Source organism: Salipaludibacillus neizhouensis (assembly GCF_002886185.1).
Lineage (GTDB): Bacteria > Bacillota > Bacilli > Bacillales > Salisediminibacteriaceae > Salipaludibacillus > Salipaludibacillus neizhouensis.
In genome coordinates, this window is the sequence record NZ_KZ614146.1 from 669,919 (window position 1) to 727,589 (window position 57,671).

Annotated in this window: 62 protein-coding genes and 1 riboswitch (2 of these 63 only partly in view); of the genes, 40 read left to right on the forward strand and 22 right to left on the reverse strand. The window is 36.4% G+C overall.

What is annotated here, in order from left to right; translation table 11 throughout:
* Together CEF18_RS03025 and CEF18_RS03030 are read right to left on the reverse strand one after the other, a co-directional pair.
* On the reverse strand, positions 1 to 617 hold the 5' portion of the coding sequence (locus tag CEF18_RS03025; RefSeq protein WP_110935121.1) for a hypothetical protein. Its footprint begins 58 nt before the window's first position; only the first 617 of its 675 coding nucleotides appear in the window; it begins with the start codon at positions 615 to 617; its stop codon lies beyond the left edge, outside the window.
* Positions 618 to 920: 303 nt separating this feature from the next.
* Entirely contained in the window at positions 921 to 1,568 is a 648-nt protein-coding gene (locus tag CEF18_RS03030) for a BMQ_0737 family morphogenetic spore coat protein (protein WP_110935122.1), read from the reverse strand.
* Positions 1,569 to 1,738: 170 nt separating this feature from the next.
* Between CEF18_RS03030 and CEF18_RS03035 the strand changes: the two genes are divergently transcribed.
* Positions 1,739 to 2,251, forward strand: coding sequence for a hypothetical protein (locus CEF18_RS03035; protein ID WP_110935123.1), 513 nt, complete (start codon positions 1,739 to 1,741; stop codon positions 2,249 to 2,251).
* Positions 2,252 to 2,513: 262 nt separating this feature from the next.
* A complete protein-coding gene (locus CEF18_RS03040; RefSeq protein ID WP_110935124.1) occupies positions 2,514 to 2,762 on the forward strand; it encodes a hypothetical protein in 249 nt (82 codons plus the stop codon).
* A 71-nt stretch (positions 2,763 to 2,833) separates the two neighbouring features.
* On the opposite strand, the gene CEF18_RS03045 is transcribed toward CEF18_RS03040, so the two are convergent.
* Entirely contained in the window at positions 2,834 to 3,556 is a 723-nt protein-coding gene (locus CEF18_RS03045; protein ID WP_110935125.1) for a GntR family transcriptional regulator, read from the reverse strand.
* A 240-nt stretch (positions 3,557 to 3,796) separates the two neighbouring features.
* Between CEF18_RS03045 and CEF18_RS03050 the strand changes: the two genes are divergently transcribed.
* The 8 genes from CEF18_RS03050 (at position 3,797) to aldA (ending at position 11,042) form a co-directional block, all read left to right on the forward strand.
* On the forward strand, positions 3,797 to 4,099 hold the full coding sequence (locus tag CEF18_RS03050; RefSeq protein ID WP_110937567.1) for a hypothetical protein: 303 nt from the start codon (positions 3,797 to 3,799) through the stop codon (positions 4,097 to 4,099).
* 93 nt (positions 4,100 to 4,192) lie between these two features.
* Entirely contained in the window at positions 4,193 to 5,680 is a 1,488-nt protein-coding gene (locus CEF18_RS03055; protein WP_110935126.1) for an HD-GYP domain-containing protein, read from the forward strand.
* Between the two features lie 203 nt (positions 5,681 to 5,883).
* Complete coding sequence (locus CEF18_RS03060) at positions 5,884 to 6,081, forward strand: cold-shock protein (RefSeq protein WP_110935127.1); 198 nt, start codon at positions 5,884 to 5,886, stop codon at positions 6,079 to 6,081.
* A gap of 312 nt (positions 6,082 to 6,393) precedes the next feature.
* A complete protein-coding gene (locus CEF18_RS03065; RefSeq protein WP_110935128.1) occupies positions 6,394 to 6,591 on the forward strand; it encodes a cold-shock protein in 198 nt (65 codons plus the stop codon).
* A gap of 157 nt (positions 6,592 to 6,748) precedes the next feature.
* Entirely contained in the window at positions 6,749 to 7,525 is a 777-nt protein-coding gene (locus CEF18_RS03070) for an alpha/beta hydrolase family protein (protein ID WP_110935129.1), read from the forward strand.
* Between the two features lie 422 nt (positions 7,526 to 7,947).
* A complete protein-coding gene (locus CEF18_RS03075; RefSeq protein WP_110935130.1) occupies positions 7,948 to 8,100 on the forward strand; it encodes a BH0509 family protein in 153 nt (50 codons plus the stop codon).
* 213 nt (positions 8,101 to 8,313) lie between these two features.
* On the forward strand, positions 8,314 to 9,375 hold the full coding sequence (locus CEF18_RS03080; RefSeq protein ID WP_223292217.1) for an acyltransferase family protein: 1,062 nt from the start codon (positions 8,314 to 8,316) through the stop codon (positions 9,373 to 9,375).
* Positions 9,376 to 9,596: 221 nt separating this feature from the next.
* A complete protein-coding gene (aldA, locus tag CEF18_RS03085) occupies positions 9,597 to 11,042 on the forward strand; it encodes an aldehyde dehydrogenase (protein WP_110935131.1) in 1,446 nt (481 codons plus the stop codon).
* A 78-nt stretch (positions 11,043 to 11,120) separates the two neighbouring features.
* On the opposite strand, the gene CEF18_RS03090 is transcribed toward aldA, so the two are convergent.
* Positions 11,121 to 12,080, reverse strand: a complete 960-nt coding sequence (locus tag CEF18_RS03090; RefSeq protein WP_110935132.1) for a D-2-hydroxyacid dehydrogenase — start codon at positions 12,078 to 12,080, stop codon at positions 11,121 to 11,123.
* A gap of 141 nt (positions 12,081 to 12,221) precedes the next feature.
* On the opposite strand from CEF18_RS03090, the gene CEF18_RS03095 reads away from it, so the two are divergent.
* Positions 12,222 to 12,497 (forward strand): autorepressor SdpR family transcription factor, encoded by a 276-nt coding sequence (locus CEF18_RS03095; RefSeq protein WP_110935133.1) that lies wholly within the window; start codon positions 12,222 to 12,224, stop codon positions 12,495 to 12,497.
* Complete coding sequence (locus CEF18_RS03100) at positions 12,494 to 13,099, forward strand: SdpI family protein (RefSeq protein ID WP_110935134.1); 606 nt, start codon at positions 12,494 to 12,496, stop codon at positions 13,097 to 13,099. The genes CEF18_RS03095 and CEF18_RS03100 overlap by 4 nt, the downstream gene beginning before the upstream one ends.
* A 4-nt stretch (positions 13,100 to 13,103) precedes the next feature.
* Here CEF18_RS03100 and CEF18_RS03105 read toward each other — a convergent pair whose 3' ends face one another.
* Positions 13,104 to 13,430 (reverse strand): hypothetical protein, encoded by a 327-nt coding sequence (locus CEF18_RS03105; protein WP_110935135.1) that lies wholly within the window; start codon positions 13,428 to 13,430, stop codon positions 13,104 to 13,106.
* A 248-nt stretch (positions 13,431 to 13,678) separates the two neighbouring features.
* On the opposite strand from CEF18_RS03105, the gene CEF18_RS03110 reads away from it, so the two are divergent.
* Positions 13,679 to 14,683 carry a Gfo/Idh/MocA family protein gene (locus CEF18_RS03110; RefSeq protein WP_110935136.1) on the forward strand — a complete coding sequence of 335 codons (1,005 nt, stop codon included), beginning with the start codon at positions 13,679 to 13,681 and terminating at the stop codon, positions 14,681 to 14,683.
* A gap of 72 nt (positions 14,684 to 14,755) precedes the next feature.
* On the opposite strand, the gene CEF18_RS03115 is transcribed toward CEF18_RS03110, so the two are convergent.
* From CEF18_RS03115 to CEF18_RS03125, 3 genes are all read right to left on the reverse strand, one after another.
* A complete protein-coding gene (locus CEF18_RS03115) occupies positions 14,756 to 15,079 on the reverse strand; it encodes a DUF4870 domain-containing protein (RefSeq protein WP_110935137.1) in 324 nt (107 codons plus the stop codon).
* Between the two features lie 89 nt (positions 15,080 to 15,168).
* On the reverse strand, positions 15,169 to 16,089 hold the full coding sequence (gene rarD, locus CEF18_RS03120; protein ID WP_110935138.1) for an EamA family transporter RarD: 921 nt from the start codon (positions 16,087 to 16,089) through the stop codon (positions 15,169 to 15,171).
* 313 nt (positions 16,090 to 16,402) lie between these two features.
* Entirely contained in the window at positions 16,403 to 18,280 is a 1,878-nt protein-coding gene (locus tag CEF18_RS03125; RefSeq protein ID WP_110935139.1) for an LTA synthase family protein, read from the reverse strand.
* A 457-nt stretch (positions 18,281 to 18,737) separates the two neighbouring features.
* On the opposite strand from CEF18_RS03125, the gene CEF18_RS03130 reads away from it, so the two are divergent.
* Both CEF18_RS03130 and CEF18_RS03135 read left to right on the forward strand, forming a co-directional pair.
* Entirely contained in the window at positions 18,738 to 19,373 is a 636-nt protein-coding gene (locus CEF18_RS03130) for a YitT family protein (RefSeq protein WP_110935140.1), read from the forward strand.
* A gap of 180 nt (positions 19,374 to 19,553) precedes the next feature.
* Positions 19,554 to 19,883, forward strand: a complete 330-nt coding sequence (locus CEF18_RS03135) for a tripartite tricarboxylate transporter substrate-binding protein (RefSeq protein WP_183041042.1) — start codon at positions 19,554 to 19,556, stop codon at positions 19,881 to 19,883.
* Here CEF18_RS03135 and CEF18_RS03140 read toward each other — a convergent pair.
* Genes CEF18_RS03140 through CEF18_RS03150 form a run of 3 tightly spaced genes read right to left on the reverse strand, consistent with a single transcriptional unit; the run spans position 19,861 to position 21,709 of the window.
* Positions 19,861 to 20,166, reverse strand: coding sequence for a tripartite tricarboxylate transporter permease (locus tag CEF18_RS03140; protein ID WP_110935142.1), 306 nt, complete (start codon positions 20,164 to 20,166; stop codon positions 19,861 to 19,863). The two genes, CEF18_RS03135 and CEF18_RS03140, sit on opposite strands and share 23 nt — an antisense overlap.
* A 56-nt stretch (positions 20,167 to 20,222) precedes the next feature.
* Positions 20,223 to 20,501 (reverse strand): hypothetical protein, encoded by a 279-nt coding sequence (locus tag CEF18_RS03145; protein WP_110935143.1) that lies wholly within the window; start codon positions 20,499 to 20,501, stop codon positions 20,223 to 20,225.
* An 11-nt stretch (positions 20,502 to 20,512) separates the two neighbouring features.
* Positions 20,513 to 21,709, reverse strand: coding sequence for an MFS transporter (locus tag CEF18_RS03150; RefSeq protein ID WP_183041051.1), 1,197 nt, complete (start codon positions 21,707 to 21,709; stop codon positions 20,513 to 20,515).
* 281 nt (positions 21,710 to 21,990) lie between these two features.
* On the opposite strand from CEF18_RS03150, the gene CEF18_RS03155 reads away from it, so the two are divergent.
* On the forward strand, positions 21,991 to 23,364 hold the full coding sequence (locus tag CEF18_RS03155) for an amino acid permease (protein ID WP_110935145.1): 1,374 nt from the start codon (positions 21,991 to 21,993) through the stop codon (positions 23,362 to 23,364).
* Here CEF18_RS03155 and CEF18_RS03160 read toward each other — a convergent pair.
* Positions 23,345 to 23,974, reverse strand: a complete 630-nt coding sequence (locus CEF18_RS03160; protein ID WP_110935146.1) for a LysE family transporter — start codon at positions 23,972 to 23,974, stop codon at positions 23,345 to 23,347. The genes CEF18_RS03155 and CEF18_RS03160 overlap by 20 nt on opposite strands.
* Before the next feature lie 290 nt (positions 23,975 to 24,264).
* Here CEF18_RS03160 and CEF18_RS03165 point away from each other — a divergent pair, with 290 nt between their 5' ends.
* The 6 genes from CEF18_RS03165 (at position 24,265) to CEF18_RS03190 (ending at position 29,381) form a co-directional block, all read left to right on the forward strand.
* Positions 24,265 to 24,483, forward strand: coding sequence for a hypothetical protein (locus CEF18_RS03165; RefSeq protein ID WP_110935147.1), 219 nt, complete (start codon positions 24,265 to 24,267; stop codon positions 24,481 to 24,483).
* Between the two features lie 159 nt (positions 24,484 to 24,642).
* Positions 24,643 to 25,665: a GTP 3',8-cyclase MoaA gene (moaA, locus tag CEF18_RS03170; RefSeq protein ID WP_110935148.1), complete on the forward strand. Its 1,023-nt coding sequence runs from the start codon at positions 24,643 to 24,645 to the stop codon at positions 25,663 to 25,665.
* A 385-nt stretch (positions 25,666 to 26,050) separates the two neighbouring features.
* Positions 26,051 to 26,830, forward strand: a complete 780-nt coding sequence (locus CEF18_RS03175) for a TerC family protein (RefSeq protein ID WP_110935149.1) — start codon at positions 26,051 to 26,053, stop codon at positions 26,828 to 26,830.
* Positions 26,831 to 26,971: 141 nt separating this feature from the next.
* Positions 26,972 to 27,469: a L,D-transpeptidase family protein gene (locus CEF18_RS03180; protein ID WP_110935150.1), complete on the forward strand. Its 498-nt coding sequence runs from the start codon at positions 26,972 to 26,974 to the stop codon at positions 27,467 to 27,469.
* A 98-nt stretch (positions 27,470 to 27,567) separates the two neighbouring features.
* The gene (locus CEF18_RS03185; RefSeq protein WP_110935151.1) at positions 27,568 to 28,404 is read left to right on the forward strand and encodes a sulfurtransferase; all 837 of its coding nucleotides are present in this window, start codon (positions 27,568 to 27,570) and stop codon (positions 28,402 to 28,404) included.
* A 110-nt stretch (positions 28,405 to 28,514) separates the two neighbouring features.
* Entirely contained in the window at positions 28,515 to 29,381 is an 867-nt protein-coding gene (locus CEF18_RS03190) for a hypothetical protein (RefSeq protein WP_110935152.1), read from the forward strand.
* Between the two features lie 157 nt (positions 29,382 to 29,538).
* Here the strand turns inward: CEF18_RS03190 and CEF18_RS03195 are convergent, their stop codons facing one another.
* Entirely contained in the window at positions 29,539 to 30,270 is a 732-nt protein-coding gene (locus CEF18_RS03195) for a hypothetical protein (RefSeq protein ID WP_110935153.1), read from the reverse strand.
* A 267-nt stretch (positions 30,271 to 30,537) separates the two neighbouring features.
* Here CEF18_RS03195 and CEF18_RS03200 point away from each other — a divergent pair, with 267 nt between their 5' ends.
* Both CEF18_RS03200 and queC read left to right on the forward strand, forming a co-directional pair.
* On the forward strand, positions 30,538 to 31,728 hold the full coding sequence (locus CEF18_RS03200) for an MFS transporter (RefSeq protein ID WP_110935154.1): 1,191 nt from the start codon (positions 30,538 to 30,540) through the stop codon (positions 31,726 to 31,728).
* Positions 31,718 to 32,371 carry a 7-cyano-7-deazaguanine synthase QueC gene (queC, locus tag CEF18_RS03205; protein ID WP_110935155.1) on the forward strand — a complete coding sequence of 218 codons (654 nt, stop codon included), beginning with the start codon at positions 31,718 to 31,720 and terminating at the stop codon, positions 32,369 to 32,371. Before CEF18_RS03200 ends, queC begins: the two co-directional genes overlap by 11 nt.
* A 91-nt stretch (positions 32,372 to 32,462) precedes the next feature.
* On the opposite strand, the gene uvsE is transcribed toward queC, so the two are convergent.
* On the reverse strand, positions 32,463 to 33,347 hold the full coding sequence (gene uvsE / locus CEF18_RS03210; protein ID WP_110935156.1) for a UV DNA damage repair endonuclease UvsE: 885 nt from the start codon (positions 33,345 to 33,347) through the stop codon (positions 32,463 to 32,465).
* A gap of 304 nt (positions 33,348 to 33,651) precedes the next feature.
* Between uvsE and trhO the strand changes: the two genes are divergently transcribed.
* The 6 genes from trhO (at position 33,652) to CEF18_RS03240 (ending at position 41,360) form a co-directional block, all read left to right on the forward strand.
* Positions 33,652 to 34,623 carry an oxygen-dependent tRNA uridine(34) hydroxylase TrhO gene (trhO, locus tag CEF18_RS03215; RefSeq protein WP_110935157.1) on the forward strand — a complete coding sequence of 324 codons (972 nt, stop codon included), beginning with the start codon at positions 33,652 to 33,654 and terminating at the stop codon, positions 34,621 to 34,623.
* 282 nt (positions 34,624 to 34,905) lie between these two features.
* Positions 34,906 to 35,382 carry a low molecular weight protein-tyrosine-phosphatase gene (locus CEF18_RS03220; protein ID WP_110935158.1) on the forward strand — a complete coding sequence of 159 codons (477 nt, stop codon included), beginning with the start codon at positions 34,906 to 34,908 and terminating at the stop codon, positions 35,380 to 35,382.
* A 133-nt stretch (positions 35,383 to 35,515) separates the two neighbouring features.
* Complete coding sequence (locus CEF18_RS03225) at positions 35,516 to 36,505, forward strand: class I SAM-dependent methyltransferase (protein WP_110935159.1); 990 nt, start codon at positions 35,516 to 35,518, stop codon at positions 36,503 to 36,505.
* A gap of 95 nt (positions 36,506 to 36,600) precedes the next feature.
* Entirely contained in the window at positions 36,601 to 38,448 is a 1,848-nt protein-coding gene (asnB, locus tag CEF18_RS03230) for an asparagine synthase (glutamine-hydrolyzing) (protein ID WP_110937569.1), read from the forward strand.
* Between the two features lie 324 nt (positions 38,449 to 38,772).
* Positions 38,773 to 40,272, forward strand: coding sequence for a phytoene desaturase family protein (locus tag CEF18_RS03235; RefSeq protein ID WP_110935160.1), 1,500 nt, complete (start codon positions 38,773 to 38,775; stop codon positions 40,270 to 40,272).
* Positions 40,269 to 41,360, forward strand: coding sequence for a phytoene desaturase family protein (locus CEF18_RS03240; RefSeq protein WP_110935161.1), 1,092 nt, complete (start codon positions 40,269 to 40,271; stop codon positions 41,358 to 41,360). The genes CEF18_RS03235 and CEF18_RS03240 overlap by 4 nt, the downstream gene beginning before the upstream one ends.
* Here CEF18_RS03240 and CEF18_RS26750 read toward each other — a convergent pair.
* Both CEF18_RS26750 and CEF18_RS26755 read right to left on the reverse strand, forming a co-directional pair.
* Positions 41,271 to 41,573 (reverse strand): carotenoid biosynthesis protein, encoded by a 303-nt coding sequence (locus CEF18_RS26750; RefSeq protein WP_259457910.1) that lies wholly within the window; start codon positions 41,571 to 41,573, stop codon positions 41,271 to 41,273. The genes CEF18_RS03240 and CEF18_RS26750 overlap by 90 nt on opposite strands.
* Positions 41,533 to 41,925, reverse strand: coding sequence for a carotenoid biosynthesis protein (locus CEF18_RS26755; RefSeq protein WP_259457909.1), 393 nt, complete (start codon positions 41,923 to 41,925; stop codon positions 41,533 to 41,535). The genes CEF18_RS26750 and CEF18_RS26755 overlap by 41 nt, the downstream gene beginning before the upstream one ends.
* Before the next feature lie 422 nt (positions 41,926 to 42,347).
* Here CEF18_RS26755 and CEF18_RS03250 point away from each other — a divergent pair, with 422 nt between their 5' ends.
* On the forward strand, positions 42,348 to 43,091 hold the full coding sequence (locus CEF18_RS03250) for an SDR family NAD(P)-dependent oxidoreductase (RefSeq protein ID WP_110935162.1): 744 nt from the start codon (positions 42,348 to 42,350) through the stop codon (positions 43,089 to 43,091).
* 58 nt (positions 43,092 to 43,149) lie between these two features.
* Positions 43,150 to 44,025: a Cof-type HAD-IIB family hydrolase gene (locus CEF18_RS03255; protein ID WP_110935163.1), complete on the forward strand. Its 876-nt coding sequence runs from the start codon at positions 43,150 to 43,152 to the stop codon at positions 44,023 to 44,025.
* A gap of 104 nt (positions 44,026 to 44,129) precedes the next feature.
* On the opposite strand, the gene CEF18_RS03260 is transcribed toward CEF18_RS03255, so the two are convergent.
* The 5 genes from CEF18_RS03260 to uppP all read right to left on the reverse strand — a co-directional run bounded on the left by CEF18_RS03260 (position 44,130) and on the right by uppP (position 50,303).
* Positions 44,130 to 45,641, reverse strand: a complete 1,512-nt coding sequence (locus tag CEF18_RS03260; RefSeq protein WP_110935164.1) for a uracil permease — start codon at positions 45,639 to 45,641, stop codon at positions 44,130 to 44,132.
* 12 nt (positions 45,642 to 45,653) lie between these two features.
* Positions 45,654 to 46,241, reverse strand: a complete 588-nt coding sequence (locus CEF18_RS03265) for a xanthine phosphoribosyltransferase (protein ID WP_110935165.1) — start codon at positions 46,239 to 46,241, stop codon at positions 45,654 to 45,656.
* A gap of 160 nt (positions 46,242 to 46,401) precedes the next feature.
* Positions 46,402 to 46,503, reverse strand: a riboswitch (purine riboswitch).
* Between the two features lie 304 nt (positions 46,504 to 46,807).
* Positions 46,808 to 47,776, reverse strand: a complete 969-nt coding sequence (locus CEF18_RS03270; RefSeq protein ID WP_110935166.1) for a TIGR03943 family putative permease subunit — start codon at positions 47,774 to 47,776, stop codon at positions 46,808 to 46,810.
* A gap of 468 nt (positions 47,777 to 48,244) precedes the next feature.
* Entirely contained in the window at positions 48,245 to 49,306 is a 1,062-nt protein-coding gene (locus tag CEF18_RS03275) for a permease (protein WP_110935167.1), read from the reverse strand.
* Positions 49,307 to 49,472: 166 nt separating this feature from the next.
* A complete protein-coding gene (gene uppP / locus CEF18_RS03280) occupies positions 49,473 to 50,303 on the reverse strand; it encodes an undecaprenyl-diphosphatase UppP (protein WP_110935168.1) in 831 nt (276 codons plus the stop codon).
* A 218-nt stretch (positions 50,304 to 50,521) separates the two neighbouring features.
* Here uppP and CEF18_RS03285 point away from each other — a divergent pair, with 218 nt between their 5' ends.
* Complete coding sequence (locus CEF18_RS03285) at positions 50,522 to 51,178, forward strand: TlpA family protein disulfide reductase (protein WP_110935169.1); 657 nt, start codon at positions 50,522 to 50,524, stop codon at positions 51,176 to 51,178.
* A gap of 145 nt (positions 51,179 to 51,323) precedes the next feature.
* Here CEF18_RS03285 and CEF18_RS03290 read toward each other — a convergent pair whose 3' ends face one another.
* Positions 51,324 to 52,238, reverse strand: a complete 915-nt coding sequence (locus CEF18_RS03290) for an aldo/keto reductase (RefSeq protein WP_110935170.1) — start codon at positions 52,236 to 52,238, stop codon at positions 51,324 to 51,326.
* Positions 52,239 to 52,382: 144 nt separating this feature from the next.
* On the opposite strand from CEF18_RS03290, the gene CEF18_RS03295 reads away from it, so the two are divergent.
* The 7 genes from CEF18_RS03295 to CEF18_RS03325 form a co-directional block, all read left to right on the forward strand.
* Positions 52,383 to 52,919: an NUDIX hydrolase gene (locus CEF18_RS03295; protein ID WP_110935171.1), complete on the forward strand. Its 537-nt coding sequence runs from the start codon at positions 52,383 to 52,385 to the stop codon at positions 52,917 to 52,919.
* Between the two features lie 155 nt (positions 52,920 to 53,074).
* The gene (gene spoIIM / locus CEF18_RS03300; RefSeq protein WP_223292218.1) at positions 53,075 to 53,716 is read left to right on the forward strand and encodes a stage II sporulation protein M; all 642 of its coding nucleotides are present in this window, start codon (positions 53,075 to 53,077) and stop codon (positions 53,714 to 53,716) included.
* Between the two features lie 180 nt (positions 53,717 to 53,896).
* On the forward strand, positions 53,897 to 54,331 hold the full coding sequence (gene fur / locus CEF18_RS03305) for a ferric iron uptake transcriptional regulator (RefSeq protein WP_110935172.1): 435 nt from the start codon (positions 53,897 to 53,899) through the stop codon (positions 54,329 to 54,331).
* Positions 54,332 to 54,725: 394 nt separating this feature from the next.
* Positions 54,726 to 54,959, forward strand: coding sequence for a YqzK family protein (locus CEF18_RS03310; protein WP_110935173.1), 234 nt, complete (start codon positions 54,726 to 54,728; stop codon positions 54,957 to 54,959).
* 29 nt (positions 54,960 to 54,988) lie between these two features.
* On the forward strand, positions 54,989 to 55,879 hold the full coding sequence (xerD, locus tag CEF18_RS03315) for a site-specific tyrosine recombinase XerD (RefSeq protein WP_110935174.1): 891 nt from the start codon (positions 54,989 to 54,991) through the stop codon (positions 55,877 to 55,879).
* A 115-nt stretch (positions 55,880 to 55,994) separates the two neighbouring features.
* Entirely contained in the window at positions 55,995 to 57,176 is a 1,182-nt protein-coding gene (gene deoB / locus CEF18_RS03320; protein ID WP_110935175.1) for a phosphopentomutase, read from the forward strand.
* Positions 57,177 to 57,188: 12 nt separating this feature from the next.
* Positions 57,189 to 57,671, forward strand: partial view of a purine-nucleoside phosphorylase gene (locus tag CEF18_RS03325; RefSeq protein ID WP_110935176.1) — the 5' portion only. 351 nt of this gene lie beyond the right edge of the window; the window shows 483 of its 834 coding nt (coding positions 1-483); its start codon is at positions 57,189 to 57,191; the stop codon falls past the right edge of the window.

Consider the following 57,671-nt stretch of genomic DNA (forward strand, 5'->3'; position numbering starts at 1 on the left):
GCATAGAAAAATGCGTCAACGACGTAACGGGAATGATCTTCTTGTGGAGAGAAAGTAAAGTCAAATTGTTGAAAGCTTGCAGTCTCCCCAGGTTCAATTTCCTTTACGTGCATCGGTTTGAGCCAATGTTCGCCTTTATCTGCTACAACATCCTTCCAATTTTCTTGAATATACTGCCACTTCTCAAGAGGAGCAAGCATATTTGAAAAACTAGTATCATCTTTTTTATAATCTATTTTCCCTCCTAATTGTACGTTAGTGGAGGGAGAGACCTTAAAACAAATAAATGGATCTACTAGAGTCACCGTACCAGTGTTTTTAAAGTGATAATGCCCAATGGCGTGAATAGTAGGATCGCTTTCTTTTGCGTCCTTGGGAAGAAAAAGCGTATAGGATAAAAAGGCATGTGCACTTATCTCAGATCCTTGTGGTTTCTTGGCCTGTTCCTCTTCTATTTTTAAATCTTCTTCTAACTTTTCTTTGTCCAGACGCCGTTCTAGCTTTTTTATATGACTTTTATACTTTTGCATTTCAGAACGGTAATAGAGAAGATGCTGTTTTAACTGAATGGATGTAAACCTAGTATTACTTCTAGTGAAAAGTGGATCTTCTTCCATGATATAGACTTCCCTCCTAGTTTTAATAATTATTGATACGTATGCAACTAGATTGGAAAGAAGAAGTAAAAAAGAGGATGTTTCATAAGGTTATGGAAGACCTTATGAAACATCCTTGGGTAAAGGCTTACTAGTATGGTTTTTAGACGATAAGTATTTATAAAATTGGCAGCTACCTTCACACCGCAAGTATCAAGGGAAACCCACCCCCTTTCGAGTAGCACCTACACGTACTACGTAGGTGCTACTCGGGGCGGTGGAAGCTGACGCTGTATTTAATAAAAGACGCCTATGCCGTTTTTCTTATTTAGACTCTGCTGGGAATATTTGAGGACATTGCTTTGGAAATGGAATTTCATCACATACGTGATCAACCGGTAAAACAATATCATTTCTAGGTCGGCATATTTTTCCTTCAACTTCCATGATGACATCTGCTGATACTTGAACGGATTGACAAATCAAAAGAGAGAGAGATAATTCAAAGTCACCATTATCATTATCTACACATAGTAATGCGCCGCTTCCTCCGGCATCATATACTTCACAAGAGATTTCCGTCGATTCAGGAGCGCATAAAATAAAGCGTTCGAAGAAGCAGACGTTCACAGGACTAGAAGTAAGAGTTCGTTCTTTCCCTTTGTGTTCTCCTGCAAGGACTACTTGAAATGATCCTTGCTTCTTAATGCGTACTTCTTGAAGTTCCAATTCTAATTCGGGAAGATATACATCTTGTCTAGAACCTACTTGATCACACTCAATATCAACATTCTTAATATCTACCTCCACATCATCGGGATCATCAAAGAATTCGCACGGATTAATTTCTGATTTTCTGCCATCGAAAAAGTTAATATCATCTTGATCAAAGTCAAAAGTCTTTTCGATTCTACGCGTAACCCAGTCAAACAATTTATCTGCTCTAATACATAGAGGCGCAAATTTTTCCATATGGAGAAACATCCTTTCTTTCTTAGTATTTATTCAAGTGACTACTTCAGTTTATGAATTAGGCGTAAATTTGTGCAGGAATAGGGCGCAATCTTCTTATAGGAAAGTTATGAGACAAATGAACATATACATATGAACGAGAATAGGATCAATACCTAGGAGGGATTTATATGGATAAAAGTAATGTCGGTCAATCAGATAAAGTTCAACTGCAGCAACAAATAATATATTTCAAGTCGGAGCTAGTAAAGTATATGAAGAAAGTCGAGAAACTCGAAAACAATTACCAAGTGAATATGATGAAAGCGTTAGAGGAGAAATACGATAATGCCCTGGCAAAGAATGAGACGTTAGAAAAAAGCAATCGTGCTTTGTTTCAAGAGAAGCAAACGTGCAGAAAACAATTAACTGAAAAAGATAAACTTTTAGAAAAAATGAAAGAACACCTGCATAGCACTCAATCGGAATTAAATCGATTGAAAGAAGAAATGAATAGCTCGGAGAAAAGGGATCCTGAAGGTGACGAAGAAGAAAATCAAGTTGCAAAAACAGAAATAGCTACAGAAGATAACGAAGAATCTGAGGTCGTTCCTTTGGCAAAAAAGTACGATCAATTTTTTCAATCCTATCAAGCATCTTTTCGAGAAGAAGAAAGCAAAAATTCAGCAAAGAAGAAGAACTAAAACCGAGTACTTCACTCATTATCTCGTTCCATCATAACTTAGAGATAAAGGAGTGAGTGAAGGAAATGGTTAGAACAATAATTAGCAGAACGAAAACAACATCAAGTAAGAAGAAAGATAACGGGAAGCTTAGAACACGGCCTTTAAAGGTAAAGAAAAAAAAACCATCTTGTGGCTGTGGAAAGAAATTAAAAAAAGATAAATAAATAGGATTATAAATAAGGATGAGGGGTATAGGTTAATACAGAAAGAGGTGATCTCAATGGGTTATATTCCTCCATTAAGAGATGAACAGACCATGATTTACGGCAGTCGGCAGTCTTACCCCTCACCTTTAATAAAGGGACCAGACCCTGCGGAGCGGGTGGAATTTTTTGAAGCCCTGAAGCAACACTCGAAGCAAGGGAAATATTTTGAACGAAATGAATCTAAAGAGAGATTACTTATGATTGCCAAACAGCACGAAAATAAGTTTGTTGGTAAAGGTGAAAAGTTTGATCAGTCGATATAACTAAAGACTATTTTTAGCAAGGGCATGGAAAAAGTTGAGTTTCACTTTTTCCATGCCCTTTTGACATCAAGCTATCGTTTCATATCAATCATAAAGCGGTAACGATCAGCTCGATAGACGGATTTAACAAATTCTAGTGGTGTGCCGTCATCTAAATAAGTTGTTCGTTGAATGAGGAGAACGGGATCTCCGGTTTTCATATGCAATAACTTTTTTTCCTCGGAGTTTATAATGGAAGACTCAATTAATTGTGTTGCATGATCAATGTTTAGATTCAGCGTTGATTCAAAGTATTCATACAGTGATGTGTGTGCGATCTCTTCAGTTATTCCTTCAATTCTGTGTTTCGAGACAAATGTTGTTTCAAGTGCCATTGGGAAGTTATCCGCTAATCGAATGCGCTCAATTTTATACACAGATTCACTGTTTTTAATATCTAAAGCATGTGCGACCTCTTCTGGTGCAGGAAGTATAGAGAATTCGACGAGCTCATTACTTGGTACCATTCCTCTTCGTTTCATATCTTCTGTAAAACTCGTTAAACCAGGAAGAATCTGTTCGAATTTTTTCTGGGATACGAATGTTCCGGTACCTTTTTTACGATATACATATCCATTGCTAACCAGGTTTGAAATAGCCTGTCGGACCGTCATTCTGCTTATTTTAAAAGTTTCTGCATATTCACGTTCTGATGGAAGGAGATCACCTGATTTAAGGGATCCTTCCTCTATTTCTGTTTTTATTCTTTCTTCCAGTTGATGATAAATTGGTATGGGGGAGCTTTTATTTATCATGGTAAACACTCCTGACATGTATTGTAATATAGACCACTATTCCAGCATGAGTGTATCATAAATTGCTTTTGAAAAACTAGATAACGCCTTTATATAGATGATTACTGGTGCTGGTTACCTCCATGTTTATTTAAAATTACTATCGAAATAAACAGCAAATGATTGTAGGATTTTAGGAAGACGTTATAATAGGTAGTAATGACAATAAAAAATATGGAGGATATGAAACCAATGGATAAAATGGATAAAAAGGAAATAGAAGACCAAATTATACAAAACTATCGGAAAGAAGAACAAATGATGATACTTGTGTTTGCTCAGTGGTGCGTAAACCATGATCTGGAGCCGATGGATTTATATACAAAAGCTTATCCTGAACAAGTAAACAATCCGTCTCTTCAGCAAGGTATTGATTTAACTGTCTCGAAGGAGGAGGCTGGGGAAATTCACGACGATACGTTATTAGGAGTTCTTGAAATGTTTGGTAATGACGATTTAGCATTTGTGGTTACCGAAGAGATTGAAAAAAGAAAGAAAATATAAGGTAGGAAAAAAATATCAGTTTTAAAACCGGTACTTATTTGTTCATTCTCGCATTCATAAAATTTTAGGTCGTTTAACGTTGGAGGATATCCGTTGAGAGAATTCCAGAATTTCCAGAAAAAATTGTTTTTTAATTATATAATTGGATCTATCATAGCAGTGTTCGGTGTAGGAAGTGTTTTTATATTCCATACCTTGGATTTATCATCTCTCGAGATTAGATATTTACTTTTTATAATGGCAGTTTCGGGAATTATTATGATTGTTGGGGAGTTTGCCCTTTATCGAAAGCATATTAAGCCATTAAGGGAATTTTTCAAATTAGAAAACCCTCAAAAGAAAGATTTTGATCATGCATACGTTACGACACATCGGTTTCCAATGCTAACTGTGAAAAGAATTTTAGGGCCGCATTTGTTAGGTCTATCCATTCCGGCTTCAGTGATGACCTATTTATTCATATATACTGATCTGATTAATTTAGATTATTATTATATAGGTTTAGCTTGGGCTGGAGCTATTCTTATTGCAGTTATGCACGCTCTCATTGAGTTTTTCCTTACATATAATATGTGTCAGAAGATGGCTCAAAAGATTGAAGGTTTGGCAAGACGTACAATTGGAGAATCGCTGACAATTGAAGGGAAGTACTTCTTAAGTATTCGCAGAAAACTTTTGGTTAGTACGTTATTTACAGCAACTTTTCCTGTTTCTTTATTTATTTTAGCTTCACAAATCAGAGCAGTAGAAAATTATTCCGCACAAAGCGAAAATTATTGGAGTTGGGCGTCTTTAATCGTAGTCATCATTTTGGGGGTGTCTATATGTGGGGCTGTCTTACTTTATTCAAGCATCCAAGAGCCAATTCAGTCACTGCGAAGTAGTTTTGATTTAGCAAGAGATGGACATTTCGAGGAAATGACGAACTCATACTCCGATGAATTCGCCAGTCTTATTACAGGATATAATCATATGATTCGAGGTATACAGGAAAGAGATGATCGAAATGATCAGTTATTATCGAGTTTCTTTTCAGTGATAGCGGCTACTCTGGATGCCAGGGATCCTTATACTGCAGGTCACTCTACGAGGGTAGCTGACTATGCTGTTAAAATTGCTGAAAAGGCAGGATTCACTTCTAAGCAAACAGACTTATTAAAAAAATCAGCTTTACTTCATGACATTGGAAAAATCGGAATTCGTGACAAAATATTGTTAAAAGAAAGTAGATTGACAGATGCGGAGTTTACCGTGATTAAACAGCATCCTATCATAGGAGCTAATATACTGGAGCAAGTTTTGCTTCCGGAAGAATTAAAACCGATATTACCAGGCGTGAAATATCATCATGAAAGGATGGATGGACTTGGTTATCCGGAAGGTCTTACGGGAGATGAAATACCTCTGTTTGGACGCGTGCTTGCAGTAGCGGATGCCTTTGATGCTATGACATCAGACCGTCCTTATGTGAAAGGAATGCCTTTCTCAAAAGCGCTGGATATCATTGAGTCTGGAAAAGGAACACAATGGGATCCTTATTTTGCTAGTTTATTTCTAGAGATAATGGGGAAAGATAACTAAGAGCCTTAAAATACACCGTTTAAAACAATATGTATTAAAAGGTTTCTTTTTCTTGGTAGCTATGCTACACTAAGATTAACTTATTGACGTTCGGATATGACTGAAAGAGAAAAGCTTTAAAAAGTGATTTTCCTCTGGAACGAATAAATGAAGAGCTCAAATAGTAATAAAACGTGGGCAACACCCACACAGGAGGAATTTCCATGACAGAAGGAACAGTAAAATGGTTTAACGCAGAAAAAGGTTTCGGTTTTATCGAAGTTGAAGGACAAGACGACGTATTTGTTCACTTTTCCGCTATTCAAGGTGAAGGTTTCAAATCACTTGAAGAAGGTCAAGCAGTAACTTTCGATATCGAAGAAGGACAACGTGGCCCACAAGCTGCTAACGTTCAGAAGTAATAAACTTAATAGATCCCTTTAGGGGTCTATTAAATTCAAAATATAGCACAGTGTTCAAAGAAAATTTCTTACAGAAATCTTTCTTTGAGTAAATGATTACTACGGAAATCATTAATAATTCACTCCAATATATGGAGATTTATATTTGATTTCTTATAACATTATGCTATACTATAATTAGCTAGTTATTGTTCGGTAGTATGACTGTAAGAAGAAATGGCTTTTTATAAAGTGATTTTTCTCTTGAGTGTATATGAGGAACAAAAATAGTAATACAAATTGTGGGAAAACCCCACGCAGGAGGATTTATTCATGGCACAAGGAACAGTTAAATGGTTTAATGCAGAAAAAGGTTTTGGTTTTATCGAAGTTGAAGGACAAGACGACGTTTTTGTTCACTTCTCCGCTATTCAAGGTGAAGGTTTCAAATCACTTGAAGAAGGACAAGCAGTAACTTTCGATATCGAAGAAGGACAACGTGGCCCACAAGCTGCTAACGTTCAAAAGTAATAGCAATGAAAAAACTCCACAAATGTGGAGTTTTTTTTATATTATTTTATCTAGATGAAATTACATATTAAACAGCAATGAATATTTGTTATTTATTTTTGCATGATTAAAGGAGTTATAACAGGGAAACAAATTAAATGATTACGGGGTGGCCTAATTGATCATAGTAGAAAAAAGAAAGTTTGCAAATATTTCCTCATTACATATAGTGAAACAGAAAAATATCGATGTGCAGCAACCTTTACTTATTTTTTGGCATGGTTTTACAAGTATGAAAGAAGATAATTTACAATATGCTTATTTATTAGCCGAAGAAGGATTCCGAGTAATTCTGCCTGATGCAGTTCATCATGGTGAAAGACAAAATGGATTATCCAATAATCAAAGAGAGTTATCTTTTTGGGAGATTGTAATTCAGAGCATTTATGAGTCCGAAAAAATTAAAGTAGATCTTAATAACTACTTTCCATTTAAGAAAAACGATATTTCAATGGCTGGCATATCGATGGGAGCAATTATAACTCTAGGTGCCCTGACTCAATACGACTGGATTAAGAGAGCGGGTTCATTGATGGGAACCCCGGCATATACTGATTTTGCATTAATGCAAATACAGCATATAAAACAGGCCTCTATGTCTTTACCTATTTCTGAAGAGGAGTTGACAGGAAGGGTAAAACAGTTAAAAGACTTTGACTTATCACTGAAACCTGATCTTATAAAAGATAAGGAACTATTTTTCTGGCATGGTGAAAAGGATAGTGTAGTTCCAATACAAGGAGTTAAATTATTTTTAGAAGAATTTAGTGACTTAAGTCATATTCACGTTGAAATTGATGCTGATGCCGGTCATAACGTATCTAGAGAAGGAATTTCATCCTTCATTACCTGGATGAAAGGGCAAAAAGCACCAGTAAATGAAATGAGTTCATAATTAGCATAGTGGATATAAAAAAGAGTGAAGCCATTTAAAAAATGGCTTCGCTCTTTTTGTTTCGATTCTAAAGAAACAGTTTGAAAAAATCGAAGAAACGAATGCAGTGCCCCCCCAACACGGGAAAAGCTGCTCAAGCGCTCGTATGTACGAGTTTTACTTAACGAGTCAGGCGCTCTCGGTTGTCGCTTAAGAGGAAGAGATTCAGTTATTTCGTGTGGAGACTGAATCATTGCTCGCGGCAAGCTTGCGCCAAGATCGAATTCGATATCCAGTAAAACAAAAATCCAGTGGTAGTATATCTCTTTAAAAACAACGTTTAACAAAATTTATAAAAAAACTGTTGACGTTAATTCTTTACCTGTTATATAATACAATTAATTAATAAATAACTGTATTAAAACAGAGACGGAGATGATGATATGCAAAGGCAAGAACGAGAAAACATGATAAAATTTCTTTCAAGTGTAAGGGTTATTTCCATGGAAAAGCTAATGGTTTTGACGGATGAGGATGTAGAGCATCTATATACTAGGGCCTATAGCACTCACGAAGCATATGAAGAAATTATTTAGTTTACGATCAAAAAAATGCCCACTTAGGGTGTTTTTTTGTTTTAACAGTAAAAAACACAAATAACAGCTTTGTTATGAACTCTGTATAAAAAGACATAAAAAAGATAAAAATATTAGAAGGGCAAGGAATTTCTCAGTTTGTATCATAGTTTGGATAGTAAATCTTTGTTTATGTAAGGTGTTATCTTAAGGTAGCTTTGCATGTTGTAGGAGTTGTTTGATATAACCACACCACGAATTATCTATGAAGCGTATTGGTTACGTACATTTGCATGTACCGCAGTGGTTTTAACACATACAGTTAATGCTACTTTGGATCATTACAGTGCATCAATTCTGCAATGGGAAGAGTATGCTCTGATTTTTATTAGGTTTGTCATGTTTTTCGGAACACCTACCTTTGTTTTTCTATCTGAGTTGTTGTTGGCGCACGCCTATCCAAATGGAGTTCCAAAAGGTTTTTTTATGAAAAGAATTAACTTTTTACTTTTACCGTTTACGTTTATGGCATTTGTATATGCAGTGATCATTGGTGATACAGTTCTAGAGTCATTACTATTATTTTCAAAAAATTTAGCAGGCGGTTATACAGGGTATTTTGTATTAGTGATCCTACAATTTTATGTCTTACATGTCTTGTTACATCGTTTTTTAAGTCGCTGGTCTCCTAAAATCATTCTTCCAGTTGCCTTAATCATAAGCATGATATATTTAGCATTCTTTAATTTCTCTGATGCACCTTCTACTTCATTAGGAGAATATTTTTGGCTAAGAGGATATTGGCTTCCTTTTGTTGGATGGTTATTTTATTTTGCTTTAGGATATTATTGTGGTAAAAATTTCAACGAAGTGAAAAATAAGATACAACAATACCGATTATTAGTTCTCTCGTTTACATTTATTATGCTAGTCATCATAATGGTATCAGTCAGGATGGATTTTTTGGATGTTGTGTCTTCTAAAAGAGTAGATTATCTCTTGTTTACAACCGGTGTTATCTTTACGATAATTATGTTTACCTCTAAAATAAAAAAAACACCCAGAATTATTCTTTTCATTAGCAAGTACTCTTTTACAATTTACTTAACTCATAAAGTTTACTTGATTTATTTGCCTAAAATCCCAAATTTACATCCATTTTTGTATTTTATATTTTCAACCGTGGCTGCTTTTGTAGTTTCTATCATGGTGGCAAGTATTTTATATAAATATAAGTATTCGAAGTATTTAATAGGAAAACCGTTGCCTGTTCCTGAAAAAAGTAATTACACATGAAAGGTTGTGTCGGAAGGTCTGTAGAGGCTTCAGACAGAGCCTTTTAAGTAGTTGTTTGAACAAAATCAGAGAAAGAAAGCGGTAATTCTTACAAACAAGTTTTCATAATAATAAGGCAACAAAATATAAAATAATCCTCCTTTGAATTGCTTATTAGTTTAGGCATTCAAAATAAGTGGAAGAAGAAAACTAATATCATCACAATTATTAGGAGGTATACGATGAATGTTCATCCACTCTATATAAATGGAGAATATACGAAATCATCAACAAATGATGTCATTGACATAATAAATCCATCGACGGAGGAAGTAATCTCTCGCATTTATGATGGAACGGTAGAAGACGTAGACCAGGCGGTTATGGCTGCTGATCGAGCTCAAAAAAGCTGGGGATTAACCCCGTCCATTGAAAGAGGAAAAATTGTTAGGCTATTAGGAGAGAAATTAGCCCCCAAAAAAGATTTGTTTGTCAATTTATTAATCGAAGAGCAAGGGAAAAGCTTTGAAGATGCAAACGGAGAATTAGATTTAGCAATAGATTATTTTCAATATATGTCCGAATGGGCTCGACGGATTGAAGGCGAGATCTTACCAAGTGACAGGAGCAATGAGAACCTGTTTATTTTCAAGAAACCGATAGGAGTAGTAGGGGGAATTATTCCTTGGAACTTCCCGGTCTTTATACTAGCTAGAAAAGTAGCTACTGCACTTATTGCTGGCTGTACGATTGTCATTAAATCTAGTCAGCAAACGCCAAATACGGCTGCGGAATTCACTAAACTTATTGATGAAACGGAACTGCCAAAAGGTGTTTACAACTTTATTACCGGGAAAGGATCGACACTTGGGAATGCATTGGCGTCTCATAAGAAGGTAAGTATGATCACAATGACTGGAAGTGTCCCAGCTGGTGTTAAGGTAATGGAGGCAGCGGCTCAGAATATTACAAAAGTTAATTTAGAATTAGGTGGTAAGGCTCCAGCGATCGTTTCGAAATATGCAAACCTGGATGTGGCTGTTGAAAGTATAAAACAATCAAGACTAACGAATTCTGGCCAGGCTTGTACAAATGCGGAACGAGTTTATGTTCATGAGGATGTCGCAGAGGAATTTACTAAAAAAATGGTATCAGCTTTGAAAAAGGCAACCTATGGTAATCCTCAGGAAAATAAGAAAGCAGATATAGGACCGCTCATTAGCAAAGAACACATGGAATCGGTTTATCAGATGGTTCTTCGCGCAAAAGAAGATGGGGCTAATATCGAAGTTGGAGGTAAGCCTGCGAATGTTGAAAAAGGCTTTTTCTTTGAACCGACAGTCATAACGAATGTAAATCAAGAGATGGAAATTATTCAAGAGGAAATATTTGGCCCTGTTTTACCAATAATGACTTATAAAGAGTTTGATGATGCAATTGATATGGCAAATGATTCTGATTATGGACTATCCTCATCCATTTATACTGACAATATTCATGAAGCTATGAGAGCTGCGAATGAGTTATCATTCGGTGAGACTTTTGTAAACCGGGAAAACTTTGAAGCTGTGCAAGGGTATCATGCTGGTGTTCGTCAATCAGAACTTGGAGGCGCGGATGGAAAACATGGTTTACATGATTTCCTCGTGACTCATACAGTGTATATGGAGTATAACTTGAATAAATAATTGTTAGAAATTATGGCAAAAGATTAGTTATATCTTTTGCCATAGTTTTTATTCAAGAACTTTAATAATAACTTAATCCTAATACCCCTTTTTAAAATCGACTAAATTGATAGAAGGTTTACTACTGTTAACATAATCTCGAAGGTTAGGAATAAAAATTTCTTCTATAAGTCGTTGATCGTATACGTTTGTTGAACCTGATGTATGTGGAGTCACAATGACGTTTTCCATTTCCCATAAAGGATTATCGGAGGGAAGAGGTTCGAACTGAAAAACATCTAATCCGGCTCCGGAAATATGTTTTTCTTTTAATGCTAGAATTAAATCCTTCTCAGCTATAATATTTCCCCGTCCTATATTAATAATAAATGATGTAGATTTCATCATATCAAATTCCTTTTCACCGATTAATCCGGCGGTAGAATCCGTAAGGGGGAGTGTAATAACTACATAGTCACAGCGAGGAAGAACTTCATGTAAGTCTTTTAAAGTAAACATTTCATCAACGTATTCATGATCTTTCATTGAATTTCTAACTCCTAGTACGTGCATACCAAATGCTTTTGAAATCTTTGCGGTTTCGCCACCAATTGCCCCAACACCTAGAATACCAATTGTTTTTCCGTGTAACTCCAGTCCCATATTTTCATGATGCCACTTTTTTGATTGATGATTTCTAACATAAGTATGTATTTTTCTAGTTAGAGAAAGCAATAAGCCGAAGATTGTTTCTGAAATAGGAAAAGAGTGAACACCATTTGCACTCGTTATTGTGATTCCTTTATCTTTTAAGGTGTCTAACGGTAGGCTGTTCACACCGGCACTCCACGTTTGCAACCACTTTAAGTTTGTATTGCCTTCTAATGTTTCTTGCATGTCCTTTTTCCAACCTGCAATAATTTCCACATTTTCGAGATCAGGCTTCCAAATCGATGATTTTTTGCCGATAACCAATGTCCAATCTGGTACGACTTCTTGTACTTTTTGAACTAAGTTTTCATTTAAATTTTGAGTAATTACTAACTTTTTTCTATCCATATCATTTGCCTCCTATTAAAAGGTGTCTCTTTATTTTAGCAGACTTTATAAATCTTGAATCATTTCACTTGAAATATTTTGGATATACGATATAATTCAGTGAATAAGTAATTACTTAATTAATTAAGTAGAGGTGAGGATTTGGTTAGTAATAATCTCTATAAAGCATTATCAGATGAAAACAGAAGAAAAATGCTGGACATTTTATTAGATGGGGATAAAACAGTTGGAGAAATAGCGGCACATTTTGAGATGAGCAAACCAGGAATATCTCAACATCTCGCTGTACTGAAAAATGCTGATTTGGTATATTCCCAAAAAAAGGGGCAATATGTTTATTATTCATTAAATACGACTGTATTTCAGGAAATGATGAAATGGATCATGCGTTTTCAAATAAAGGAGGGTAAAACATGAGAATTTTTTTAATATGGTTTTTAACGATCATCTCATTTGGCACAGGGGCATATGTTTTTTTTAATGGAGGCAACGGAATGAGTTTTGGATTATTGTGGGTGATTGCTTTTATTCATCCTTTAACGATGCTCCTGTTAAATATACAACTACACGTAATGCCTAAAATGAGGAAAATAAAAGTATACTATTTACGATATAAAAAAGGGTTTGAGAATATTTTTTTAGCTCTAACGTTCGTTCTGTTAATTATTCATATTAATGTCATTTTAAAAGTATTTGGGTATGATATAAACTTACTCCAACTTGTACCCATTTGTGTAGGATTGGTGTTGATTACAACCGCTAACACGCTTCCTCGGTTTGTCGTTGAAAAAGGCGATAAGCAGAAGATTTCAGTGTTGTGGTCGAACTACTGGAATTCGGTTATTCGACCAATTTCTGTTCTTTTATTTATTGGTGGGATTGCGATATTTTTGACTGTGTTTTTACCTGATGCAAATATGATATTTGGTTTTTTTGTCGTGTTAAGTGTAGTGATAGCTTGTATGATTTATCAATCATCAAAAATCATCCAGCGCGTAATTAACGGCAACGAAGGATAATACTTTAGCGTTGATTTCTACTCCTGACAGCAATGAAACCTCCAAATGCAATAAAGAGAAACGGGATCAATCCAAATGGTCCAATGAATACAGGGATAGCAATTCCGGAAATGATCATAATCCAGCCACCTAGTTTTGGTTTTTGCCTTACTAGAACAGAAGCAACGATGGCGATGGTACTAAATGACATGGCCGCCATGGCCATTCCTGTAGCAAAGGGTTCACCGTAAGCAGCTTCATCTGCCGTGCCGCTAAAAAGTGCATATGAAATGTAAATAAACCCAAGACTACCACCAATGATTCCTAAATATAATGACGTTTTACTGTTCATCTTATCGACTCCTTTACACCGAGTCTTGTTAGTTTTTTCAAGAATCAATATTAATATTCTTTCTGATACTATTTAATGTATTTTTTGATTTAATGTCGAATGCGGTGAAAACATGAAGAAGCGAATGGAACTTGGCCTTTAAACTATATACATCAATATTTACTCGACTTAGCAAATTTATATCATTGATGATAAGATTGTATCCAGACATTTAATCATTAATTAGGTAGAATTTAGGAGGAACTGATATGAATGAAAATAATCAAGTTCGTTTTGGTGTAATTGGTACAAACTGGATCACAGAAGCCTTTATTCGTGCTGCAAGTGAGATACCAGAATTTAAACTAACAGCAGTATACTCTCGTACAAAAAAGAAAGGCAAAGAGTTTGCAGAAAAATACAATCAAGTCCAAGTTTTTACAGAAGTGAGCGAAATGGCAAAAAGTTCGGACGTTGATGCTGTGTATATTGCGAGTCCTAATTCTTTTCACTCTGACCAAGGATGTCTTGTGATGGAACAGGGTAAACACGTCATTTGCGAGAAACCTATGGCGTCTAATGTTCGTGAGATGAAGAAATTAATCGAGAGCGCCCAGAAGAATAACGTTGTTTTGATGGAAGGCATTAAGTCAACTCACCAGCCAAATTTTCAAATAATTATTGATCATTTACATAAAGTTGGAACCGTTAGACGTTATTTCTCAAGCTATTGTCAGTATTCGTCACGTTATGATTCATACAAAGAGGGCGTTATTCTAAATGCCTTTGATCCTGCATTCTCAAATGGTTCATTAATGGATATTGGAATATATGGCATCTACCCGGCTATCGTTTTGTTTGGAGAACCTAATCAGGTATCTGCAACGGGAGTGATGTTAACTTCCGGGGTAGATGGTCAAGGAAGTCTTCTCTTAAAATACAATGAGTTAGAATGTGTCATTATGCATTCAAAAATTGCAAACTCTTTTATTCCATCTGAGATTCAAGGGGAAAAAGGAAGTATGATTATCAACAATATTCATGACCCAAAAGATATTTTAATTCGATTTAACGACGGTACAGAGGAACAAATTCAAGTACCTCAGGAACAGCTTGCAATGTACTATGAGGCAGCAGAATTTATCCGTTTAATAAAAACTGGAGAATCTGAGTCATCTATTAACTCACATAAGAGTTCTTTAATTACGGCAAAGGTAATGGAAGAAGCAAGAAAGCAAGTGGGGGTGCGATTCCCTGCAGACCATCAGTCGTAAAAAAAGGTTGTGGCATAAGGTCAACTTGACCTTATGCCGCAACCTTTATCTTTAAAAGTCTATTTCGCTCGTTTATTTAATTAATCTAAATATTAAAGGGAATTTATAATATTCTCCATCATATGCTTTTATAGCGGCAATAATAGTTAAAATAAACCCAGCAACTCCAACAATGGCAAGCATTAAGATGCCTATTAAAATAAGGACAAACAGCCCACTAATAATAGAATAAACGGTAATAGATATTAAAAAGTTCAGGTATTCTTTTCCGTGATAGTCAATAAATTCAGATTCGTCTTTTTTAAGAATCCAAATAATGACTGGACCAATAAAAACTGTGAAATAACTAATCAAGTAAATTAACATAGCTAACGTTTTTTCTTCCTTTGAAATCATCCTCTCACCTCCTCTTATAGTATACTCACGGTAGTCCAGAAATTTTCCTGTTGGACACTTAGTTTATTAAAAAATGTTTTAGCCATATATTATCTTTGCTTTGGTTGGATACTCACCATAAAAGATGACTTCCCGATAGAATAAATAACTAAGCCCACCCAAATGAATGCAAATGAAACAACGTGAACGATCGTAAATGGCTCGTTATAGAAGATAACTCCTAAAATTAGCATAATTGTAGGAGCAATATATTGAAGAAATCCAATGAGTGAGAAAGGGATTTTTTGAGCGCCAATTCCAAATAGCAGCAGTGGAACAGCTGTTGCAATACCAGTACCTATTAATAGATAACCAGTGGACAGATTTTGTAAGTGTAGGATGGAGGATACATCACGATGTATCCAAAACAAAAAACCTAATGCAATAGGAGTAAGTAGTAACGTTTCTAATGTTAAACCAGTCATTGCACCAATTTTTGTTTGTTTTTTAACTAAACCATAGCAACCGAAGCTAACCGCTAATAGAAGAGCAATGTAGGGTACTTCACCGAAAGAAAATGTTAAGATTGCAACACCGGTAAAAGCTAATCCTACAGCAATTCTTTGCCAAAAATGCAGGGTTTCTTTGAAAAAAATAACTCCTAATAAAACGTTAAAAAGTGGATTTATATAATAACCGAGGCTCACTTCAACAATTCTGTCATTTGCAACCGCCCAGATAAAAATTACCCAGTTGATGCTAATAAAGAGAGCGGCCAATAATATTCCCACTACAATCTTTGGGTTTTCTGCTAGATATCGAAGGTCATAGATTAAAGCTTTGAACTTTTTTGTTACTAATAATAAAATAAGCATAATTAAAAGCGACCATACTATCCGATGCGCTAGTACTTCAAAAGGCGGGACATGATCTACAAACTTCCAATAAATAGGAAGGAATCCCCAAATGAGGTAAGCACCTATGCCAGAAGCAACCCCCATACTAATTTCTTTCTTCTCTTGATGCTCCATGAAGTAAGTGCCTCATTTCATAAATTTTACTCGTTAAGAATTGTTTTCTTCATCATTGACTAATATTACATGTTATTTCCAGTAAAGGATACTGTAAGAATGTTGTTTTTGCAGAAGATGTTAGAATAAAGAGATAGACTATCACTTAAGCCGAAGAACAGCACACGGTTTTCTTGCAGGGAACAACCTCAGTAGAGGCTGAAGCAACTGTAGCGTCGGTTGCCTAGGTCTGAAGTGTTGCCGTCGGACAGTTTTCGCCTCTAGATCAGTGTTGAGTGTATCTTTAGAAAGTGTTTGTAAACATGGGTATTGATTAGTTTTCATGAAGATTCTTGTCAAAGCGCAATAAATCTCCGTAAATGATCCTGTCTGAGTAACTAAGCTGCTTTTTAACGTTTTCCTTATAGGGGAGACATAAGCTATTATCTGTTTGTATACCTGTTTTTTTAGAATAGCAATGTTCATTTGTATAAACGACATCGTCAGTTATAAAACTGCCGTCTCTAAGGATTACAAGATCCTCCCGTTCTCTAGAGAAAAGATTATTACCTAATATTGTTTGTTTTTGTTCATCTATTCCAAGTAGGTGTAAAAGTGTAGGGCGGAAGTCAATTTGGCCGGAAACTGTAGAAATAACCTTACCTTCCATTCCAGGAATATGAATAATCAATGGTACTTGTTGAAGCTCTGTTTCAACGAAAGGAGTAATTTCTTTCTCTAAGTATGTTGACATGTCACGGTTATGGTTAGCGGAAATACCATTATGATCACCGTAAATAATTATCATTGAATTTTCGTACAGGTCTTTTTCCTTTAAGTTTTCAAATAATACCTTCAGTGATTCATCCATGTATCTCACTGTCGGGAAGTATTTATTTAATGTGTTGCTCTTGGAATTATAACGACCAATATACATATCCTCTTCATCCAAATCAAATGGATAATGATTTGTTAACGTAATTAAATTGGCATAAAAAGGTTGGGGCATATGGGAAAGATGTCCAACTGACTGCTCCATAAACTTTATATCTTTTAGACCCCAACCAACACTATTTTCACGATCAATCCTGTAATCGTCTTGTGTATAAAAACGATTGTATCCAAGTTGTCGATACATCAAATTTCTGTTCCAAAAACTTCCGTTATTTCCATGCAGAGACGAAGTGAAATACCCGTGATTATTCATTATTTCTGGCAAAGCGTGATACTTATTACTTGCATGAGAAAAGAAAACAGCACCTCTGGAGAGGGGAAATAAAGAGTTATTCATTAAAAATTCTGCATCAGAAGACTTTCCTTGAGCTGTTTGATGATAGAATTCTTCAAAGTATATACTATCACTTATCAGACCGTTTAAAAATGGTGTGATTTCTTCTCCATTTACTGTATTATTGATTACAAAATTTTGCAATGACTCTGCAGCTATTAAAATAACGTTCCTTCCTTTAGCAATGCCATACGAGTCAAGTTGACTCAAATCGTTCTTTTCACCTATAGAATCGTTAATTCTAGAAAACTCTTCTTCACTAGCTAGTACACGGTGAGCACGAGCGTTCGTATGAAGATAAGCATCATAAAGGTGGTAATTGTATATTCCAACATTTTTAACAAGAAGTTCCCTGTCAAAGGAACGGGATAACAATTGAGGTCTTTCGATATTTGCTAATCCAAGGTTTACGATCAAGACGATCAAAACAACAGTAAAAAGCGGGCTTAGTTCTGTAAATTTAAATTTTTTCCAATTATCTGTAAACGTAGTTTTGCCTTTTTGCAAAAGGTAGATAATCAGGATCAGATCAGAAAAATAGACGAGGTCGTACAAATGGATAATTGAAAATATACTTGAGCCTAGTTTTGATAAATTTCCTCCTAACATAAATAGTGGGATTGTAATAAAATCAGTGAATACTCTATAATACAAAATATTTGCGTAAAGAATGCAAGAAACGGTTCCCATAAATAATAGCAAATAAAAATGTTGTTTTATTGGGTTTCGCATTGAAATCAAACATAGGAATACGATTAAAAAACACCAGGGATTTAAGATAAGAATAATCCACTGATTTAAGTTTTGGATAGACGTTTGAAACTCCGTTATACTGACAAGTATCGTTTTCCCCCACAATAATAAAAATACTAAGACAAAAATTTGTTGACCTTTATAAATATCTTTCACTTTAATTTCCCCCATTAGCTCATCCCCATGATATTTCTTTAGTTATTTGTGCTTGAATGATTGACTGTAGGATCATTAAAATCCAAAGCTAATATATTTTTTATTTGCACATAATTATCCCTTTAGCTTTAAGCTTTACTCTTAGCAAATAAGTTTCCTTATCAACACATTACCTTCAACAGTAACCACAAGCGCGGATTTTAAATATTCCTCAGCCAGTGTAATGGATGATTTATTAATAGTAGGTTGTGCTTTTACTCACAACCAGATACATTGGATTTCTTTGTCATTTCATACGTTGCTCTTCAAGTCACGCTTCTGAAAGTCATAATTCAGCTAGTTACTCAGTAGAATAATGATAGGACAAGTTTATCGAGGCTTACTTAGTGGGGTGAATCGACGTGGAATATAAAGATTACAAACTAATAAGGATGGGAATAATTAGTTATGATCATTTATTAGGAATTTTACCGTGAGGCATAGCTTAAGAGCTTATGTTTTAATATCTTGTGGTGCTATTATACAGGGATTTGCAATGGCGTTATTTCTCTTCCCTAATTCTATTCCTTCCGGTGGTGCAGGTGGCCTTGCAGTACTTTTAAATTACTGGTTAAACGTGCCGGTAAGTTTTGCTCTCTGGTTTGTCAATTTTTCTTTACTTGTTTTAGCTATCTACTGGCTTGGAAATGCGAGTGCCATTGGAACAATGTATGGTATAACCGTGACCTCTTTAAGTGTGCACTTCTTTACGATTACGATGCATATGCCGCAAACAATTGTGTGGATTGATCTGCTAACCGGTTCTATCATTTTAGGTTGTGGGATTGGAATACTGCTCAGACAAGGTGTTTCCAATGGTGGCATGGGGGTAATTGCCCTCTTGGTCTCAAAATACAGGGGTATCCCTCCCGGTAAACCGCTTTTAATATTGAACGGTTTAATATTTATTCTAACTGCGTCTATTATTGACTGGCGGATCATCATTCTTGCACTCCTTTCCCAATGGATTTCAACCCATATTGTGGATGTTGTCTTTAAATTAGATATAAATTCGCGAATAGATAAGATGAAGATTTTGACTGACGGATTAGTGTGGAGAAGAAAATAAGAAATCTTTCCTTCATGCAAAATTGTTAGAAACGAAACCAGTGGAAGAATACCAGATAAGAAAAGTGGAGTTAGACTACTAGCAGTGGGTTACATTTTCTTTTTTTCTAGACAACATACCCATTCATCCGTAAAAACATATGGATGTAGGGTAAAGAATTTAGAAAAGGAGGAATATATTTTGTTTAAAAGAAATGGTGTGATCGTATTAATATGCAGCTTTTTCCTCTTAATCACTACTGCTTGTTCATCTGAATCTGTTGTGGAAGAATATCCAGAAAAAAGTATTCAGCTAGTTGTTTCTTTTTCACCAGGAGCTGCAACAGATACGCAAGCAAGAATCATTTCAAAGTATGCCAATAAATACTTAGGAGAGGAACTTGTTATTGTAAACAAGCCCGGTGGAGGTGGACAGGTTGGCTGGAATTCCTTTGCTTCAACGGAGTCTGATGGATATACACTGGCCGTCTATAATCTGCCTCATATTATCACTCAGCCGCTTTTGGGGTAAACTTCTTATGCAAACCATCAAAAGTAGTGGCAACAGAAGCTGGGGCTCCAGGTACATTAAATAATATAGCTGGAATCGACCCGCCGAAGACACTTCCGCAATAAATGGCACCGATCAAAATCAATCCATCTGTAGGACCAAGGCTGAAAGTAAAAGGAATCATTAACGCCACGCCCATAGTTGGAGTAAGTCCTGGTAGCGCACCAACCAAAATTCCGAGAAACAACCCGAGAAATAAAATAAGAATGTGATAGACTTCAAACACATGCCAAATATAATCCATAACCCAGCCCCAAATTTATACGCTAGGATATGATATTCGATGTGAGTTAAATTATGCTATTCTTTCTCCGTTTCAATGTCTATTTTTTTCCCGCCTACTGACAAATAAGTTAGTACCTCTAAATCCGGCTTAAGTTTAGTGAGCCCTTTTATATATGGTGATATCAAGTCCTTAAAATCCTCCGTAACACCTTCTTCTTGTAATAGTCCATAAACATACATTTTTTTCTCTTCCATTAGAAAAGCAAGGTATCCCACCGGCTTATTTTGATCTGTAACAATATTTAAAACTTGAGCGTCTTGTTTATAAAACTCTGGTGAAAAATAAATTTGCAAGTAAAGCCCTCCTATTCCGTTGTTTGATGCATTCTACTGAATATAGATCCGGATTCCTCTTGATCTCTTTTAGCTTGCCCCTTTACGTGAATGAATAAAAGACAGAATAAAGCTACCAGTAACGTTAAACCTGCTGTCGCCAAAAACATTCCTGTACGTGACCAGTTCATAAGCCAACCAAAAATAGGCGGGCCGGCAGCAACGCCTAAAAATCTGACTGAGCCATATAAAGAAGTAACCATTCCTCTTCGCTCTTTTCCGACAGAACCAGTAATTAAGCTGTTTAAACAAGGTAGTACTAATCCTGTTCCGATACTACTAACGACCAATACCGAAATAAATGGGAATAACGCATTGAAAAACACCAGGCTTGCAAAAGAGATTGTCATTAATAAGAATCCTAAGATAATTAAAAATTTCATTTTCTTAAGATTTTTGCCGATTTTACTGCCGGTAATATAAGACGTTGTCATTAAAAATAATAAAGGTATTGCCAATATGAATCCTTTGAGTACCCCATCAATGGCGTACTGTGTTTCTAATACATCCGATAAATAAAATAGGATTCCAAATAATGTGAACAGGCAAGTTGCCCCAGCCAGGTAAGCAGTAAATAACCATCTTCCTTCACGCTTAAATAAAGAAAACAGGCCGTGTATATACTTCCCGAAAGGCATTGGTTCCTTTTTCTTCTTCTTTTCCTTTACAAAAAACAGCGTTAAAAAAATAGAAAACAGACAAAAGATTGGAAATCCTAGAAACGGTCCATACCAGACAATTAAAGCCAGTAATGATCCAACAATAGGAGAAAGAACCTTTCCAAAGCCATTGGAGGCTTCAACGACACCTAATACTTTGCTTTGAGCCCCACCTTTAAATAAATCACCAGTAAGTGCCATTGCAATAGGGGCTGTACCTGCTGCACCAATTCCTTGCATTGATCTGCCAACAATGATCCACGTATAAGGACTATTAAAAAAGGCCGCTGCTAACCCAGCTAAAAGTCCACCTATTCCATATAGAAATAAAGCCGGTAAAATGATAGCTTTTCTCGAAAGGCGGTCAGATAAATATCCTAAAATAGGAATAAATATGGCGGCAGTGACAGAAAAAACGGTAATCGTCAGGCTTGCTTGGAGTGCAGTAATGTTTAATTCCTTTTCCATCTGAGGGAGGATCGGAATTAACATCGAGTTACCGAGTGTCATGATTAATGGGATGGAGCCTATAGCAAGAATGACCAAGCCAGTTTTCTCTTTTGTCAATGTGTGGTGACCTCCTTAAGCAAGTTACGATTTGAAATGAGGTTTAGATTGTATTGTTATTAAGATGTCATGGAGTGCACTAAAAAATACATACAAAATAGAGAGTATTTACGATTAGCAACTGGCAACTAAAACATTCGTATTATTTTTCCTCGGTTTTTTCTACATAAACAACGAAGTTTTCTGTAACAATAACAGACAGTAAATAAAAGTGGGGGAAAACAATGACAGCAAAAGCAATTAAGGAGAAAAAACTGCAGTGGTGGCAGCTTTCTTTGTTAGGCGTAGCCTGTACAATTGGAACCGGTTTCTTTCTCGGATCAAGTATTGCTATATCCATGGCAGGTCCGGCAGTGATCATGTCCTATGCACTTGCAGCTATAGGAACATTTTTCGTTTATGAGGCACTGGCAAAGTTATCAATTGATGATCCACAAAAAGGTTCCTTTCGAATTTATGCTAAAAAGGCGTATGGAAGATGGGCTGGTTTCACTTGTGGATGGGTGTATTGGTTATCGGAGTTATTAATTATGGGGAGTCAGTTAACAGCATTATCCATTTTCTCACGTTTATGGTTTCCAAATGTTCCACTTTGGATATTTGCTTGTGTGTATTCGGTCTTAGGAATTATAGTCATTCTAACTGGTGCAAAAGGATTTGATAGAATTGAAAACCTATTGGCAGTTTTGAAAATAGCAGCGATTGTTATGTTTATTATTTTAGCTATCATTGCGTTATTTGGAGTATTTGGTCAAAACACAGTTGCTTCACCACTTCCTAATAATGTCGAGACTTTTATACCAAATGGATGGAAAGGTTTAATGCCCTCGTTAATATTTGGTTTCTATGGTTTTGCGGGAATTGAAATTATTGGACTTTTGGCCATTCGTCTTAACAATATGAAGGATGCGATTAAAGCTGGAGCGGTGATGTTTTCTTTACTCGGAATTATTTATATAGGATCCCTCTTTCTAGCAATCGTCCTTTTACCTTGGAATAAGTTTCATGCTGATAAAAGTCCTTTTGTTATGGCTTTGAATAATTACGAAATTCCATACATTGCGGATATTTTTAATGGGGTTTTTATTATTGCTGGTTTTTCTACTATGGTAGCGTCGTTGTTTGCGATGATTAAAATTCTGGTTAGCTTAGCGGAAGGAAAAGATGCTCCACAATTTTTGGCGAAAACAGTGATGAAAGCCACAGCTCTTCCAGCCATTGGATTGACTACACTTGCAATTATTGCGTCCATTGTTTTATCCATGCTAATGCCTGGGAAAATATATGAATATTTCACAACTGCAGCTGGTTTAATGCTTCTGTATAATTGGTTTTTTATCCTAGGTTCTTATAACAGGCTGCTTAAGCTTTCATTCTTTGAGAAGTTTAAACGTGCTTTAGGTTTTATCATTATTTTGGTAGCAATTGCCGGAACCACTTTTCACCATATCAGTCGTCCAGGTTTTTTGGTGAGTTTGCTATTCATCACTGTAATAGGGATAGTTACAATAATTATGAACCAGATTTGGAAGAGAAATAAAACAGATAAGCCTGAAAACCCAGAACCTGGTTCACTCTTTACGAAAACAAAACAGTAGCTGCCTGTATACCAAAGTACACACCGAAACCTATGAGAGAAATGCCAGATAGAACAGAGATACTGATCAGAAGACGAGGAGTTAAAAACTTTCGAAGTGTACTCGCAAATCCAGCCATCGTAAAGTCCCATATAATGATCCCTAAAAAGATAGCTCCAACATAAAGAATAACCTGTTCCGTTGCAAAGGAAGTAATTGTTTTAGCTAATATAGAACCGAATATTCCCAGCCAGAACAGGATTGTTAATGGATTGAATAATGACATAAAAAATCCAGATAAGAATGATTTCGTATGTGATTCGCTAACAGTCCTGGAATTAATTAAGGCAATCTTACCCGCCCCGGAAAGAGCTTCGATTCCTGTATACACTAAGACAAAAAATCCAAATAACCACAGAAACGTTTGCACGAAAGGGATTTCAACTAGATGTACTACACCTAGGAATACCAATATCATATATATGCCATCTGCAACCGTAGCCCCCAAACCGACTAACCAGGCATGAAAAAAGCCACTTTTAATCCCTCTATCTAATTGTGCAGCATTAACAGGACCAATGGGGGCGGCTAAAGAAAGACCTAACAACACATATGTAAAAAAAACTGTCATGACCTATCAACCATCCTCGTCTTAAAATTAAACAGCATATTGGACAAGTTTGCTGCTTGTACATTCTATTCAGTGCGCTACGATAATACGACTGAAATAAGACAATGATCTAAAAATAGGTTTCTCAATTGTGTATTAGCTAGGGAAAAAATGAAAAATATACTTAATTGCCTCTACTTAAATTTAGATTTGCTATATTAATAATAGATACAATGATCTTTTATCCTTTACATGCTCTATCACGTTTTTATACCCAGTGACTTGACAATACAGTTGTAAGGAGAATATTGATGCAAAAAGTAAATCATGGTTTTAAAAAGGCGAATGCTTTGGATGACTATTCAACGAAAGAATTAAAACTAGAATACATTCATTTAATAGGCAAGTTAAAACAATTAAGGAACGCTGAGGAGTCTGGACTCGTATCAGAAGTTAAAATGCAAATGGTATATATTATAGAAGCATTAAAAACAAGAGTTGAGGTCAGTGCAGAAGAAAAAGAGGGTTAATTTCAAACGAAAGTGATTCTGCATAATAGGCACTCTGTTATTGCATTTGTAAATAATTTCTTTGTCGCTTGAGAGAGAAAGTAGCTATGTCTATGTTATGCTAGACATAGCTCTTACTATTTTTAGTGTGCTAAGTTATATAGAGAGGAGAGATCGAGCATGACACAGGAAATCATATACGATTCCCTTTCGCGACCTCTAAAAGATTTACGTATTTCAGTTACAGACCAATGTAATTTCCGCTGCTCCTATTGTATGCCGGCAGAAATATTTGATAATAATTTCCCGTTTTTAAAGCGAGATCAATTGCTATCTTTTGATGAAATAATTAGGATTACCAAAATGGCTGCTCAAATGGGAGTGGAGAAAATCCGTCTCACTGGCGGTGAGCCATTGTTACGTAAAGACCTTCATTTGTTAGTAGAACAATTAAACAAAATTGATGGAATAAAAGATATAGCACTAACCACGAATGGTGTGTATTTACCTAAATATGCAAAAAAATTAAAAGAAGCCGGACTCAATAGGGTAAATATTAGCCTTGATGCAATCGATGATGAGGTTTTCCGTAAAATGAACGGCCGGGATGTTCCAACAGGTCCAGTTCTAAAAGGGATTGAATCTGCTCAAGCAGTTGGCTTTATAGTGAAAATCAATGCTGTTGTGAAAAAGGGTGTAAATGATTCACAAGTTATTCCGATGGCAAAGCATTTTAAAGGTTCAGGAGTTATCGTCCGTTTTATAGAATTTATGGATGTAGGTTCCACGAATGGTTGGAATGACAAACATGTTGTGCCTAAAAAAGACATTATTAAATGGATATCCGAGGAGTTTCCTCTGGAGCCTTCAGACCCTAACTATTTTGGAGAGGTAGCAAGCCGATACCGTTACAAAGATGGAACGGGCGAAATTGGCGTTATTTCCTCAGTGTCAGATTCTTTTTGTGGTACCTGCACAAGAGCAAGGCTTTCGGCAGATGGTAAGCTATACACGTGCTTGTTTTCTCAACGTGGCCACGGTATTCGTTCTTTAGTTCGCTCGGAAGAAAATGATTACGTAGTTTTAAAAGCTTTAGTGGATATATGGGAAAAACGTAGTGATCGTTATTCTGACGAACGGCGAGCAGACGGTACGCATCCTGGAACCAAGGAAAAAATTGAAATGTCTTATATCGGTGGTTAACTTACGGTGTCTACGATTTAATTTTGTTGATTTGATTAGAACAGAGAGGTACGCGAAGCAATTCTTGCGTTTTCAGAGTAAAACGTTTCTTCTAGCATTATAGTACAAAAAACATAAGAGTAACCCAAGCACAATTTTTAAGAAATGTCTTGACACTTTGATTCTTTTATATTATGATCATATTAATTAAATAAAACTCGTTCTCCTAAAGGGGAGTAGCTTTAATAACAAAGTCGTCATTACGGAGTAATCCTCCCGGCTTTGTTAGCGACATGTTTCATGTTGTTAGCAAGACCTTTACTGTTTGGTAAAGGTCTTTTGTGTGTTCAAAACCTTTACCAACTCTGGTAGAGGTTTTTTATTTACATAAAAAGGGGGATTTTAAATGGAATGGTCGATTGTTTTAGAATATGCATGGGTGTTGTTACTATTAATTGGAATTGAAGGTTTATTAGCAGCTGATAATGCATTGGTGTTAGCCGTTATGGTGAAAAAACTTCCTGAAGAATTGCGAAAGAAAGCATTATTTTATGGTTTAGCCGGAGCATTTGTCTTAAGAATTGGTTCTTTATTTGTAATTTCGTTTTTAGTAGGTGTGTGGCAAGTGCAAGCGATAGGAGCGCTGTATCTACTATTTATAGCTATGAATCATATTTTCAGGAAACTTGTGGTAAGTAAGCAAAAAAGTAAAGTTGAAGTTTCGGATTCTCAGAAAAAAGCGGGTTTCTGGAGTACAGTAGTTAAAATTGAGTTAGCTGATATTGCCTTTGCTGTAGATTCTATTCTCGCAGCAGTAGCTCTTGCAATTGTCTTGCCTGACTCTGGTTTACCAAATATCGGGGGATTAGATGGCGGAAAGTTTCTTGTGATTCTTACAGGAGGATTAATTGGAGTTGTTATTATGAGATATGCTGCTAGTTACTTTGTCGCTCTACTTCACAAGCGGCCTGGACTGGAAATTGCAGCATTTGCAATTGTAGGGTGGGTAGGTGTTAAATTAGCCGTATTTACATTGTCACATCCAGAATTAGCAGTTTTGCCGGAAGCATTTGCAAAATCTCCCGCATGGAAAATTACTTTTTACAGTGTTTTACTTCTTATAGCAGCTAGTGGTTGGATATTTTCCAAGGATAAAGAACAAGAAGCACCAACCATGACTGCATAATAAAAGAAGAATATACCGTTTTTCATTGAGGATGTTCAAAGGATCTGTTTTGATCTTATGGGACATCCTCATTCTATTTGTTATTCTTCATTTTAACTCTCTCTCATAGTTTATAGAAAGAAGAGTTTAGGAGGAGTTAAAATGTATCGGTACACTGTGAAACCAGGAGAAAATCTTTGGTCCATTTCTGAAGATTTCAGGGTATCTTTTCAAGAGCTTGTCGAAGTAAATCAAATTGCAGATCCAGCAATGATTCAAGCAGGACAAATGCTTCTCATTCCAGGTTTACCTGACAATAGCCAAATACCGTATTGGATTCAAGTTTCTATATCGGGACGCAACTTAACTTTATTTAGAAATGATGAAGAGGTCCGAGTGTATCCGATAGCGGTTGGCAGAATACTTCATGCAACACCTACAGGTAATTTTATCATTATAAATAAAGCACCGAACCCCGGAGGGCCATTCGGAACAATGTGGATGTCTCTATCTAGAAAACATTACGGAATCCATGGCACGAATGATCCTTCTTCTATTGGAAAGGCTGTTTCAAGAGGATGCATACGAATGTACAACGAAGATGTCGAAGAACTAGCTTCTACCATCCCAATAGGAACTTCTGTCGTAATAAGACCATAGGACTAATTTTATAAAATAGACGAGTGAAGGTAAATCAAGTTAAACTGTATAAAACATCTCCATTATTGGAGTGAAAATAACTAGGAGGCGAGTATATATTGCATTCAAATATTACTAGTTCGGAGTGGTTATGCAACAATTTAGAAAATGAAGAGTTGGTGGTCGTAGATTGTCGCTTTCATTTGGAAAATGCAAATAAGGGTTTTGAAGAATATACAAAAGAACATATTTCCGGTGCTATATACTTGGATTTAAATAAAGATTTATCAGGAGTTCTTGGAGAGCACGGTGGCCGACATCCTTTGCCTAGTACGGATGATTTCTTAGAGACATTAGGCCGTGCAGGAATCGGTAATGATCAAATCGTTGTTATATACGATGATCAACGAGGAGCAATGGCATCGAGATTGTGGTGGATGCTTAAATACGTTGGTCATGAAAATGTACATGTGTTAGAGGAAGGCTTTTCCCATTGGAAAAAAAGGGGGTATCCGGTAACTGCTACTGTCTTATCGCCAGTGCCTAAATCATATACACCCGATATAAACGAAGAAATGCTGGTCACGATGGAAGATGTAAAATCAATGGTTTCCCAGAAAAATGCAATACTTATTGACTCACGCTCAGAGGAAAGATTTTTAGGTATTCATGAACCTATTGATCCGGTAGCGGGACATATTCCAGGTGCAGTTTTGGAAGAGTGGATGGAAAGAACCACAGCTGATGGCAGATGGAAAAAGAAAGAAACTCAAGTTAAAGAGTTAAAATACTATAAGGAAGCGGGGCAAGATTTAATTGTGTATTGTGGATCAGGTGTCACTGCATGTGTTAACATACTAGCGCTTACCGAGGCAGGCATCCAACCTAAATTGTACGCAGGCAGTTGGAGTGATTGGGTCAGCCATGAAGATAATCCAGTTTCCAGAAAAGCATAATGCTTTGAAATCAATCTTTAAAGGGTAAAATACCGGAGATAGGGAAGACTATGTTGAAGTTAGGAATAGTCTGATTTTCCGAATAAACTTTTTAAGGGTAGTGATGTAATGTGGATATGAAGCTGGAGGGAGAATGGTCTGAACTATTATTTTCTTATTTGACCGCATCTTGGTATGACTGGGGCGTGTCGAGTCAATTGTCTGCCTCTAATACTCATTGCTGGTCTGTAACATCCGGATATTATGCTCATTACATGTTGGCAGCATCTTTATTAAACATGTACAGGGGAACATATAAAGAAGAAAGACTGGTAAAACGGATTGCCTCTAATCATAGTAAGATGTGCAACTTTCTGAGCAACAATAAATACAATAAAGAATATAGTTTTCGTTTGCAGTTTAACTCGGAGCTTGCTAATATCATGAAGATCTCAGAAGATGAGATGGACAGAAAGCTTCAAATTATTGGTGACTCTTTGTTTTCAGCAAAGAAAGCTCGTGAATCACACACGTATCATGTGATTGTTGTTTCCCATCAAACAGTTAACATCGTAGATCTTGGTGATGGAGGAATAGTGAAACCAGCAAAACTTGTATCTAAAATAAGCGAAACGATGTTAGACATCGTTCCAATCCTTCATACGTTTGTTCTAACGATGGTTGAGAAATTACTATTGGGTTTAGAGGATACTGTTAAGCATTATCATCTGAAACACCTTATTCAAGAAGTGGATGATTTTTATAAGCTTGCAGAAGGTGAACGTATTTTACCTTTACCTTATTCTATGGACAATGGATTGAAAAGGTTAAAGAATTTTGCAGTGGAACACCTGGATAATACAAAAATCGAACATTATTCCGATTTTGAAGAAAGTTTATTAAGTTTCACCGAGAAAAAGGAAAATTATCAAGACTTACAGAGCAATTATGATTATTTGAACCAGGCGTTGGAAAATGTAAAGAAGCTGAATATATGAGTAGCCTTTCTAATCCAGAGGCTACTTTTTAATTTGTTGTTTTACTGGTAGGATGACAGCTAAATTTACACCACAAGTATTAAGGGATACCCACCCTCCTTTCGAGTAGCACCTATTTCTTCAAAAGTTTAGATAACATTCTTTAATCGTTAGCAATTTACAATGATGGTTGATAATATTGATCTATCGGATAATATATGCGCTCGTTTTCAGGTAGACTCATATAGTATTTGAAGAAAATTGCTAGTAGAACTGGGTATTCTTTTTTGATGACATCCTCAGGGGAAAGATGCCACCTTGATTTACAATAAGTAACTAGATCTGTTGAAACATCATTGCGAAGTTTGTCTGGAAGAGAGAGCATCGGATAGTGAGGGGTAAAACTTCCGTCTCCAAGAGGAAGAAGAAGACCAGTCATGAAATCATTGCGTTTAGGGGCTATGAAGATGTCGCTATAACTGACGGTTGTTTTGAGTATGCCATTATAAATATCCAGAAGCGGAAAAATTCGTTTGACTTTAAACTCGGGTTGGTAATAAAAAGAGGGGTAGCATTGCTGCCAAAAATTCAGGGTTTTTAACGTGTAAGAATGAAGTTCGTTTTTGATTAAGGGGAGATGATGTGTCAGGAACGAGGAGTATATGGTCTGTTGATTAAACTTGATTGGCGAACAGAAGGTGTACCAACTAGTAAATGGCATAAATGCTGTTTCTTCACATTCAAGAAAAATCGGATGTTTCTCACACAGTTTCAGCCAGTTATCATAGATTATTTCTCCATAGTTTGCATTTGCATAACGACTAATTTCGTCACGAACATCAAGTAACTCTTCTCTAAGACTATCCTCTAAGATTCCTAGAGTAGGTAACGACCGGTTAATTGTATTCATGCACTTACCTCACTTTCAAATGTTGAATTCGATAAAAAAATGGGATACAGTTAACGAATAAAAACAGTTATTACTAGGGGGATGGAAGCGGATTTTTTGGGGGAATGAATGTTCTTATTTTAAACATGGAATTTTAAAATGTCAATATAAATTTATTCCTCAATAGTGTGGAAGGATTGCCCCATCTATTAGTTAGGGCAGAAATAATTAGCAAATAATAAGATCCTACACTAACTCACAATATGTGTAAGTTCAGAGGAGTCTAATATGATTCGATTAGGGATTTTTTATTTTGTGTTGTATTGCTCATTTGCTGTTGTTCTCATGTTTCTTCCCTTGTACTTGCAATATCATGGGATAGGGACAGGTAGAATTGGCATGATTATGGCGATGGGTTCCGTAATGGCAGTAATTGGTCAGCCGATTTGGGGTTACATAAGTGATAAAGTGAATTCAGCTAAAAAAGTATTACTATTTATTATGGTTTCAGCCTTATTATGTAGTTTTCTATTTTTTGCCGTTGAATCCTTTTGGTCATTATTACTCTTGTTTACGTTGTTTATGTTTTTCATGACTTCTTGCGGACCTTTAACGGATAGTATTGCTATGCAATATGCAAATAAACACAAGAAAAACTATGGAGCTGTGCGTTCTTTTGGTTCTATTGGGGTTGGGACCTCTGCACTCGTTTTAGGAATGCTGATTGGAGTAGTTGGGATACAGTATATAGGCTGGATGTATGCCATAATCATGTTGGCTGCTATTCCTCTCGTGTTAATCATTAACGAAAGTGGCAGAGAAGTAACAACAGGCGTTCGTCCATCAATTACTCTTTCTTCTTTAAAAGAACTATTGAAAAACAAGAAGTATATTTGGATCGTGATCATTAGTTTTTTAATTTTTACCCCACATAAGATGAATGATAGTTTATTAACGATATATTTAGCTGATTTAGGTGCTTTAGAAAAACAAATAGGCCTTGCCTGGATGTTTGCCACATTTTCTTCTGTTCCTATTTTCGCTTTGACCGGTTTGCTTTTGAAAAGATTCAAGGAGATGACATTATTAATGGTTGCAGCTTTTTTGTATTCAATTCGCTGGTTTCTGTATGGAGTATGGGATGATCCACAAATTCTTACCTACTTACAGCTCCTCCATGGAGTAACATTTCCTTTATTTTTTGTGGCGGTATTTCATTATGTAACAAAATTAGTTCCAAGAGAATTAATTGCGACAGGTCAATTGCTGTTTATCGCGTCCACGATTGGATTAGGTGGACTGCTTGGAAATGCAGGTGGAGGTTGGCACATGGAGACTTATTCACCGCAGGCAACCTATCATTTAGCCGGGTATTTTAGTTTAATAGCTTCGATTTTAATTATGATTACCCTTCTCTATTCCCGGAGAAATAATAAAACCAAAATTTATAACGGAACGAGGATGACATATGAAAAATGATAAAGCAATAGTTGTGTTTAGTGGTGGACAAGACAGTACGACCTGCTTATTTTGGGCACTTGAAAACTTCAAGGAAGTAGAAACCGTGACGTTTAATTATAATCAACGTCACAAGCTTGAAATAGAAGTAGCAGAAGGTATCGCAAAGGAGCTAGGTGTTAAACATACCTTGTTAGATATGGGCCTGCTGAATCAGTTAGCGCCAAACGCACTAACGAGAGAAGATATCGATATAACACAGGAAGCAGATGAGTTACCTTCTACCTTTGTGGAAGGACGAAACCTGTTATTTTTATCCTTTGCAGCGATTCTCGCAAAGCAAGCAGGAGCAAAACATCTTGTCACTGGCGTATGTGAGACAGACTTTAGTGGGTATCCTGATTGCCGTGATATTTTTGTGAAATCGTTAAATGTAACGTTAAACTTAGCGATGGATAACCAGTTCGTCATTCACACCCCTTTAATGTGGCTGGACAAAGCGGAAACATGGGGGTTAGCAGATGACTTACACGCATTTGAATTTGTAAGGGAGAAAACACTGACATGCTACAACGGTGTTATTGCTGATGGCTGTGGGGAATGCCCAGCATGCGAGTTGAGACAAAAAGGGCTGGATAAGTATTTATCGAAAGATAAGCGTTAATAAAAGACGGCTCTGCCGTTTTTCTTATCGTAAACTTTTGATAGAAAAGGGAACTTGGCTAATTATATGTCCAAGTTCTCTTTGTGTTGAATTATGAGCCTGAAAACACTTCTTTCTTTATTTTTAAAACAGCCTGTTCCTTCATTTTTGCTTCAAGCATAATATCAACATCTTTGCCGTTAAGTGCTAGTAACAATCGCTCAAAATCTTGTTTAAAAACATACTCATGATGACGTCGGTCTGTTTCACTAGTTTTTCCTGAACTAATGTGAACTTTTGGTATGATCGATTCTTGGGGCCATGAAGCAAACACTTTGTTAAGCATTGGTTCGAGATCTTTTCCGTTATTATTACAGTGGTGATGATGGATATCAAAACAGATAGGAATGTTACATAGCGTATGTATATCCAATACATCATCAAGTGTATATGTAACGTCATCATTTTCGAGACGTAATTTAGACCTAATACGCTCAGGAAGTCTTACATAACTTTCAGAAAATCGTTGCTTGGCTTTACTAATATCTCCATAAGCACCTCCACCATGAATGATCATATCTGTTCCGCCCATCAAATGAAGAAGCTTTTCATGATAATCCAGGTCAGCTAACGTTCGCTGAAGCACTTCTTCTCGAGGGGTGCTCAAAACAGAATATTGTCCTGGATGCATGGATAACCGCATTTCATGTGAAGAGGAGAATTTTTTTATGGTATGAGTGAGGGCAATGACATCTTCATCAAGCCACCATTTCCAAGTTAACATTTCGTGACTTCCTAAAGGTACAATGTCAGAGCTAATGCGATAAAAGAAAATTTTCTGTTGTTCATTCCATTTCAAAGCAGCATATATATTTTCTAAATTGTGTATTGTTAATTCTTTGATAAACGCATCGCCCTTTTTTTCATATGTAGCAAGTCGGCATGTTCTGAATTTTGTTGGCAGAGCAGTATTAATACAAGCATATCCTAAGCGCATAAAGTAATCTCCTAATGGTTTATGTAGTAAAAACTAGCAGTATATTATAGCCTTTCCTGATAAGGTTCGGAAGAGTCTAGAATAATAACAGAAAAACACTTTACACCTAAAAAGTTCATAATTTCAGATGACAAACTGTTTTTCAAAGTACTTCCATTATGACTACCCTATTAATGGAATGATCATGCTTAGAAATAAAAAAATAAAAAATACAAAAATATTTTTGTCATACATGCTGATCTTTTGGTATAATATCCTTCGTACTTTATAAATTTAAGATGTTTTGAGCAAAGGTGGTATAAAAATGACTAACCCTTCATATAGAGTGTTACTTTATTATCAATATGTAAATATAGAAGATCCCGAAGAGTATGCTACGGTGCATTTGGATTTTTGTAAAAGTCTTGATCTCAAAGGACGTATACTAGTTTCTGCGGAAGGAATTAACGGCACTGTTTCAGGCTCCGTTGAGCAAACACAGGCCTATATAAATATGATGCATGCAGATCCTCGTTTTGCGTCAATGCCTATTAAGATTGATGAGGCATCAGAACATGCATTCAAGAAAATGCACGTCCGTCACAAACCTGAACTCGTGAATTTAAGCTTGGAGGATGATATTAACCCACTAGAGATAACCGGGAATTATTTGAATCCAAAGGAGTTCTTTGAACAATTAAATCAACCCGAGACTGTTGTCATTGATGCTCGTAACGACTATGAGTATGAATTAGGACATTTTGAAGGTGCTGTGAAACCGGATATTAACTCATTTCGGGAATTGCCTGATTGGATTAGGAAAAATAAAGAACAATTTAAAGATAAGAAAATTTTAACCTATTGTACGGGAGGCGTCCGTTGTGAGAAGTTTTCAGGCTGGTTGATGGAGGAAGGGTTTGAAGACGTATCGCAGCTTCACGGTGGTATCGTTACTTATGGTAAAGACCCAGAAGTGAAAGGTCAGCTTTGGAACGGTAAGTGTTATGTTTTTGATGAACGAATCAGCGTTCCAATCAATCAGGTAGAGCATAAAATAGTCGGCCAGGATCATTTTACGAACGAGCCTTGTGAACGATATGTTAATTGTGGAAATCCCGAATGTAATAAACAGATTTTATGTTCAGAAGAAAATGAACATTTCTACATGAGAGGCTGCACACACAATTGCAGAGTTCATTCGCGGAACCGCTATATTAAAGAGCACAATTTACTTGAAGAAGAAGTAAATGAAAGACTTAAGAAAATTAATGAAAAACACAGGATTTCCCAGGGATAAAAGGCATAAGTCTTTTATCTCTTTTTTTAAAATGTAAATTGACAGCTCTCTTTACGCCACGCGTATCAAGGGAAATTCACGCTCCTTTCGAGTAGCCGGTACACGCAATTCAGAGGTGCTACTCGGGTGGCGACAACTAGAAGCATACTCGTGAAGTAACACTCGTGCTTAGCGCGGGATCTTCATTTTTTGTTTACCTCACAGGAGTCGCCGGAGATTTGCAATGAAGGTTTCTAATCTATACTATATTTATTAGATGAATTGGTAAAGGAGCTAATTGTTGTGGTAAAAGTACTGTTTGTTTGTTTAGGTAATATATGCAGATCACCAATGGCAGAAGCGATATTCCGAGATAAGGTAAAAAAAGAAAATTTACAGCATATTATAAGCACGGATTCAGCAGGAACAGGCAATTGGCATATCGGCAACAGTCCTCATGAGGGGACACTTGATATTTTGGGAGAACATCAGATAAATTGCGAAAATATTATTGCGCGACAGGTAGAAGAAAAAGATTTGCAAGACTTTAACTATATTATCGCAATGGATGCTTCAAATTTAGGTAACCTTCATCGATTGAAGGGTTTTAAAGAATCAGGAGAGGTATTCCGTTTACTTGATCTTATGAATGATTTATCAATCGAAGACGTTCCGGATCCGTATTTCACAGGTAATTTTGTTGAAGTGTATGATTTGGTTGATAAAGGTTGTGAGAAGCTTCTGTCTTATATTAAAAAGAAGGAATCACTTAGCATTTAATAAAAGACGCTACGCGTTTTTGTTAAAAAACACGGTCAAATACTCTATATTTGATCTCTCCAGGTTTGGAAATACAATCTCGAGGGAAATGACCTTTACAGGATTAAAAGGTTAGAGAGGGCCGGTGAGCTAGTTGAGTGAAATAAAAAGAATGCTACAAGCAAGAAATTGGATGAAAAGTAATGAAAACTTTTTAACGACATGGCATGCTCATGTCGGCTATAAATTAAATCTTTTCGAGCACTTTACTGAAAGTAAAACGGTACAAGAGGTTGCAGAAAAATATGATTTAGATGAAACCTTGCTGGAAAGATGGATAGAAGTTGGATTAGAAGTAGGTCATTTAAAAAAGAAGATTTCGGGAAAGATTAAGTCCAAGAAAAAAATGGTGAAGTATGCCTCTGCGAACAGCGATGAATCGGTCGGAATTCTGTTGCGCGAGATGATGGAACTTCATATACCGACATTGTTAGAATATCCAAACTTAATAGAATCTAAAAAGCGAATTACTTACTTAGAAGATAAATTTGCGGATGTCGTCGCTGAAACGTCAACGTTATTGGAAAAAGCTGCAGTTACTCCAATATTAAAGCGAATAAAGCAAAATAATCCAGCCTCAATTATAGATTTGGGTTGTGGTTATGGAGGGTACTTAAAAAGTATTCAATCTAACTTTCCAGACATTCAATTGCAAGGAGTAGAGCTAAATAAAGATGTCGCAAGGATGGCCTCTTCTCGTTTAGGCGATCAAGTCGATGTTTATGAAGGTGATTTGATCGATTACATCGAGAAGTTTTCAGGGAAAGTGGACATGGTGATGGCTCATAACTTGCTTTATTATTTTCCAAAAGAAGACAGAGAAAACCTATTCAAAAATATTGCAGGTGTCTTAAACAAAAAAGGAACAGTAACTTTTATAACTCCTGTTATGGGTGCAACGCATGGTCAGACGTTTGCGACAGCGTTTAATTCCTTTATGACCGCTCACGAAAATTTATACCCGCTACCTACTATGAATGAACTCAAACAAGATGGTAAAGCTGCTGGTTTTAAAGTTACAAGTACGAAACCATTAATTCGTGAAGGTAGTTGGTATTTGGTTACATTAAAAAAAGTGAAGTAAAAAATCTATCTTACTTGTATTTTGGACAATCCTTGTTGAATAGCATAATTGTAGAGCTTTATCTAGAGCTTTATATTAGAAACGAGGGATGCAACGTGTGTGGAATCACAGGCTGGATAGATTTTAAGCGGGAAATGAAAAACGAAGTGAATGTTGTTAAAGCTATGGCTGATTCACTTGCTCATAGAGGACCGGATGCAGGAACCACGTGGAGCGGAGATCACGTGGTTTTTGGTCATAGAAGATTAATTGTTATCGATCCTGCAGGAGGCGCACAGCCTATGACTCGTGTGCAAAACGGGAAAGAATATACATTATGTTATAACGGTGAATTATATAATACTGATGAATTGCGCAGTGAACTGAAAAACTTAGGTTATCGCTTTGAGTCATACTCCGATACAGAGGTTTTATTAATGTCATATATCCATTGGCAAGAGGGCTGTGTAGAAAAATTAAACGGTATTTTTTCGTTTGCTATTTGGGATAGTGCTCGAGAAATGCTTTTTATGGCAAGAGACCGTTTAGGCGTGAAACCACTCTTTTTTTATCCACTTGAAAATGGTTTATTATTTGGATCTGAGATGAAAGCGATTCTTGCTCATCCACTAGTTAAAACGGAAGTTGACACAGAAGGTTTACAGGAATTACTTGGATTGAGTCCGTCACACACGCCAGGAAAAGGTGTATTTAAAGGGATGAAAGAGCTAAGGCCTGCACATTGGTTCAGGATGACCAAAAATGAGACAGAGGTCCGTCGGTACTGGCAGGTTACAAGCGAAAAACATCTAGATTCAGAAGAAGAAACTGCTCTAAAGGTTAGAAGATTGGTGAAAGATGCCATAGAACGACAATTAGTATCAGACTTGCCAATATCTACTTTCTTATCTGGAGGGGTTGATTCAAGTGCGATAACCGCCATATCTCATGCTCATATGCAAAAAAAACACCTTCCAACATTGAAGACATTTTCGTTTGATTACGAGGATAATGCGAAGTTTTTCGTGGAAAGTCATTTTCAGCCCAATTCAGATGCCCCTTGGGTAAAACGAATGACGAATACGTTTCAAACCGATCATCATAATGCAGTGATAACTCAGGATAAACTTTTTACTTTACTTGAAGACTCCATGAGATCTCGTGATCTTCCAGGAATGGCTGATATTGATTCTTCTTTAATGTGGTTTTGTGGAGAGATTAGGAAGCAGGCAACGGTTGGACTTTCTGGGGAATGCGCAGATGAAATATTCGGAGGTTATCCATGGTTTCATCGAGAAGACAGATTAATGAGTGATATTTTTCCGTGGATGACATCCATTAGTGGTCGAGAAAATCTTCTCCGGCCTGCTTTGCAAAAAAAATTACATCTGAAAGAATATGTGAAAGCTCGCTATGAGGATTCCTTGGCAGAAGTACCGCATTTAGAAGGTGAATCAAAAATTGAAGCAAAACGCCGTGGTATGTTTTATGTGAATATGATTTGGTTTATGACGACACTGTTAGAGCGAAAGGACCGAATGAGTATGGCAAAGAGTCTGGAAGTACGTGTGCCTTTTGCTGATCATCATTTGGTAGAGTATGTGTGGAATGTTCCTTGGGCAATGAAAATGCTTAACAATAGAGAAAAGGGTTTATTGCGAAAGGCATTAGAAGGTGTGCTTCCTACAGAGATACTTTACCGTAAAAAAAGTCCTTTTCCAAAGACGCACCATCCCACGTATAAAAACCCTGTCACTCAAGCTTTAGGCGGGGTGATCAAAGAAAAAGATTCGCCTCTGTTTGATATCCTTGACTATCAAAAGGTAAAAGATCTTGTTGCAACGGAAGGGGCTTCGTTTACAGAACCTTACTTTGGACAGTTAATGACGGGACCGCAGCTCATGGCACATCTGTTGCAAATAGATATGTGGTTAAAGCAATATAATGTAAAGATAACTTCCTAATATTTAGGGGATGGACTTATAAGTACTGTTGAAAGGTGGACTTACGGTTATTTTATAACCTGAGTACCACCTTTTTTTTTGTCCATCAGATATTTTTAATTACATAGCTTTAAAAAGTAAAAGTAAATCAGAAAAAATTGATAGAATAATTATTTTTTAGGTGAAAATAACTTCTCTTCTTTCTTTTTAATTGACACATGTGTCGTTTTAGAAGAAAATATATATAAGATAATTTAATGTTTGTATAACCTTTGTTTAATGTAATTGTAGAAAGGGTATATAGCACTATTCAATAGAGACTGAAGAAAAACAGAGGTGAAGGGGATGCAAGGAAGAAAGACCGCTATAATCGGAGCTGGACCAGGAGGATTAGCAGCAGCTATGCTTTTGTTAGCCGATGGTTTTGACGTTGAAATATATGAAAAACAAAATTATGTTGGTGGAAGAACATCATCTTTTACGGAAAATGGGTACACGTTTGATCTAGGACCTACTTTTCTTAGTATGAATCATATTCTAGAAGAAATATTTGAAGCGACAGGTCGTAAATTAAATGATTATTTAACGTTAAAAGAATTAGATCCTATGTATTCATTGAAATTTGACGAGTTGACATTACGGGCAACGCGAGATCCGGTTCAAATGAAACAAAGAATTGAACATCTTTTTCCTGGTAACGGGGACAGCTATTTAAATTTTATGAAAGATACCCGGAAAAAGATGGCCGCTTTAACACCTATTTTACAAAATAAACATTCTTCCTTGGCAGCCTACTTACATCCAAGAAGTTTAAAAGCATTACCACAACTGGAATTAGGTAAATCTCTTCACGATGTTCTGTCAAAGTATTTTGATGATGAGCGTCTCAAACTCTCATTTACGTTTCAATCTAAATATCTAGGAATGTCTCCATGGGACTGTCCAGGTGCATTTAGTATCTTGTCTTTCATGGAACATGAATATGGCGTTCATCATCCAATTGGCGGAGTGAATCAATTAACAAAAGCCATGGCTAAAGTTGTAGAAGAACAAGGGGGAAAGATACATTTAGGAGTTGGCGTTAAAAAAATGATTGTTGAGCAAAAATCAGTCGTAGGGCTTGAACTGGATAATGGGGAAAGAATTGCAGCAGATGATTTCATTATGAATGCTGATTTTGCCCAAGGAATGAACCAACTTGTGGATGACAGACATAAACGAAAATTTAAAACGATGAAACTGGAAAAGAAAAAATACTCATGCTCCACATTTATGATCTATGCAGGTGTAAACCAACCAGTTGATTTGGATCACCATACTATTTTGTTTTCGGAGGACTATAAGCGAAACGTCGAGGAAATAACAAAATCGAAAATACTATCGGATGATCCTTCTGTGTATGTACAAAACGCATCAATAACGGATCCAACTCTCGCTCCAAAAGGGAAATCGGCATTGTATATCCTTGCTCCAGTCCCTAATAATTTCAGCAAAATTGACTGGTTGTCACAAAAAGATAACTTTAGAGATGTCATTTTAAATTTAGTCGAAAAACGGGCGGGGATCAAGAATATTAGTAATGCAATCGAAGTGGAGAAAATACTTAGTCCTTATGAATGGGAACATGACAAACATGTTTACAAAGGGGCAACATTTAATTTATCCCATAATTTAGGACAGATGATGTACTTTAGACCTCATAATAAATCTAATGAGTTAAAGAGATTGTGGTTAGTTGGCGGCGGAACACATCCAGGAAGCGGTCTACCTACTATCTTTGAATCAGCACGAATCACGGCAAAGCTTATGACGAAGGCTTATCGTAGAAAAGAGGGAAAAGTATGAGTACAGCCATAATTGGTGGCGGCATAGGTGGGATGATTACCGCTCTGTACCTGCAAAAAAGGGGGGAAGAAGTAACTATTTTTGAAAAGGAGAATCGACTAGGAGGTCGATTAGCTTATTTTAACGGGCCTGAGGGGTACAAGATTGATGAAGGACCTACGATAGTTTTACTGCCTCATATTATTCAGGAAATTTTAACAGAAGTGAATGTCGATTTAAATAAAATTGAAATGGTTAAAATTGATCCGATTTACCCGATTCACTTCAAAGATGGAAAGTCTTTTGTGAAATGGAGTGATCGATCTAAACAGATAGAAGAAGTGGAAAAGCATTTTCCAGGTGAAGGAAAAGCTTTTGAATCCTATATGACTAATATGAAAGAACGTTTTGAAAAAGGAAAAAAAGCATTCTTAGATACTTCATTTGTAAATAAACGATCTTTTTGGACGCAAAAAAATATTAGAACACTTTTAAAATTAAAAGCTTATCAAACTGTGAACACACAAACGAAAAAATACTTTAAATCCAAACAATTACAGGAAGCTTTTTCGTTACAAACGCTATACATTGGTGGGTCTCCGGATCAAACACCGGCTCTTTATTCTCTTGTACCTTATAGTGAGCACGAACATGGGATTTGGTATATAAAAGGTGGCTATGCTTATCTGGCTGAGGTATTAACAGACGAGTTAACAGATCGAGGGATAACAATCGAGTACGAATCAGAAGTGGAGGATATCACGGTAGAAGAAGAAAGGGCTACTTCTTTAATAGTTAATGGAAATGCAAGAACATTTGATCGTTATATATTGAATGGTGATTTTCCGGTAGTAGAGAGATTAGTTCAAAAAGAGTCTAAGAGAAAATTCATTCCATCCTCCGGTTGTTTATTAATTTATTTAGGATTGAAGGAACAATTGAAAACAAACTATGTTCACCAGTTTTTCATGTCAGATAGCTTAGAAGAACAAATGAAAGATATTTTTATAAATAAAAAATTAGCAACAGAAAGCTACCATCCTGCTAGTCCAAAAACGAGAACCAGTATTTTCCCATTTGCCAGAGCGATGGAACAATCCATAGATTAATAGGTGAAGGATGAAAGATAGAATAAACCAGCCGTAAAAATTTGAAAATGGTATATCGTAATAAAAGCCACCTTCATTCCATACCCAATATCTCTTCACAGCATAAGCAACAGGATCGATAATCAGATCTAAGGTTGCTATTATTCCCCCGTAGAAGGCATATATGAAAGCTTTAAAGCGCGGGAGAAGAAACCATAGGTGCTGCAAGGACATGAGATGTAGCCATGACCATAAGCCATGCAAATCCTATCGTAATTGGAACTCCAATCAATTTAAAACCAAAATCAGTTTCATATGTATAATCCCCGAAAAATAATCCAGTATGAACACCGAAGCTCTCGATGCCCATGGACATAAAGAAAATGATGATGACAATGAGTACACCTCGTAAGTAATTTTCACTACGAAGGAAATAGACGATTCCCAACAAACCTGAACTAATAAGGAAAACTACGTTTGCCCACTCTAACCATGGGGGAACTAAATCAAAAGATAGTAATATTAATCCGATAAAATACCAAACTAGAAAAAATCGAAAAAGAATAATGTCAAATTTATTTGCCACGTCGTGTCACCCCTTAACAAGCAGTATGATCAAAAAAGGAGGTAAAAAAAACTCGCAGATAGCATAGTAATAAATACCTGGAGAATACTAGAATGTAATAGAAATGTGTTTCTATTCTTCTTACAGAGGTGCTCGAATTCGCTATAGGCGGACGCTCACGCTGTATTTAACAAAAGACGCTACGCGTTTTTCTTATGGAAAGATAGTTAAAGTATATCTAAACTCGAAAATTTTGTACAATAGTACAACTCAAGACAATGAAGCAGATAAACTTATTTTTTAAATAGAATTATAAGAGCTATCTTTACGCCACGCGTGTCAAGGGAAACCCACCTCTTTTCGGGTAGCAGCTACACGCAATACGTAGGTGCTACCCGGGGTGGCGAAAGATCACGCTGTAATAAAAACGAGGAGAGATAATCATGCAAAAATGGCAGGGAAAAGAAATTTTAGTTACAGGTGGAGCAAATGGAATCGGAAAAGCTATTGCAACCGCCTTTTTGGAACAAGGAGCGAAAGTTTGGATCATTGATAAGAAAGAAGAAGCTGGGAAAGCATTAGTAACACGATTAACTGAAAAAGGATTTCATGCTCGTTTTATAAACGTAGATGTATCAAAAAAAGAAGAAATATATCATTTATTCGATAAGTTAAAACAAGAAAATGTCGTTCTTGATTCCTTAATAAATAATGCAGGAATTTCATCCTTTATTCCACTTGATGAGCTTACAATGGATCATTGGGAAGAAGTAATTCATACAAACCTTACAAGTGTAATGCTCTTCTCGAAATTGGGTTCTAAGCTAATGCATAAAGGATCCTCTATCATTAATATAGCTTCAACTAGAGCTAGTATGTCTGAGCCTGGAAGTGAGGCATATGCAGCGTCAAAAGGAGGCATCATTGCTCTAACTCATGCTTTAGCTTCGAGTTTAACAGGATTAGGTATACAAGTGAATACAATAAGCCCCGGGTGGATTCAAACGGAAAATTATCAAGAATTAAGAGAAAAGGATCATAGCCAGCATTGGTCGAATCGGGTTGGCACTCCAGACGATATCGCCAGAGCTTGCTTGTTTCTAGCGGATTCCGAAAACGATTTTATCAATGGAGAAAATATTACTATTGATGGCGGCATGACAAGGAAAATGATCTACAATCATTGATATTAATTCACAACAGGGGTATCATCAATGATGATGTTAATTAGAATGAGGTGCAGCTATGAACAGAATAGACATGATAGCCACAGACATGGATGGTACATTATTAAATGACTGCCGGAATGTATCCAAAGCCAATGTCGAAGCAATTTTAGAAGCACAAAAAGCAGGGAAAACGGTCATCGTCGCAACTGGACGTGATTACACTGAAGCTGTTTCCCCATTAAAAGAAGCTGGATTGCGATTGCCGCTTATCTGTGCAAATGGAGCGGACATTCGCCGCGAAGACGGTAAAGTCCTTCATCAGCAAACATTGTCTGATGACCAATTCAAAACGATGGCAGCCATGTTAAGAGAAGAGGATATATATTTTGAAATCTATACCTCTAAAGGTGCCTTTACTGATAACGAAAAGAAAGGCCTTGAACTAGTTATTGACTTATTAGAAACAACCGGAGAATTTTCCTCTAAAGAGGAAGCCACAAAACTCGCTGAAAAACGCTTTGAAGTAGGTGCCATTAATCGGACAGAAAGTTATGAGTCTGTATTAGAAGAAGAAAATACAGAATTATTTAAAATACTTGCTTTTTCTACAGATGATGTCAGACGTAATCGAGTGAAAGATGCGATGGAGCTTAATTTGAATGTGGCGATAAGTGCATCGGCGAAAGATAATCTGGAGATCACCCACAAAGATGCAACGAAAGGAAAAGGCATTGAAGTGATGGCTTCGTATTACGGGATTGATGTTTTACATACGATGGTAATTGGAGACAATTTCAATGATGTATCTATGATGGAAGTTGCTGGGTTTCCCGTGGCCATGGGCAATGCCGAAGATGAGATAAAAAAGATATGTAAATTAGTTACAGCTACCAATGTACAAGACGGAGTGGCAAAAGCTATTCAAACAGTAATACCGCACATGCAAAAATAAAAAGGATGAGTCAAAAGGTATCATAACCTTTTGACTCATCTTTTTTCGAAATAAAGTATATTTAGATTAGCAGGAAAAACTTAAAATGGTTTTAACTAGAACGACTACGCCGCTTTAGATTCTTGATGAACGGTTTCTTTTGATTTTATACCGACTAAATAATAAAGACTAAATAGAACGCCAACTAATGCATATCCTAGCGCATAATCCATTGCTGCTCCGAATGCCATGTTGGGGGCATGCATCAGACCGATAAAACTTAAAATGGCACCTACGAAAGAAAAAATGGCTGCACGGTGGAACTCATGATCAATGATAAATACCGTTATTGCACCTAGAATAATAGCCGTAAACATAGCACCTTCCCCAAGTGGAACAATTCCTGGTGATAGCTCAGCAATAGTTTCCGGCACGGGATTGTTAAATCGAGTCATTAAGTAATTAGCAAAATAAGGCAGCATGGCAATTGCTACAGCTGGATAATATTTTTCTAAATTAGTACTGAATGCCGAAGAAACCATGGATATTCCAACAAAAACAAGGATAGGTGCTACTACCGCAACAGGAATAATCGCACTTAATGCCGCGATTATTCCAAAGGATGCCGCGATCAAGAAAACAATAGCGTTTAATAAACTGTACCCGCGACCGGCAGCCATCTTTTTAGAGCCGACGCTGGCAATATAAACAGTGGTAGGGAACATTCCGCCGAAAACAGCACCAAGCATCGTTCCAACACCATCGACAGCTTGACATTCCCGAACGTCATAGTCATCTCCTTCTGCTTTCATCGCCTCTACATTGTTCATCGTTTCCACAGCATTATAAATAGTAATAGGTAAAATAACAGCAAATAAAGCGATAAGTGCACCAAACAAATATTGAAACCCTTCTATAAGATCAAGAGAAGGCAAAATTGGATAGAATCCTAAATGGCTAAAGCCTTCATTAATAGCAGCAGTATCTACGTAGCCTAATCCGAATGCGAGGGAAGTTCCAATGATCATTGCAAACAGAGAAGCAGGAATTCGAAAAGGAAGGGCAACCTTGCCAACGATCCCTATAAGAATGACAGCAAGTACTACTAATCCAACCACTGGCATCTCAAAGGAAGTAAATAACATTTCCCCGGCAATAAATGTTAGTGCTACACCAGCTAATGCCCCGAGCATAGCTGCACGTGGTATATTTCGTTGCACCCATCTTCCTGTGAAGCTGGCTAAAACCTCTATAAAACCACTGATAAATGCAGCAGCGAGAGCAATTTTCCAAGCTAATTCTGGATCATTTGTAAGTGCATTTGCGGGAACAAGTACTCCAAAAAGAAAGATGAACATGACTGGTGTACTTACACCGTAAGATAGCGCGGTAACATCGGTCCGGTTTTCTTTTTTTGCTAGACGATTAGCCATAAATGCATAATAGATATTACCGAAAATTACTGCCACTGCAGCACCAGGAATTACTTTTCCGAACACTAAACTAGGCGGAAATCCCATGCCAAGCAAAGTAACTACAATGATGACGAAATTTGCTAAGTTATTTTGAAATAATGCGAAAAATGCATCGATATCTTCTCGTTTAAACCAAGGGTATTTGATCGTCGTAGTTGTCATATGTTGTTCCTCCTAAAGTTTTATAGTCGCGTCTTCAAATGAAACAGTTCCATTTGAAAGGTTAGCGATTCTTGCTAGTGATTCTACACGATAGCCTTTATCCTCCAGAATTTGTCTGCCAGGTTGAAATGATTTTTCAATGACAATACCGAATCCAATCAGTGTGGCATTTGCCTGGTGTACTAAATCCGCTAAGCCGAGAGCGGCTTGTCCATTCGCAAGAAAATCATCAATAATTAAAATGTTATCTTCGGGGCTTATCAGTTCCTTACTGACAGCAATCTCATTCGTTACCTGTTTTGTGTATGAATGGACGCTTGCTGAATAGAGATGATCGGTCATAGTAAGAGATTTTCTTTTTCTTGCAAAAACAAGATCACAGTCCAGGGAGAGAGCCGTCATTAAAGAAGGCGCAATACCAGATGATTCCAAGGTTACTATTTTAGTAATATTATTACTCTTAAATAGCATAGCGAATTCCTCTCCTATTTCTTTCATTAAAGAAGGTTTAATGGCGTGATTCAGAAAGGAATCAACCTTCAGTACTCCTTCATTAATGACTTTTCCTTCGCTTAATATGGTTTTTTTAAGCACATCCATGACATATCGCTCCTTTAATTAATTTCAAATACTAAAAAACTCATGATTTTACTCACGTCTCTAACTAGAGGGGAGTAAAATCATGAGTTCCAACTGTAACAAATGAGGAAACAACTATAGTCCAAAATTATGTATGTGTACATATCAATGGCATAGCTTTAGATGATTTTTTACATCCCGTAGTCAGGCAATTTAAGGTAGCCTGGTAGAAACTTGTGAGCCATATCCTCACTTTTATACGAGTTGATTTTTTAACAACGAATTGATTATAACATATTTAATTTAAGCCGCAACCTGTTTTCCGAATGAAATACTTAATATGTTTAACTTTGTACGGATTATGACACTGAGAATGGGTTGGAATTAAAATTTTCAGTTAATTTTGATGTAAATCGTAAAATAACTGTTATATATATAGAAATTCTCGAAGAAAACGAAAGGTAACGTTGCTAAGGGAGTTAAATTAATGGAGTACAACCTGGACTCGGTAAGTCAGCTAAGTCAGAAAGCAGATGTGCAATTACGGCAATTAATAAAAATGATAGAGTCTGTTATGACCATATTTATTAGTACGAAGGATAAACATAGGGACTTTCCGGTTCCTCAATTTCTTGAATTTGAGCATCTTTAACCAGTGGTAGTGATCTCTCATTTAGTTCCCTCTTATTAATCGTACCAACTGCACGGAACCACACATCATCGTCAAAATCAACTGCTTGATCAGATTCTATTAACGTCCCATAAACGGCGGTGTCAGCAGTACAGCAAGTCATTGCAAAACGAGCAGCTACGAGTTGATTTTCTGGAAAATCTGGTTCACGATAAGCAAATCCAATAATTTCAATTTCTCTACCTAGAAATTTATCCAAGTAGATATCAAGGACTGTCATAACGTCTAGATAATTTTCATCTGTGACTTCAATCCTTTCATCGTTTATTAATTCATGGTATATCGTTTCATAATAGTCGTCATTCCAGACTTCAGCATCAGGAGGAATATCTTCTTCCTTTGAGGAATTGCCATTTTCTAATGTTTCCATATATCCTTCAGGATCTTCTAAATATGCTTCTGCTCGAGAAATCCCACTCGTTTTTTCGGAGTCAGTTGTTTTATTTCCGGAAACTGTATCATCTGTAGACAGTTGAGTATCAATTCCAGCCCCGTATTGAATGCCTCTATTTGAGGCTACTGAACTATCAAGGCCACGATCAGGAAGCACAAAACCAAATAGGATAGGCAGAATAAAAATGCTGTAAATCCCAAATTTAAGCCAGACAGGTCCTCTTATTTGATGTTCGTGCTCACAACCACAATTACTTTCATGCTCATGATCATCCTTTTTCGTACTCCGAAAGATTTGTATCGTACCTAAAAGAAAAAATGCTGCAAGGGAGAAATAAATAAATGGCATCATTGTAGGTGCAATATAATAAACAACATTTCCAGTTAGAATCAGACCTAACATAAACAAAGCAAAACCAAGTAGTATTATTCCTTGTATAAATGCGTGAAAAGAGTGATCATACTCTTTCATAATAATTCCTCCTGTTAAATTTAATATCGGTAAATTTAAATTGATTTAAAGTTCAGGCTGTTTTTCCTAAATATTGTTGGTTATTAAGACAGGGAAGCATTTTAATTTACTATAGGCTGACCCTTCTTTAAGTTTTTTCAATAGATAAGAAAGATTAGGACCATGTTTTCTATCTTACAAAGGTGCTCGAATCCGTTCTAGGCGGACGCTTTCCGTGGGCAACTTCTTCAGCCTCGGGAAAATCCCCCCTGTAGGGTAATCAGCAGTTGCTTTCGCGCAGGAGTCGCCGCCTACGCTACTCGATCTTTTCAGAACAATAATAGTTACGTAAACTGCTTTTCCAAACAATCTTCGATGATATCAAAGCAACAAAATAAAAAAAATGCACAAAGTTTTTTAAAGACATCAATGCAATTTTTCTTAATATCAAAGTTTATGGCACAGCCATAATTAAAAGCGGATCTTGCATTATAATAGCACTCCAAATAAGATCATAATGGAGCTGAAAACAATCACTGTGACTGTTAGCATAAATGCAATTACGAATCTTACTTTAAAAAATGCAAAAAGCATAAATGTATTTTTTAGGTCTAACATAGGACCGTATACTAGAAATCCAACCAAGGAAGCATCAGAAAATTGATTACTAAAAGATGAGGCCACAAAGGCATCTGCCTCGGAACATAAAGAAAGTAAATACGCAAATGCCATCATTACGATCGTTGAAGAGTATTCATTTGATCCAATGGTTTCTAGTAAACTTCTATCTAAGAAAGTTTGGAAAAGCGCTGCGATAAAAGCACCGAGGATTAAATATTTCCCCATCATGAAAAATTCATCGACTGCATGATGCAATGTTTCTTGTATTCTCTCCAAAATCGTTGGTTTAGCAGCACTAAGATCATCGTGAGAAACGAGTCCGTGATGTGCGTGAACATGGTGACTTGCCAAAGATAAGTTTGCTTCTGTACGAAGTTGATTTGGCTGACGCCTAAAAACAGCGTATAAAATGGCTCCGATAATAATTGAAAGTACAAAAGCCAGTCCCATTCTGGAATATAGAATCGTAGGATTGTTCCGAAAAGCAAAATAAGTAGATGCAAAAACAACTGGATTCAAAATAGGTGCTGCTACTAAAAATACAATGCCAACGTGAAGTGGCATTCCTTTTTTTATTAAACGTCTGACAACTGGAACGATAGCACATTCACATAAAGGTATAATAGCACCTAACATTGCAGCTGGAAACAAAGCTAGAAGAGCATTTTTGGGTAGGAAACGCTGAATCGTTTCTGCTGATACATATATTTGGATGAGTGCTGAAATAATTACTCCTAATAAGATAAAAGGGATTGCCTCGATAATAATACTTAGAAAGATAGTATTCACATTTATCATTGCATTAGGGAGATTATCTATCTGTTGACTAGAGCTTACTTGTTCACTAAAAATAAATAGTATAAGGAAGAGAAAGAGAAGAGCAAGCCCCAATAGATCTTTTCCTATTAATATTCCTTTTGATTGTTTCATATGTTACTCCTCGTCTAATTTGTTTATTTAAGAAAACCGAAAGATTCTTTCAAATTTTATCAAATAGAAAAGATTACGTAAATTGATTTTTGTAAATGTAATATAAATAAAATGGTAAACTCACGAGGAGTTTACCATTTTAGGGACTAATCCACTGTCTATTTTATTACACTTCCATTATCACGTTGCCGTCGATCATAGTTAAAACAAAAATTGCTAATAGAAAACAATAAATTGCAAAGTAAATTAGTTTACTCTTTTTAAGAAAATCGATTAGCCAGATAATACCTAGAATGGAAAAGACAAACGTAATGACAAACGAAACAACGAGGTTCAATGGACCGATATATGCAAAGGCTGCTGCTGAAAAGTCCTCGAAAGCTAAGACTGTAGAACCTAAAATAACCGGAATAGCTAACAAAAATGAATAACGAACAGCTGTTTCGCGGTTTAAGCCGACTAAAAGGCCAACTACAAGAGTGGACCCAGAACGAGAAATTCCGGGAATAACTGCCAAGGTTTGTCCTAAACCAACGATGATTGCATCGATAAAAGTCATTGAGCTTTCATCTTTATTCCCGACTTTATGAAAACGTTCAATGAAAATTAATGCTAAACCAGTGAGGAATAAAGATCCAGCTATCATCGCCGGCGTTTTAAGGTTAGCACCAAGAGCATCTTGTAACAGTTTACCTAAAATACCAGTTAGAGCAGTTGCGATCAGGATGTACAATCCAAAATAAAATTGCACGCGATCTTTTGGTGAACGTTTAATCACGAAATTGAAAAATCCTTGAATCACATCCCATACATCTTTCCAAAAATATAAAATAACAGCTAATACGGATGCTAAATGCAAATAAATTTCAAATGCAAGTCCAGGAAATGTATAACCAAATACGAGCTGAGTGATCACAATATGTGCAGAACTTGATACGGGAAGAAACTCGGTAACTCCTTGAATAATTCCAAATACTATCGCCTCAAATAACGTCAAATAAATCTTCCTTTCTTCTGTTCCTGTTTAATATAATTGTTTGTAGTTTATACTCACATAATAAGCAATACTTATTTTACCAAAGTTAAGAACAAGAAAGTATGTTTTATTATGAAAAATTATTTTCTTTTAAATTCCTGCTGAATTATCATATAATAATTAGGACGTTTTAATTCCAAAATATTTATTTTAATTATTTTGGAAGTTGAGGAGGTAGTATGTTTTTAAAGAGGTATGTATCGATTGCAATTTTAGTTGCAGCTGTTGCTATAGGTGCTTTTGTCATTGTAGATAGCCGACAGGATAAGGCGTTAGATGATAATCAACAACGACTCGATGAATTCGTTGAAACTGGGGGGATCGAAAATGAAATCCAAAACCAAAGCGATGAGTTTGAAGAATATGAAGAAAGCAGTGAGACAGGTACTAGTACTGGAATGATTGCGCCGGATTTTATTTTACCAACATTGGACGAGGAGAATGATGAGGTAAGCCTTTCAGATTTAAGAGGGAGTTATGTCATTGTGAATTTTTGGGCAACATGGTGCGCACCTTGTCGCGATGAGATGCCTGATTTTATAGACTTCTTCGAAAAGTATCGAGACGACGATGTTGAAATGATCGGTGTAAATCTTACAGATACAGAAAAGAATATGAGTGATGTGGAACAGTTTGTGACTGATTTTCAAATACCTTTTTATGTTGCTCTTGATGAAAAAGGAATTGTAGAAGACACCTTTGAGTTACATGCATATCCAACTACGCTTATTATTGATCCTAATGGTCGAATCGCAGTGAAAAGACTGGGCGAAATTGACTATGAGATGTTAGAGAATTACTTTTTGGATGTAAGAGAAAGCTTTGAATCAAAATAGTTTGAACCCTAAAAAAATGAAGGTAGGATCACTCGGTCAAATATACCGTAGATCCTACCTTATTTATAGTAAACCTTAAGACTCTAGAAATTTGTTATAGAGGAAACTTAGTGTTTAATAAAACAAGATTCACATAACTTTTAACTTAATTTCTGTGGTTTTCATAAACGGGAGCTTTGAATAGAGCTTCTAATTTTTTTGTCAGCTCAATGGATAATGGACTAACATTTGAGCTTTGGATATTTTCAATTAATTGGGAAGAAGTACTTGCCCCAGTTACGGCGGTAGATACTTGTGGCTGGTCCAAAATATATCTTAATGATAATTGCTGACTGCTCATTGTGTTGGCATCAGCAAGAGTATTGAGCTTTTCTAAGGTAGCTCGTAATTCTGCTTCAGAATAGTCTAGGAACCCTTTTTCAGTGATTTTCCGTTCAAAGTCATTTGTTAAAAGTCCCTTTGATACAGGTCCTCTAGCAATCATAGACAAACCGTGTTTATCTAGAAGGCTGAACCATTCTTCCGGGCGTCTATCGAGAAGACTGTATTGCATCATCACACTGACTATATTTGATTTCTCAGCATATTCTTTGATGACGTTTGGTCTAATCGAAGAAATACCATAGTATCTTATAGTTCCTTCCTGAACTAATTCTTCAAATGCTTCAATGGTTTCGTCTATAGGATCATCAATGGTCCCTCCATGGAGCTGATAAAGGTCCAGATAATCAATATCCAATCGAAGCAAAGAGTTTTTTAAGGCTTCTTTTAAGTAATTCTTAGTTGGGTTCCATCGCCACCCATCAATTCCTTCCCCCCACTCATTTCCGCCTTTTGATGCCAAAATAACATCATGTCTCTTACCTTTAATTGCTTTTCCGACCGTTTCTTCATTAAAACCCAGCTGGTAAAGGTCTGCAGTATCAAAAAAATTCACGCCACGGTCTATTGCCTCGTGGATAATTTTTTCATTATGTAAGTGGTCATCTGATAATGACATGCAGCCTAGACCAATTTCAGAGACAAATAAGTCTGAAGTTCCTAATTTATTTTGCTTCATTTTAATATCACCCCTAATATGTTTTTACCCTATTTTTGCTAAAGTAATCCTATTTATTTCTTTTAAACTTTGGAATGTCTATGTATAGTAGATATACGTAGAATACACAATAATAAGTAGAAATGAAAGAACGGAGGAAATGAAATGTCTGAAAAATTATATGAAACAACGATTCGAACGACACCAATCTTTCAAGGGAAAATTATTGATCTCGAAGTTCAAGATGTAACTCTGCCGAATGGGAAAGAAAGCAAACGCGAGGTGGTCCATCATCCAGGTGCAGTAGCAGTGATAGCATTAACCCCTGAAAATAAACTTATTCTAGTTAGGCAATTTCGGAAACCTTTGGAGAAAGTACTTGCAGAAATTCCGGCTGGCAAATTAGAAAAAGGAGAAGATCCTCTTGAGTGTGCAAAGCGTGAGCTTGAGGAGGAGACTGGCGTACAAGCGGAGAATTGGACAAAACTCCATTCGTTTTATACTAGTCCAGGTTTTGCCGATGAACTTGTTCATGTTTATTTGGCAGAAGGATTAGGGGAAGGTATGGTAAATATGGATGAAGATGAATTTGTAGAGCGGATAGATGTAACCCTAGAAGAAGCGGAAGCACTTATAGAATCTGAAGAAATTCATGATGCAAAAACAATATATGCTGTCCAATATTGGAAGCTGCGGGGTTAAATACTAGATTGAAAATTAGTTACTAGAGATAATGGTAATTTTCTTCTATCGAATTGCTGAAATGAACCATTTTCTTATTTAAACCGTCATAGTTGATTCCTTCTTTTCATAGACTCTGATAGAGAGTGATTCGGAGAAGAAATGAGGAGAATTGGATGAGACATTTTCACATGAGACGTAACCGGATATTCACCCATCTATCAGGGAATAAAGCTACGTATATCTTTTCTATCGTTTTAATTCTAATGGGTGTGATCTTCGGAGCGGTTATTGTTAATAGCATGAATTTCACACAAAAAAATGACTTGTATGCATATCTTACGTTGTTTTTTAGTGAGGTAGACAGTGGAGAATTTGCCAATGCTACAGAAGTTTTTACGCAAAGCTTTGCTTATTATATTAAAATTATAGGATGTATTTGGTTACTGGGTTTGTCTGTTATTGGGTTACCGGTTATTTATATACTCTTATTTATAAAAGGTTTAATGGTAGGATTTACAGTTGGGTTTTTAGTAGATCAAATGGGTTTTGAAGGTTTTATATTTGCTTTTTCAGCCGTATTCCCCCAGAATATTGTGCTTATTCCTTTATTCATCATTGTTGCTGCTGTAGCAACCACTTTTTCCTTGAAAATATGGCGACAAATTATTGGACGAGGGAAGGAATCTGTTTTCACGCATTTTATCGCTTATACATTATTTTTACTTTTAGTTAGCGGTGGATTGGTTGTGGTTTCGCTTTATGAAGCATTTGTTTCTCCTAGTGTGATGAAATTTATTGTCACTCACTTGTTATAAAAAAGTACTCATTATTACTTAGTAATAATTATAAATAAAAGATGATAACGATTCTCATTTGACACTTTTTTTTCTCAAATAGTATAATGGATTGAGAATAACATTCTTACTCCTGTGAAAGTATCGTTGGTAACGGTTTTCCTTCGGTTTTGGAGTGAGCGAGTGGCAGGGGGAAATTACATGGAGCAACGTATTGAACGAATAAAAAAACAGTTGCATTCGCAAAGTTATAAATTGACACCTCAAAGAGAAGCAACCGTTAGAGTTTTACTTGAGCACGAAGATGACCACCTTAGTGCTGAAGATGTATATATGCTGGTAAAGGAGAAATATCCTGAAATTGGACTAGCTACCGTTTATCGAACATTAGAATTGCTGACTGAATTAAAAGTAGTTGATAAAATTAATTTTGGTGATGGTGTTTCAAGATATGACTTGCGTCAAGAAGGAGCAGCGCACTTTCATCATCATTTAGTTTGTATTGAGTGTGGTTCGGTAGATGAAATTCAAGAAGACCTCTTGGAAGATGTAGAAAAAGTCGTAGAGGATCGCTGGAATTTTGAAATCAAGGATCATCGACTTACTTTCCATGGGATTTGTCATCGGTGTAAATAAATAGGAAATCAAGTGACTACTAGGTTACTTGATTTTTTATTTTAAAGTTAGGTTAAGCTATTAGCTACTAGTAGGGGTGCCGAAAGCTCATGCTGTATTTATTAAAAGACGCTACGCTTTTTCTTACAACCTTTGAACATATTTATACATTTACATAAAACATCCGTGTACTCGTCTAGGGGTACGATATTTTACACAATTATGGTTAAAACTTAATAACTAGGTTAACAGTGAACAAGCGCATTTCCCGTTTTGCTATCCTGATAAATAGAAGAGGAAATGAACGACCACAAATTAATCTCTTAATATTTGAAATTCCTGCCTCATCCAGGTATACAATGTTAATAGCTTGGCATATCCTTTAGTAACGTTATTACTAAAAGAGGGATATAAAATGAGATTAGTAAATCAAATATTTCAAGGGTTTTGGGTGTTTTTCTTGTTCATGGGGTGCACCATTGTTTTTTATTATGGTATTCTATGGGTGAGCGATGTATATGAACAATACGATCGATATGAGGAACCACAAGGCAAAGCTTTGAAAGTCTTTCAAATTTCATCATTTGATGAGAAGAAAGATGTGACGTTTACAGATCGATTACGGATTTTTTTAACTGAAGGAGAATAGGGTAGAGCTTAGAGGGGTGGAATAAAAGATTGGAAAAGCATCTGAAAGCGTTTATTCAATTTTTAATTGTAGAAAAGGGTCTTGCAACAAATTCAACAAAAGCCTATGAAAAAGATTTAACAACGTATCTCACCTTTGTTGTAAATCAGGCAGGAATACAGTCTGTAGAAGCAATTCAAAAATCAACTATTCTTCAGTTCTTGAAACATCTTAAAGAGTTGGGGAGAGCGAGTTCATCCTTAACGAGAATGCTTTCAACAGTTCGTTCTTTTCATCAATTTATGCAAAGGGAATCGATCATTTCACATGATCCAACTTTACATATTGAGAGCCCACGGCCAGATAAAAATCTACCAAAGGTTTTATCCACATCAGAAGTAGAAATGTTATTGGAAGCACCAGACGAACGAACACCATTAGGTATGAGAAATAAAGCAATGCTAGAGCTTCTTTACGCAACGGGAATTCGAGTAACCGAACTTTGTACGATGAAATTAGCTGATATTCATCTACATATGGGATTTATTCGGTGCATTGGGAAAGGGAACAAAGAAAGAATTATTCCTTTAGGACAAGTCGCGAGTGAAAGCTTAGAGAAATACTTGCAAACTAGTCGGCCTAAGTTATCCAAAAAGCAGGATCATGACTTTTTATTTGTTAACCATCATGGAAGGTCAATTAGTCGCCAAGGTTTTTGGAAAGTATTAAAACAAATTTCAAAGGATGCTCGTATTGAAAAAGAACTTACTCCACATACATTAAGGCACTCATTTGCAACACACCTTTTAGAAAATGGAGCTGATTTAAGAGCGGTTCAAGAGATGTTAGGGCATGCGGATATTTCAACGACGCAAATATACACACATGTTACTAAAGTTCGAATGAAAGAAGTTTACTCGCAATATCATCCAAGAGCTTAAAAGGATTTAAAAAACGAATAAGAGGTCTGACTTCAGACATCAATGGATTTGCGGTAGTTTTAGTGGATCAGGGTATAGTAACCATAGATACAGTTACATTTTAGGAGGTATTATAATGAGCAAACGTTATCAACGCGTTTTTTTGGTTGTGATGGATTCTGTAGGAATCGGGGAGTCACCAGATGCAAAGGAATTCAACGATATAGGCGCAGATACATTAGGACATATTGCAGAAGCCAAGGATGGTTTAAAAATGCCAAACATGGACCAACTAGGCTTACCTTGTGTTAAAGAATATCAAGGCTGTGCAAAACCGGAAAGTCCAAAAGCTTATTTTGGTAAAATGGAAGAGGCTTCTGTAGGTAAAGATACAATGACAGGACACTGGGAGATTATGGGTCTTCACATAGACCAACCTTTTCGAACGTTTCCTAACGGTTTTCCAAAAGAGTTGATTGCTGATATAGAGCAGAGGACGAATAGAAAAGTATTGGGTAATAAACCTGCATCAGGCACTGAAATTCTAGAGGAATTAGGTGCAGAACATATGAAAACGGGGGGGCTTATAGTATACACATCTGCTGACTCCGTTCTTCAAATCGCAGCACATGAAACGATTGTTCCTCCTGAAGAGCTCTGGGAAATTTGTGAAATGGCTCGTGAACTAACATTAGATGAAAAATACATGGTAGGACGAGTGATTGCACGACCTTTTTTAGGCTCACCCGGAAAATGGGAACGAACATCGAATCGTCACGATTACGCCCTTAAACCATTTGGGAGAACAGTCATGAATGAACTTGTGGATGGAGGCTATGAGTCCATTGCAATAGGGAAAATATCCGATATTTATGATGGAGAAGGAATTACTAAATCACTAAGAACAACTTCAAATATGGATGGAATGGATAAGTTGTCAGAGTCTTTGCTGATGGATTTTAAAGGATTGAGTTTTCTGAACCTTGTAGATTTTGATGCGAAATTTGGACACAGGCGAGATCCTATAGGTTATGGTGATGCGTTAGAAGAGTATGATGCAAGGTTACCTGAGATTTTGGAGAAGCTGAAAGAAGACGATTTACTAATCATTACAGCTGATCATGGAAACGATCCTATCCACCATGGGACGGATCATACGAGAGAATATGTACCGTTACTTGTTTATAATACAAGAATGAAAAACGGAAAATCTTTAGGAATCAGAAAATCATTTGCAGATATAGGTGCAACCATTGCGGATAATTTTGAGGTTAATTTACCAAGTATAGGGAAAAGTTTTTTACAAGAATTAAAATAGGAGCTGAGACAGATGTCAAATAGCGAAATGATCAAAGAAGCAAGAGAGTATATTGAAAAAAAACTTGTATCCAAACCTTCGATAGGACTTATATTAGGCTCAGGTTTAGGAGTGTTGGCAGAGGAAATTGAATCACCTATTCATATTCCTTATCAAGAGATTCCCGGATTTCCAACTTCTACAGTAACAGGTCATAAAGGCCAACTTGTCATAGGTGAATTACAAGGGAAAACAGTAGTAGCTATGCAAGGGAGATTTCATTACTACGAAGGGTATTCAATGGATTTGGTAACTCTTCCGGTTAGAGTAATGAAAGCAATTGGTGTTGAACAATTAATTGTTACAAATGCTGCCGGGGGAATTAACGAAACTTTCGAACCTGGTAATTTGATGATTATTAAAGATCATTTAAATATGTTTGGTGACAATCCACTGATAGGTTCTAATAATGACGAGCTCGGCGTGCGTTTCCCTGACATGTCACAAGCGTATACG

Excerpts from the sequence above, each read along its gene's own strand:
- CEF18_RS03030 (WP_110935122.1), bottom strand. The coding sequence starts at position 1,568 with ATGGAAAAATTTGCGCCTCTATGTATTAGAGCAGATAAATTGTTTGAC.
- CEF18_RS03035 (WP_110935123.1), top strand. The coding sequence starts at position 1,739 with ATGGATAAAAGTAATGTCGGTCAATCAGATAAAGTTCAACTGCAGCAA.
- CEF18_RS03040 (WP_110935124.1), top strand. The coding sequence starts at position 2,514 with ATGGGTTATATTCCTCCATTAAGAGATGAACAGACCATGATTTACGGC.
- CEF18_RS03045 (WP_110935125.1), bottom strand. The coding sequence starts at position 3,556 with ATGATAAATAAAAGCTCCCCCATACCAATTTATCATCAACTGGAAGAA.
- CEF18_RS03050 (WP_110937567.1), top strand. The coding sequence starts at position 3,797 with ATGGATAAAAAGGAAATAGAAGACCAAATTATACAAAACTATCGGAAA.
- CEF18_RS03060 (WP_110935127.1), top strand. The coding sequence starts at position 5,884 with ATGACAGAAGGAACAGTAAAATGGTTTAACGCAGAAAAAGGTTTCGGT.
- CEF18_RS03065 (WP_110935128.1), top strand. The coding sequence starts at position 6,394 with ATGGCACAAGGAACAGTTAAATGGTTTAATGCAGAAAAAGGTTTTGGT.
- CEF18_RS03075 (WP_110935130.1), top strand. The coding sequence starts at position 7,948 with ATGCAAAGGCAAGAACGAGAAAACATGATAAAATTTCTTTCAAGTGTA.
- aldA (WP_110935131.1), top strand. The coding sequence starts at position 9,597 with ATGAATGTTCATCCACTCTATATAAATGGAGAATATACGAAATCATCA.
- CEF18_RS03090 (WP_110935132.1), bottom strand. The coding sequence starts at position 12,080 with ATGGATAGAAAAAAGTTAGTAATTACTCAAAATTTAAATGAAAACTTA.
- CEF18_RS03100 (WP_110935134.1), top strand. The coding sequence starts at position 12,494 with ATGAGAATTTTTTTAATATGGTTTTTAACGATCATCTCATTTGGCACA.
- CEF18_RS03105 (WP_110935135.1), bottom strand. The coding sequence starts at position 13,430 with ATGAACAGTAAAACGTCATTATATTTAGGAATCATTGGTGGTAGTCTT.
- CEF18_RS03110 (WP_110935136.1), top strand. The coding sequence starts at position 13,679 with ATGAATGAAAATAATCAAGTTCGTTTTGGTGTAATTGGTACAAACTGG.
- CEF18_RS03115 (WP_110935137.1), bottom strand. The coding sequence starts at position 15,079 with ATGATTTCAAAGGAAGAAAAAACGTTAGCTATGTTAATTTACTTGATT.
- rarD (WP_110935138.1), bottom strand. The coding sequence starts at position 16,089 with ATGGAGCATCAAGAGAAGAAAGAAATTAGTATGGGGGTTGCTTCTGGC.
- CEF18_RS03125 (WP_110935139.1), bottom strand. The coding sequence starts at position 18,280 with ATGGGGGAAATTAAAGTGAAAGATATTTATAAAGGTCAACAAATTTTT.
- CEF18_RS03140 (WP_110935142.1), bottom strand. The coding sequence starts at position 20,166 with ATGGATTATATTTGGCATGTGTTTGAAGTCTATCACATTCTTATTTTA.
- CEF18_RS03150 (WP_183041051.1), bottom strand. The coding sequence starts at position 21,709 with ATGACACTCGGTAACTCGATGTTAATTCCGATCCTCCCTCAGATGGAA.
- CEF18_RS03155 (WP_110935145.1), top strand. The coding sequence starts at position 21,991 with ATGACAGCAAAAGCAATTAAGGAGAAAAAACTGCAGTGGTGGCAGCTT.
- CEF18_RS03160 (WP_110935146.1), bottom strand. The coding sequence starts at position 23,974 with ATGACAGTTTTTTTTACATATGTGTTGTTAGGTCTTTCTTTAGCCGCC.
- CEF18_RS03165 (WP_110935147.1), top strand. The coding sequence starts at position 24,265 with ATGCAAAAAGTAAATCATGGTTTTAAAAAGGCGAATGCTTTGGATGAC.
- moaA (WP_110935148.1), top strand. The coding sequence starts at position 24,643 with ATGACACAGGAAATCATATACGATTCCCTTTCGCGACCTCTAAAAGAT.
- CEF18_RS03175 (WP_110935149.1), top strand. The coding sequence starts at position 26,051 with ATGGAATGGTCGATTGTTTTAGAATATGCATGGGTGTTGTTACTATTA.
- CEF18_RS03180 (WP_110935150.1), top strand. The coding sequence starts at position 26,972 with ATGTATCGGTACACTGTGAAACCAGGAGAAAATCTTTGGTCCATTTCT.
- CEF18_RS03195 (WP_110935153.1), bottom strand. The coding sequence starts at position 30,270 with ATGAATACAATTAACCGGTCGTTACCTACTCTAGGAATCTTAGAGGAT.
- CEF18_RS03200 (WP_110935154.1), top strand. The coding sequence starts at position 30,538 with ATGATTCGATTAGGGATTTTTTATTTTGTGTTGTATTGCTCATTTGCT.
- queC (WP_110935155.1), top strand. The coding sequence starts at position 31,718 with ATGAAAAATGATAAAGCAATAGTTGTGTTTAGTGGTGGACAAGACAGT.
- uvsE (WP_110935156.1), bottom strand. The coding sequence starts at position 33,347 with ATGCGCTTAGGATATGCTTGTATTAATACTGCTCTGCCAACAAAATTC.
- trhO (WP_110935157.1), top strand. The coding sequence starts at position 33,652 with ATGACTAACCCTTCATATAGAGTGTTACTTTATTATCAATATGTAAAT.
- CEF18_RS03235 (WP_110935160.1), top strand. The coding sequence starts at position 38,773 with ATGCAAGGAAGAAAGACCGCTATAATCGGAGCTGGACCAGGAGGATTA.
- CEF18_RS03240 (WP_110935161.1), top strand. The coding sequence starts at position 40,269 with ATGAGTACAGCCATAATTGGTGGCGGCATAGGTGGGATGATTACCGCT.
- CEF18_RS26750 (WP_259457910.1), bottom strand. The coding sequence starts at position 41,573 with ATGTCCTTGCAGCACCTATGGTTTCTTCTCCCGCGCTTTAAAGCTTTC.
- CEF18_RS03250 (WP_110935162.1), top strand. The coding sequence starts at position 42,348 with ATGCAAAAATGGCAGGGAAAAGAAATTTTAGTTACAGGTGGAGCAAAT.
- CEF18_RS03255 (WP_110935163.1), top strand. The coding sequence starts at position 43,150 with ATGAACAGAATAGACATGATAGCCACAGACATGGATGGTACATTATTA.
- CEF18_RS03260 (WP_110935164.1), bottom strand. The coding sequence starts at position 45,641 with ATGACAACTACGACGATCAAATACCCTTGGTTTAAACGAGAAGATATC.
- CEF18_RS03265 (WP_110935165.1), bottom strand. The coding sequence starts at position 46,241 with ATGGATGTGCTTAAAAAAACCATATTAAGCGAAGGAAAAGTCATTAAT.
- CEF18_RS03270 (WP_110935166.1), bottom strand. The coding sequence starts at position 47,776 with ATGAAAGAGTATGATCACTCTTTTCACGCATTTATACAAGGAATAATA.
- CEF18_RS03275 (WP_110935167.1), bottom strand. The coding sequence starts at position 49,306 with ATGAAACAATCAAAAGGAATATTAATAGGAAAAGATCTATTGGGGCTT.
- CEF18_RS03285 (WP_110935169.1), top strand. The coding sequence starts at position 50,522 with ATGTTTTTAAAGAGGTATGTATCGATTGCAATTTTAGTTGCAGCTGTT.
- CEF18_RS03290 (WP_110935170.1), bottom strand. The coding sequence starts at position 52,238 with ATGAAGCAAAATAAATTAGGAACTTCAGACTTATTTGTCTCTGAAATT.
- CEF18_RS03295 (WP_110935171.1), top strand. The coding sequence starts at position 52,383 with ATGTCTGAAAAATTATATGAAACAACGATTCGAACGACACCAATCTTT.
- spoIIM (WP_223292218.1), top strand. The coding sequence starts at position 53,075 with ATGAGACATTTTCACATGAGACGTAACCGGATATTCACCCATCTATCA.
- fur (WP_110935172.1), top strand. The coding sequence starts at position 53,897 with ATGGAGCAACGTATTGAACGAATAAAAAAACAGTTGCATTCGCAAAGT.
- CEF18_RS03310 (WP_110935173.1), top strand. The coding sequence starts at position 54,726 with ATGAGATTAGTAAATCAAATATTTCAAGGGTTTTGGGTGTTTTTCTTG.
- deoB (WP_110935175.1), top strand. The coding sequence starts at position 55,995 with ATGAGCAAACGTTATCAACGCGTTTTTTTGGTTGTGATGGATTCTGTA.